Source organism: Acidobacteriota bacterium (genome assembly GCA_026393755.1).
In the GTDB taxonomy this organism is placed as follows: Bacteria; Acidobacteriota; Vicinamibacteria; order Vicinamibacterales; family JAKQTR01; genus JBAXOX01.
Map to the genome: position 1 here is coordinate 57,672 of JAPKZO010000036.1, position 46,939 is coordinate 104,610.

Annotated in this window: 32 protein-coding genes (1 of these 32 running past the window's edge); 22 read left to right on the plus strand and 10 right to left on the minus strand. The window is 65.1% G+C overall.

Features of this window, described 5'->3' with window-relative positions; all coding sequences use genetic code 11:
* The 13 genes from NTV05_15615 to NTV05_15675 form a co-directional block, all read left to right on the plus strand.
* Positions 1-1,571, plus strand: the 3' portion of a protein-coding gene (locus NTV05_15615) for a C39 family peptidase (GenBank protein MCX6545827.1). It extends 547 nt beyond the left edge of the window; the window shows 1,571 of its 2,118 coding nt (coding positions 548-2,118); the start codon falls outside the window, past its left edge; the stop codon is at positions 1,569-1,571.
* A 105-nt stretch (positions 1,572-1,676) separates the two neighbouring features.
* A complete protein-coding gene (locus NTV05_15620; GenBank protein MCX6545828.1) occupies positions 1,677-2,063 on the plus strand; it encodes a hypothetical protein in 387 nt (128 codons plus the stop codon).
* A 48-nt stretch (positions 2,064-2,111) separates the two neighbouring features.
* Complete coding sequence (locus NTV05_15625) at positions 2,112-3,938, plus strand: ABC transporter ATP-binding protein (protein ID MCX6545829.1); 1,827 nt, start codon at positions 2,112-2,114, stop codon at positions 3,936-3,938.
* Between the two features lie 32 nt (positions 3,939-3,970).
* The gene (locus NTV05_15630; GenBank protein ID MCX6545830.1) at positions 3,971-4,984 is read left to right on the plus strand and encodes a hypothetical protein; all 1,014 of its coding nucleotides are present in this window, start codon (positions 3,971-3,973) and stop codon (positions 4,982-4,984) included.
* Between the two features lie 52 nt (positions 4,985-5,036).
* Positions 5,037-6,167: a phospholipase D-like domain-containing protein gene (locus tag NTV05_15635; protein MCX6545831.1), complete on the plus strand. Its 1,131-nt coding sequence runs from the start codon at positions 5,037-5,039 to the stop codon at positions 6,165-6,167.
* Positions 6,164-6,775: a hypothetical protein gene (locus tag NTV05_15640; GenBank protein MCX6545832.1), complete on the plus strand. Its 612-nt coding sequence runs from the start codon at positions 6,164-6,166 to the stop codon at positions 6,773-6,775. The genes NTV05_15635 and NTV05_15640 overlap by 4 nt, the downstream gene beginning before the upstream one ends.
* 15 nt (positions 6,776-6,790) lie before the next feature.
* Positions 6,791-7,708 carry a metallophosphoesterase gene (locus NTV05_15645; GenBank protein MCX6545833.1) on the plus strand — a complete coding sequence of 306 codons (918 nt, stop codon included), beginning with the start codon at positions 6,791-6,793 and terminating at the stop codon, positions 7,706-7,708.
* Between the two features lie 84 nt (positions 7,709-7,792).
* On the plus strand, positions 7,793-8,458 hold the full coding sequence (locus tag NTV05_15650) for a Crp/Fnr family transcriptional regulator (GenBank protein MCX6545834.1): 666 nt from the start codon (positions 7,793-7,795) through the stop codon (positions 8,456-8,458).
* 60 nt (positions 8,459-8,518) lie between these two features.
* Complete coding sequence (locus NTV05_15655) at positions 8,519-17,200, plus strand: cyclic beta 1-2 glucan synthetase (protein MCX6545835.1); 8,682 nt, start codon at positions 8,519-8,521, stop codon at positions 17,198-17,200.
* A gap of 62 nt (positions 17,201-17,262) precedes the next feature.
* The gene (locus NTV05_15660) at positions 17,263-18,345 is read left to right on the plus strand and encodes a type IV pilus twitching motility protein PilT (protein MCX6545836.1); all 1,083 of its coding nucleotides are present in this window, start codon (positions 17,263-17,265) and stop codon (positions 18,343-18,345) included.
* A gap of 51 nt (positions 18,346-18,396) precedes the next feature.
* A complete protein-coding gene (locus NTV05_15665) occupies positions 18,397-19,563 on the plus strand; it encodes a PilT/PilU family type 4a pilus ATPase (protein ID MCX6545837.1) in 1,167 nt (388 codons plus the stop codon).
* 27 nt (positions 19,564-19,590) lie between these two features.
* Positions 19,591-20,106, plus strand: a complete 516-nt coding sequence (locus NTV05_15670; protein ID MCX6545838.1) for a hypothetical protein — start codon at positions 19,591-19,593, stop codon at positions 20,104-20,106.
* Between the two features lie 89 nt (positions 20,107-20,195).
* Complete coding sequence (locus NTV05_15675) at positions 20,196-20,711, plus strand: hypothetical protein (GenBank protein ID MCX6545839.1); 516 nt, start codon at positions 20,196-20,198, stop codon at positions 20,709-20,711.
* Positions 20,712-20,728: 17 nt separating this feature from the next.
* On the opposite strand, the gene NTV05_15680 is transcribed toward NTV05_15675, so the two are convergent.
* The 5 genes from NTV05_15680 to NTV05_15700 form a co-directional block, all read right to left on the minus strand.
* The gene (locus tag NTV05_15680; protein ID MCX6545840.1) at positions 20,729-22,963 is read right to left on the minus strand and encodes an acylase; all 2,235 of its coding nucleotides are present in this window, start codon (positions 22,961-22,963) and stop codon (positions 20,729-20,731) included.
* A gap of 62 nt (positions 22,964-23,025) precedes the next feature.
* Entirely contained in the window at positions 23,026-23,799 is a 774-nt protein-coding gene (locus NTV05_15685) for an FkbM family methyltransferase (protein ID MCX6545841.1), read from the minus strand.
* A gap of 254 nt (positions 23,800-24,053) precedes the next feature.
* Positions 24,054-24,377 carry a PilZ domain-containing protein gene (locus tag NTV05_15690; GenBank protein ID MCX6545842.1) on the minus strand — a complete coding sequence of 108 codons (324 nt, stop codon included), beginning with the start codon at positions 24,375-24,377 and terminating at the stop codon, positions 24,054-24,056.
* Between the two features lie 162 nt (positions 24,378-24,539).
* A complete protein-coding gene (locus NTV05_15695) occupies positions 24,540-25,178 on the minus strand; it encodes a response regulator transcription factor (protein MCX6545843.1) in 639 nt (212 codons plus the stop codon).
* A gap of 284 nt (positions 25,179-25,462) precedes the next feature.
* Positions 25,463-27,697: an NADP-dependent isocitrate dehydrogenase gene (locus NTV05_15700; GenBank protein ID MCX6545844.1), complete on the minus strand. Its 2,235-nt coding sequence runs from the start codon at positions 27,695-27,697 to the stop codon at positions 25,463-25,465.
* A gap of 63 nt (positions 27,698-27,760) precedes the next feature.
* Between NTV05_15700 and efp the strand changes: the two genes are divergently transcribed.
* From efp to NTV05_15725, 5 genes are all read left to right on the plus strand, one after another.
* Positions 27,761-28,336 carry an elongation factor P gene (gene efp / locus NTV05_15705; GenBank protein ID MCX6545845.1) on the plus strand — a complete coding sequence of 192 codons (576 nt, stop codon included), beginning with the start codon at positions 27,761-27,763 and terminating at the stop codon, positions 28,334-28,336.
* A 128-nt stretch (positions 28,337-28,464) separates the two neighbouring features.
* Entirely contained in the window at positions 28,465-29,643 is a 1,179-nt protein-coding gene (locus NTV05_15710; GenBank protein ID MCX6545846.1) for an efflux RND transporter periplasmic adaptor subunit, read from the plus strand.
* A 199-nt stretch (positions 29,644-29,842) separates the two neighbouring features.
* A complete protein-coding gene (locus NTV05_15715) occupies positions 29,843-30,970 on the plus strand; it encodes an efflux RND transporter periplasmic adaptor subunit (protein MCX6545847.1) in 1,128 nt (375 codons plus the stop codon).
* Positions 30,971-31,018: 48 nt separating this feature from the next.
* A complete protein-coding gene (locus NTV05_15720; GenBank protein ID MCX6545848.1) occupies positions 31,019-34,162 on the plus strand; it encodes a multidrug efflux RND transporter permease subunit in 3,144 nt (1,047 codons plus the stop codon).
* Positions 34,155-35,441: a TolC family protein gene (locus NTV05_15725; protein MCX6545849.1), complete on the plus strand. Its 1,287-nt coding sequence runs from the start codon at positions 34,155-34,157 to the stop codon at positions 35,439-35,441. Before NTV05_15720 ends, NTV05_15725 begins: the two co-directional genes overlap by 8 nt.
* Positions 35,442-35,510: 69 nt before the next feature.
* On the opposite strand, the gene NTV05_15730 is transcribed toward NTV05_15725, so the two are convergent.
* The 3 genes from NTV05_15730 to NTV05_15740 form a co-directional block, all read right to left on the minus strand.
* A complete protein-coding gene (locus tag NTV05_15730) occupies positions 35,511-37,658 on the minus strand; it encodes a VWA domain-containing protein (GenBank protein ID MCX6545850.1) in 2,148 nt (715 codons plus the stop codon).
* Positions 37,659-37,676: 18 nt separating this feature from the next.
* Complete coding sequence (locus NTV05_15735) at positions 37,677-41,153, minus strand: TonB-dependent receptor (GenBank protein MCX6545851.1); 3,477 nt, start codon at positions 41,151-41,153, stop codon at positions 37,677-37,679.
* Positions 41,154-41,391: 238 nt separating this feature from the next.
* Positions 41,392-42,273: a DUF3014 domain-containing protein gene (locus NTV05_15740; GenBank protein ID MCX6545852.1), complete on the minus strand. Its 882-nt coding sequence runs from the start codon at positions 42,271-42,273 to the stop codon at positions 41,392-41,394.
* 155 nt (positions 42,274-42,428) lie between these two features.
* On the opposite strand from NTV05_15740, the gene NTV05_15745 reads away from it, so the two are divergent.
* Together NTV05_15745 and NTV05_15750 are read left to right on the plus strand one after the other, a co-directional pair.
* Entirely contained in the window at positions 42,429-42,680 is a 252-nt protein-coding gene (locus tag NTV05_15745; protein MCX6545853.1) for a hypothetical protein, read from the plus strand.
* Positions 42,681-42,685: 5 nt separating this feature from the next.
* Positions 42,686-43,333 (plus strand): YigZ family protein, encoded by a 648-nt coding sequence (locus NTV05_15750; GenBank protein ID MCX6545854.1) that lies wholly within the window; start codon positions 42,686-42,688, stop codon positions 43,331-43,333.
* Here the strand turns inward: NTV05_15750 and NTV05_15755 are convergent.
* Together NTV05_15755 and NTV05_15760 are read right to left on the minus strand one after the other, a co-directional pair.
* Complete coding sequence (locus NTV05_15755) at positions 43,290-43,823, minus strand: MerR family transcriptional regulator (GenBank protein MCX6545855.1); 534 nt, start codon at positions 43,821-43,823, stop codon at positions 43,290-43,292. The two genes, NTV05_15750 and NTV05_15755, sit on opposite strands and share 44 nt — an antisense overlap.
* A 94-nt stretch (positions 43,824-43,917) precedes the next feature.
* Positions 43,918-45,003 (minus strand): integron integrase, encoded by a 1,086-nt coding sequence (locus NTV05_15760; GenBank protein ID MCX6545856.1) that lies wholly within the window; start codon positions 45,001-45,003, stop codon positions 43,918-43,920.
* A gap of 587 nt (positions 45,004-45,590) precedes the next feature.
* Between NTV05_15760 and NTV05_15765 the strand changes: the two genes are divergently transcribed.
* A complete protein-coding gene (locus NTV05_15765; protein MCX6545857.1) occupies positions 45,591-46,403 on the plus strand; it encodes a hypothetical protein in 813 nt (270 codons plus the stop codon).
* 32 nt (positions 46,404-46,435) lie between these two features.
* Positions 46,436-46,819, plus strand: coding sequence for a hypothetical protein (locus NTV05_15770; GenBank protein ID MCX6545858.1), 384 nt, complete (start codon positions 46,436-46,438; stop codon positions 46,817-46,819).
* The last annotated feature ends 120 nt before the right edge of the window (positions 46,820-46,939 follow it).

Sequence of the window (46,939 nt, forward strand, 5' to 3'; positions counted from 1 at the left end):
AGAAGATCCCGACTGGCGCCAGTCGGGGGAACGTTTCGCCCGCCTCATCGGCCGTTGCCGTTGAGGCCGGCCAGACGGCCTGCGGTGCGCTCGTGGACCGCGGCGTGCAGATGGCGCTCGCCGGCGACGGTGAGGGCGCCGAACTCGTGCTGGTCGCCGGCACGCGGCTCTGTCCAGCTGATCCGGCCTCGTGGCGGGAGCTGGCGGGATTGCGATTCTCGCAGTCGCGCTGGTCCGAGGCCCAGGCGCTGGCGCTCTCCGCCCTTGGCCTCGCGCCAGAAGACGACTATGCGTGGCAGCTTGTGGCGACCAGTCGATACTTGATGGGCGATTTGATAGGAGCGCTCGACGCCTGGAACCGTACGGGCGAGCCGCGTGTCGACACCACCACGATTCACGGCGCCGGGCGGACACGGCAGCCGGTTGTGGTTCGCGCCGCCGGGCTGCAGCCCCGACAGGTGCTGACCGCCGAGGCGATGGGGCGCGCGCTGCGCCGCCTTCGCGACTTGCCGGTGGCATCCAACGCGCACGTGAGGTACGAACCCATCGCTGGCGGGCTTGCCACGCTCGACCTCAGCATTGACGAGCGCAGAGTTGCACCGAGCGGGTGGGTAGGGGCCGCGACCATGGGTGTGCGGGCGTCCCTGCTCCACGAACTGCGAGTCGACGTCGCCGGGCCCTTCGGTGCCGGCGAGCTGATGAGCGGAGCGTGGCGGTGGCAAACGGGGCGTCCGCGCGTGTCGCTCGGGCTGGCGCTTCCGGCTCCTCAGGGGCTTCCCGGCATCGCCTCGCTCGACGCGTCGTGGGAGCGGCAGTCGTACGGTGCGACGTCGCCGGCAGGCGACGCAACGCTCGTTCGCGAGGAACGTAGCCGCGTAGGGCTGTCTCTTGCCGATTGGTCCACCAGTCGGATCCGGTGGCAGGCTGGCGCCGCGCTCGACCAACTGCGGGAATACGCCACATTCGATCAGCAACGCTTCGAACAACACGACTATCTCGCGCTGGAGAGTACGCTCGACGTCCGTCTGGCCCGCGACCGTCTCGCGGTGGTGGCATCGGCAGGCTCGTGGACGCCGTGGGCCGGCGGCCAGCGATTCAGCACGGGCGGGCTGCTCGCGGCGTGGCGTTCGACTGCCGACGTCAGCGCGCCATCGTTGTCGGCGGTGACCGAGATCGCGGTCACGAGCCGTGCGGCGCCGCTGGCTCTGTGGCGAGGAGCAGGCACGGGTCAGGGGCGCAGCGGCCTGCTCCGCGCGCACCCGCTGCTCGACGGGGCGGTGCTGACAGGCCCGGTCTTCGGCCGCGAAGTCGCGCGCGGCTCGCTTGAGTACGAGCGGCCGGTGATGCGCGCGCTCGGAGGCGGTGTCTCGATCGCGACGTTTGTCGACGCCGCGCGGGCGTGGCACCGGCTCAACGGTCTCGAGACGTCGCCGCTCTACGTCGACGTCGGCATTGGTCTGCACGTGCACGCCGCAGGCCTCGGTGGCGGCGTCCGCCTCAACCTCGCGCGCGGCCTGCGCGGCGGAGGCACCAGACTCTCGGTCGGTTGGGCCACGGCCTGGCCTCGGTAATTCCCGATCTGGTGTGCTGTTCGGAACAGCGGGCCGCCGTCAGGCTCGCTATGCTCGACCCCGTCTGGTTCGACCGCCAGGCGGCGCGTCTTCTTGGAGGTGTGTATGCGTATCCGAAGGATCATCGTGACCGTCGTCGTGTCGTCGCTCCTGTGGAGTTCGTCCGCGATGGCGCAGCAACGCCACGTCGTCGATCCCGCGCAAATGCGTCAAGCCATTGCCGACCAGGCGCTGACCGACCAGCAGAATCGTGAAGCCGTGCTCAGCGTCCTGCAGCATTCGCAGGTCCGCGACCTGGCCAGCAGCCTCGGGCTGAGTGTGACGAAGGCCGAAAGCGCGATCGCCACGCTCGACAGCGTGGAACTGGCGAGCCTGGCTGGACCGGCCCTCATGGCTGACGCCCAGTTGGCGGGTGGGGGAAACCAGACGATCGTGATTTCGGTGACGACGCTCCTCCTGATCATCATCATCATCATCCTGGTTGCGCGCTAGGCCGGGCGATTGTGAACAGACGTGCCTGAACAGCCGGCCGCTCCTCCGATGTCTCAACGCCCGCCGCGGGCGTTGAGGATCATCGATCTGGTCCGGCCTCACTGGAAGGGGCTGACGCTCGCTCTAGTGGCCGTGGTGGGCGAGACGCTGACCAGCGTTCTCGAGCCGTGGCCGATCAAGCTCGTTGTCGACAACATTCTGCAGTCGAAGCACCTGCCCGGGCTCCTGGACCGGACAGTGGCCGGGATCTTCGGCCAGGGCCCGTACGCGATGCTGAACTTCGCCGTGGCCGCCGTGGCGGGCATCGCGCTGCTCGGCGCCATCAGCGCGTACTTCGAGAAGTACCTGACGACCAGCGTGAGTCAATGGGTGGGACACGACTTGCGCCGGACCATCTACCACCACATCCAGCGGCTGTCGCTCGCCGAGCACGACAAGGCTCGAACCGGCGACATGATCACGCGGGTCACCACCGACATCGAAGTGATCCAGAGCTTCATCGACTCGGCGCTGCTCGGCATCATCGTCAATCTGATGACCCTGGCCGGCATGATCGGCGTCATGTTCTACCTCAACTGGCGCTTCACGCTGATCGCGCTGTCGGTGATGCCCGTGCTCTTTGCGGTGGTGTACCGCTACACCGGGCGTATCAAGAAGGCCTCGCGCCGGGTGCGCAAGAAGGAGGGCGAACTGCTGTCGGTGGTGGAGGAAGTGCTGACGTCAATTCGTGTGGTGAAGGCGTTTGCGCGGGAAGACTACGAGCAGGAACGATTCGAGACGGAGAGTCTGGCCAACGTCGAGGCTGGCCTCGAGGCCCGGAGTCTCAAGGCCAAGCTGGCCCCGGTCGTCGAGGTGATCGTCGCCGCCGGAACCTGCCTCGTGCTGTGGTACGGCGCGCGGCTCGCGCTGGCCGGCGAGCTCAGCGCGGGCGTGCTCATCGTCTTCCTCCTGTACCTGGGCAAGATGTACAAGCCCATGCGCGATCTCTCGAAGATGAGCGACGTCGTCTCAAAAGCCGCCGTTGGCTACGAGCGGCTTCAGGAAGTGCTCGGGATTGAGAACGACGTTCGCGACGCGCCTCGCGCGCGCCGGGCTCCGAAGTTCACTGGCCAGATCGAGTTCAACAAGGTCAGCTTCAACTACGGGGCCGACAAGCCGATCATCACGGATGTGAGCTTCAAGGTCGAAGCCGGACAGGTCGCGGCCATTGTCGGCCCGTCAGGAGCAGGGAAGACGACCATCGTGAGCCTGATCCCGCGATTCTACGATCCGGTGTCCGGACAGGTCCTCATCGAAGGCGCCGACATCAGGCGGTACCAGTTGAAGTCGCTGCGCGACCAGATGAGCTTTGTGCTGCAGGACACCCTGCTCTTCCGCGCGACGATCTGGGAGAACATCGCGTACGGCAAGCCTGGCGCGCCGACGGCCGAGATCAGGCGCGCGGCCGAGCTCGCCAACGCCCATGAATTCATCGACGCCATGCCCGACGGTTACGACACGATGGTCGGTGAACGCGGCGTCACGCTCTCGGGCGGTCAACGGCAGCGCATCGCGATTGCGCGCGCCGTCATTCGCGACACGCCCATCCTGATTCTCGACGAACCAACGGCCGGCCTCGACGCGGTCTCCGAGCAGGCTGTCATGGAGGCCCTGAACAGACTGATGCAGGGGCGGACGTCCGTCGTCATCGCCCATCGGCTCGGCACAATCCAGCACGCCGACGTGATCTTCGTGATCAAGGACTGCGCGCTGGCTGAACAGGGCACGCACGACACGCTGATGGCCCTGGGCGGGGTGTATGCGGAATTGCACAGTATCCAGACGCCCGATGGTGCCACCATCGGGACAGCCCCACCTGCGGTCGTGTCGCAATGACGGTTGCCGAAACGCGTCGAAGGACGATGACGATGAGACGAACCACTTCGCAGTTGTGCGCGATGCTCTTGCTGGCGCTGGCATTCTTGTCGGCTGGCGTCACCGCGCAGAAACCGGATTCAGAGGACTGGAAGACCGCCGCCGCCGCGTTCCCGGAGCGAATCTGGCGTGATCTGGGCGACACCTCGTCTCTGGACTTGACCTACGGGGCTGGTGGACGGGAGCACGCGCCGGACCCGGCCGACACGTTCACATTCGTCAGCGAGGACCTGGCCAACACAAGCCCGAAGTTCGAGGTCATCGACGGGCAGGGTGTGAAGTGGAAGGTGAAGCTGGGGGAGGAATCGCGGTCGGAGACGGCGGCGACGAGGTTCTTGTGGGCGGCCGGATATTTTGTTGATGAGGACTATTACCTGGCCGAACTCACGGTGAAGGATCTGCCGACGCTGCACCGGGGCCAGAAGTTCGCGTCCTCCGGGGGCCGGGTCAACGGCGCCCGCCTGGAGCGGAAACTGGCAGGAGTCAAGAAGCTCGGAGACTGGGACTGGTTCGACAATCCGTTTGTCGGGCAGCGCGAAATGAACGCCCTGCGCGTCATGATGTCGCTCGTGAACAACTGGGATCTGAAGCAGGTCAACAACGCCGTCTATGTCGTCAACGGCGAACGCCACTTCGCCATCAGCGACCTTGGGGCGTCGTTCGGAAAGACGGGCAGGATCGGCTCGCAGACCAAGGGCGAGCCTGGAGACTATGGCGCATCGAAGTTCATCGCGAAGGACACATCGGAGTCCATCGACTTCGTGATGCACAGCCGCCCCCTATTCTTCTTTGTGGTTTCCCCTTCCTACTACCGTGAACGGACCCGGATGGAGAAGATCACCAAGCACATCCCGCGTGCCGACGCGCACTGGCTTGGGCAGCGGCTGTCGGCATTGAGCGAGGGCCAGATCCGCGACGGCTTCCGGGCCGCCGGGTTTGAAACCGCCGACGTCGACACCCTCACCAGGACTCTTCGGCAACGGATTGCGGCGCTGGAGGCACTGTGATCGAGCGCACGCAACGACGGCCCTGGGGATCGGCAGCAGGGGAGGCCCGGTCGTGAGACTGATCGTCGAGCCGTTGGACGGTGTCGCGCCGCTCGTTGCCGCAATCAGGCGCGCCAGGAAGAGCGTGGAGATTGCCGTCTTCCGCCTCGATCGCAAAGACCTCGAAGAGGCGCTGGTGGCAGCGGCCGCGCGGGGCGTCCGGGTCACCGCGCTGATTGCGTTCGCGAACCGCGGGGGCGAGCAACGCCTGCGGCAGCTCGAATTGCGGTGCCTCGACGCCGGAATCATCGTGGCGCGCACGGCCGACGACCTGATCCGGTACCACGGCAAGTACATCCTGATTGACCGCCGCGTCCTGTACGTTCTGTCGTTCAACTTCACGCGTCTCGATATCGATCACAGCCGGGGATTCGGCGTCTTCACCAACCGGCCGGACTGCGTCCAGGAAGCGGCGAAGCTGTTTACGGCCGACTGCACGCGGACTCCCTACGCGCCGAAGATCGAGACGTTTGTCGTCAGTCCGGCGAATTCGCGGCATGTGCTGGGGACGTTCCTGAAGCGGGCGAAGAAGGAGCTCTTGATCTACGACCCGAAGATCTCGGACAGGGAGATGCTGGGGATCCTGCGCGCGCGCACGAAGGCGGGTGTCGAGGTCAGGGTGATCGGGCAAGTGTCGGGAAAGGTTCCGTTCGAGGTGAAGAAGCTGGCGGGCATGCGGCTCCACACGCGCACCATCATCCGAGACCGGCGCCAGGCCTTTGTCGGCAGCCAGAGCCTTCGGCCAGCCGAACTGGACTCACGCCGGGAGGTGGGCCTCGTCGTTCAGAACCCGAGAGCCGTAAACAAACTCATCGACACATTCGAGTCCGACTGGGCCGCAACGGTCACCAGGAGCGCGCCGGTATCGCAAGACGCCGCCGCCGCGCCGATTGAGACGCCGACCACTGCGACTCCCAAGGAGGTCGCCAAGGCGGTTGACGTCTTCACTCAGGAACTGCAGTCGCTGAGCGTCACCGTGAAGAAGGCGGTGAGGCAGGCAGTGGTCAAGGCCGGAGATGACGTGCTCCACGACAAGGACGTCAAGGACACGATGAAGCAAGTCGTCAAGGTGGCGGTAAAAGAAGCCGTCAAGGATGCGGTTCAAGAGGCCCAAGAGGCTCTGCCGCCGAGGAGAGTTGAATGAACACGAAGCGTTGGATTCGAAGTCGAGGGGCATCAGGGCTGGTGGCCCTCGCCCTGTCGGTTGCCGCCCCCGCGATGCTGGCGTGCCAGGCTGCCCCGCCGAACACCGCACGACCCGAAGATGCCGTTGGCTTCAAGGAGTTTTCCGTCGGCCTGGATGCGTACCTCAAGCTGCAGAAGACCGTCGCGTCAAGCATTCCCGCCCTTAAGTCCACGGACTTGCCGGAGATGATTACGGCGTATCAGCAGGCGCTGGCGAGGAAGATCCGGGAGGCCAGGCCGACCGCGAAGCCGGGCGACATCTTCACGCCCGCGGCCTGCGAGGCGTTTCGCCGCGCCAGCCGTGCCGCTCTCCAGGGTCCGAACTCGGCCAAATCGCGCGCGGACACGAAACCGGGCGCGGCCAACCCGGACATGGCGCTGGAGGTGAACGGGATCTACCCGGACACCGAACCGATCACACAGTTCTCGCCCGAACTGCTGGCGGCGTTTCCGCCGCTTCCCGCCGAGGTCGCCTACCGCATCGTTGGTCGGACACTGCTGATGATTGACGTGAAATCGCGCCTGATCGTCGACGTCGCCCGCCTCATTCTTCCCCCCGCTTCATAGGAACTGGATTCACATATGCGACGTCGTAGCATTCTCTCTGTGGTGCTGCTGGCTGCGGTCACGCTGGCGCTGTCGGCCGCGGTCACGCTGGCGCCATCCACCCAGGCCACGCCCGTTCAGGCTGTCATCGGCGTGGCCCCCTTCGCGTTTCCGCTGCAGGCGAATTCGGTCCGCTTCGCGGCGATTGGCGATTTTGGCACGGGCGGGCGGCCTCAAATCGAGGTTGCGCAGCAGATGGTCAAGTCGCGTGCGGTCTTCCCATTCGAGTTCGTCATCACCCTGGGTGACAACATCTACACGGGCAGTCAGCCGTCCGACTTCGAGTTGGCCTTCGCCGTGCCCTACAAGGCGCTCCTGGATGCCGGCGTGCCGTTCTACGCCGTGCTGGGGAACCACGACGCCACGAACCAGCGGTTCTACAAGCCGTTCAACATGAACGGGGCGAACTATTACGCCTACAAGAAGGGCAACGTACGCTTCTTCGCCCTGGACTCCAACTACATGGACCAGAAGCAGACGGCGTGGATCGAGACCCAACTGCGGGATGCCGGCAACGGAGACTGGAAGATCGTCTACCTCCATCATCCGCTGTACTCCTCCGGAAGGTTCCACGGTTCGGCCATGGATCTACGGAAGGTGCTCGAACCCCTGTTCGTCAAGTACGGCGTTGATGTCGTGCTGGCCGGCCACGACCACGTGTACGAGCGCGTGCGCCCGCAGCGGGGCATCTACTACTTCACCGAAGGGGCATCCGGCCAGTTGCGCGCAGGCAACCTGGCGCCGTCGCCGATCACGGCGAAAGGCTTCGACACCGATCGCTCGTTCTTGATGATCGAGATCGCCGGTGACGACCTGTACTTTCAAACGACGTCACGCACGGGCGCGGCGGTCGACTCCGGCGTGATCCACCGCACGATTCGACCGGCACCATGAGGCGCTCCGCATGAGTGACGGGCGCATGATCCGGGTGTTCAATTTGGTACATCGCGTGGCGCAACCCCGCGGGATCATGGCGCTATGAGAACGAAACGTGCCTGCCTCCCGGCTCCATTCGATGCCCAGGGGTTTCTCGATTCGGCCGGCGCGGCGAGAGCGATCGTGGCGTATGCGAGATCGGAAACGATCTTCTCGCAGGGCGATGTTGGCGACAGCGTACTGTACATTCAGCGGGGAGGCGTGCGGCTGTCGGTCGTCTCCAAGGTCGGCAGGGAGGCCATTGTCGCGATGCTCGGCCCCGGCGACTTCTGCGGCGAGGGCGGACTGGCGGGGCAGTCGATCCGCATGGCCACCGCGACGGCGATCACCCCGACCACGGTGCTGGTGATTCCCAAGGCCGAGATGATCCGGGTGCTGCACGCGGAGCACGCGCTGTCGGATCGCTTTATCGCGTACATGCTGAGCCGAAACATCCGCATCGAAGAGGATCTGATCGATCAACTCTTCAACTCGAGCGAAAAGCGGCTGGCCCGCGCCCTGCTACTGCTCGCCCGCTACGGCAAACAGGACGTGCCGACGCGCGTACTTCCCAGGATGTCGCAGGCGTCGCTGGCCAGCATGGTGGGGACGACCCGCTCACGTGTGAATGGCTTCCTGAACAAGTTCAAGCGGCTCGGGTTCATCGAAGACGGTGGTGGCGGCATCACCATCAACAGCTCCCTCTTGAGCGTCGTGCTTCACGACTAGCTGACATCCCGCACCAGCCTGTTCACGTTGGAACAGGGGCAGACGGCGCCTGCCCTCAGGATGGGGCAAGGAAAGGCAAACCTTCGCGTGGAGATCAGCCAGAAGACATTTCGCGATCCCCTCGTCTCGCTGCGCGACGCGATCACTCGCCGGCCGGGCTTCTCGCCAACTTTTGCCGGTGAGGAACCTCCATTGCGCGCGGAGTTGTTCAGCAGGGAGCAGATGGCGCAGCACGGCCGCGTGCTGGCCGGATCGCACCGCCTGGGACGGATGCGCGGCTCGGACAGGCTTCTGACGCGGCTGGCGCAGAACGAGACCCTGATCACCGCCGTCCGGGCCCTGCTGAACGAGGCCGTCAACGACGACCGCCGGATCACGCCCGCTGGCGAGTGGCTGCTCGACAACTTCTATCTGATCGAGGCACAGATCCGCACGGCGCGGCGGCACCTGCCGCCAGGCTACAGCCGCGAGCTGCCACGCCTGGCCGACGGCCCGTCAGCTGCACTGCCGCGGGTCTACGACATCGCCCTCGAGACCATCTCCCACGGCGACGGCCGCCTCGACACCGAGGGCCTCGGCCTGTTCGTGTCGGCATACCAGACGATGGCGCCGCTGACGATCGGCGAGCTGTGGGCCATTCCGATCATGCTGCGGCTGGCCCTGCTCGAGAATCTCCGCCGCGTGGCGGCCAGGATCGGGGCCGACCGGGTCAGCCGGAACGGCGCCGACTACTGGGCGGACCTGATGACGGCAATCGCGGAGAAGGATCCGAAGAGCCTGATTCTGTTGATCGCCGACATGGCGCGATCCGATCCGCCGATGGTCGGGTCGTTTGTCGCCGAGTTCGCGCGGCGGCTGCAGGGCAAGAGCCCGGCGCTCGCCCTGCCGCTCACCTGGATCGAGCAGCGTCTGTCGGATGACGGTCTGACAATCGAACACCTGGTGCAATCGGAAAACCAGCAGCAGGCGGCCGACCAGGTGTCCATCAGCAACAGCATCAGCAGCCTGAGATTCCTCGGGGCCTCCGACTGGCGGGACTTCGTCGAGGCGAGAAGCGTCGTGGAGCGGACCCTGCGGGAGGATCCGGTCAACGTGTATCCCCTGATGGACTTCGCGACGCGAGACCAGTACCGGCATGTCGTGGAGACGACGGCCAGACGCAGCGGCCAGACGGAGGGCGACGTCGCCACGCTGGCAATCAGGCTCGCCCGGGACGCCGCCGCGACGGCACTTCCCGACGCTCGAGAGGCGCACGTCGGGTACTACCTGGTTGGCCCTGGGCTTCCACAACTCGAGCGGGCAGCGCACGCGCGATTCTCGATCGCCGAAGGCTTCCGACGCGCGTGTCTCAGGCACCCGCTGATGCTCTATCTCGGAACCATCTTCGCGCTGACGGTGCTGCCCGGCGCGGCCGTGATCACACGGATGCACGCCGATGGTGCGGAAGGCCGGCTTCTGGCGCTGGTCGGTCTGTTCCTCCTGCTGTGCACTGGCCAGGTGGCCGTCGCGGTCGTCAATGCCCTGGTGCCTCGCCTGGCAACGCCCCGGGCGCTGCCGAAGATGGATCTGTCGGAAGGGATTCCTCCGGACTCGCGGACGCTGGTCGTGGTACCGACGATGATCACGAGCGCACAGAACGTCGAGCACATGATCGAGGCCCTCGAGGTGCGCTTTCTCGGCAATCGGGACGGTCAGCTGGCGTTCGGCCTTCTGACCGACCTGGCCGATGCCGCAGAAGAAACGCTTCCCGAGGATGAGGCGCTCGAGTGTCTCGCCGTGCGCCTGATCGACAGCCTGAACGAGAAGTACCCGGTAGCAGTGCAACACGGTGCGTCCCCGCAAGGCCCGTTCTTTCTCTTTCACCGCCCGCGGCGCTGGAATCCGGCGGAGCGCGTCTGGATGGGATACGAGCGCAAACGAGGGAAGCTCGCCGACCTGAACGGGCTGCTTCGCGGTCAATCCAGCGGCCAGTTCTCGCGCGTCGTCGGAGATACCGGGATCCTGCAGCAGGTGAAATACGTCATCACGCTCGACGCGGATACACAGCTGCCGCGGGACGCTGCGCGTCTGCTGGTCGGCGCCATGATGCATCCGCTCAACCGGGCGCTGTATGACAAGGGCAAGGGGCGCGTGACGGAAGGGTACGGCATTCTGCAGCCCCGCGTGGCCGTCAGCCTCACGGGTGCGAACCGGTCACGGTATGCCCGGCTGTGGGCCAGCGAGCCCGGCATCGATCCCTATACGCGCATCGTGTCCGACGTGTACCAAGACCTGTTTGGCGAAGGCTCCTTCATCGGGAAGGGCATCTACGACGTGGACGCGTTCGAGCTTGCAGTGGGCGGTCGCCTTCCGGAGAATCGAATCCTCAGCCACGACCTGCTCGAAGGCTGCTACGTCCGCGCCGGGCTCGTGACTGACGTGCAGGTGTACGAGGAGTCCCCGTCCCGCTACGACGAGGACGTGCGGCGCCGCTACCGCTGGATCCGCGGTGACTGGCAGCTCTGGCGCTGGTTGTTGCCGGCGGTTCCGGGCCGCGAAGGACGCCGCGTTCGGAACCCGCTATCTGCGCTCAGCCGGTGGAAGCTCCTCGACAACCTGCGCAGAAGCGTCGCTCCAGCGGGACTGTTGGGCCTGCTGCTCGTTTCGTGGGCAGTGCTGTCGCCCGCCTGGGGATGGACCCTCGCCGGCATCGGCTGCCTGCTGCTCCCCGTTCTGGTGGCGTCGCTTCCAGGGCTTGTGCGAAGGCCCGAAGATGTGCCGCTGGCCACGCATCTCGAGACCAGTGTCCGCTCACTTGGACGTCAGGCTGCGCAGGCGCTGCTGGTGCTCGCGTGCCTTCCATACGAGGTGTTCTTCAGTCTCGACGCCGCTCTCCGCACAGTCGCGCGATTGCTCGTGACGCACAGACGCCTGCTCCAGTGGACGCCATCTGGCGATCGGGCGGACGCCTCGAGGCAAGGCCTGGCCGGTGCGTGGACGAGGATGTGGATCGCGCCTGCCGTCGCCTGCGTCACCGGAGTGTGGCTGTGGATGGCCCGTCCGTCGAGCCTGGCCGTCGCGGTTCCGATCCTGCTCCTCTGGTCTGCCGCACCGGTCATCACGTGGCACGTCAGCCGTCCGATGAAGCGCCGTGGAGAGCGGCTGACGGCCGATCAACTGCGCTTCCTTCACAGTATGGCGCGCAAGACGTGGGGCTTCTTCGACACCTACGTCGGGCCCGCCGATCACTGGCTGCCGCCTGATAACTACCAGGAACTGCCGGCGCTTGGCGTCGCGCATCGCACGTCGCCGACCAACATGGGACTGGCGCTGCTTGCCAATCTGTCCGCTCATGATTTCGGGTACCTCTCGACGGGCCGGCTCGTGGATCGCACCACGCGAGCGTTCCAGGCGATGTCGGCGATGGAGCGCCACCGTGGCCATTTCTACAACTGGTACGACACCCTGTCGCTCGTGCCGCTCGAGCCTCGGTACATCTCGTCGGTCGACAGTGGCAACCTGGCCGGACACCTCCTGACGCTCCGGCCTGGACTGATCGCGCTTGCCGGCGAACCAATCCTGCCCGCGCGCGCCTTTCAGGGCCTGCGCGACACGATCGAGATCGTGGCCGAAACCACACGGGCCGCGCCGATGTCCGCGCTGTCGCCGCTGCAGCAGACACTCCACGCGGCCTGCGAATTCCCGCCGCAGACCATCGCGGCCGGCCGGTTGATCCTCGAACGCCTCGCGGTGGAGAGCCGCGCGCTGGCGACGGCGCTGACCAGCTCGGCCGATCACGTGGCGAGCCGATGGGCCTCCGCGGCGGCCAACCAGTGCCGCGATATCCTGGGCGATCTCGCGTGCGTGGCGCCCTGGGAGGGGCCATCCGCGCCCGCGACGCCCCAGGCACGCGTCCCAGAGTTCACCTCCATCCCGACGCTCGAGGAGTTGGCGGCGCTCGACAGTGAGTGGGCCGGCCCAGCCAGGGCCAGGATCGCGGCGATCGCCGGCCTCGCGGCGCGTGCGGTCGATCTGGCGGACATGGAGTGGGACTTCCTGTTCGACCGGACCCGCCAGGTTCTGTCGATAGGGTACAACGTCGCCGATCGTCGCCGCGATTCCAGCTACTACGACCTGCTCGCCTCGGAGGCGCGACTCAGCACGTTTGTCGCGATCGCACAGGGCCACCTGCCGCAGGAGAGCTGGTTCGCACTCGGCCGGTTGCTCACCACGGCCGCAGGCGAGCCGGTGCTGCTGTCGTGGAGCGGCTCGATGTTCGAGTACCTCATGCCGCTTGTCGTCATGCCCGGGTACGACGAGACACTGCTCGACCAGACATGCAAGGCGGCGGTCAAGCGCCAGATTGAATATGGCAGGCACTGCGGGGTGCCGTGGGGCATTTCCGAGTCGGGGTACAACCTGCTCGATGTGCGGCTCGCCTACCAGTACCGCGCGTTCGGCGTGCCTGGTCTCGGCCTCAAGCGCGGCCTCGCCGACGACCTCGTCGTGGCACCGTACGCGTCGGCTCTCGCGCTGATGGTGTCGCCCGCCGCCGCCTGCTCGAACCTGCAGCGGCTCGCCGCTGACGGCTTCGAAGGGGATCTCGGCTTCTACGAGGCAATCGACTATACGCCGACGCGCCTGCCGCGCGGTCACTCGCACGCGCTCGTCCGCGCCTACATGGCACATCACCAGGGGATGACATTCCTTTCGCTGGCGCAGGTGCTGCTCGATGGCCTGATGCAGAAGCGCTTTGCGTCCGACCCGGCCTTCCAGGCCACAGCCTTGCTGCTCCAGGAGCGGATCCCGCGCGTCAGCGCCTTCTACCTGCCGGCCACGCCCGCGTCGGACGCCCGCACGGCACCAGCCAGCACGCAGATCGCAGTGCGATCGATTAGCGGGCCAGACACCCCCGCTCCCGAGGTCCAACTGCTGTCGAACGGACGGTATCACCTCGTGGTCACCAACGCGGGCGGCGGTTACAGCCGGTGGAAGGAATTCGCTGTGACCCGCTGGCGCGAGGACGCGACGTCGGACAACTGGGGAACGTTCTGCTACCTCCGGGACGTCTCGAGTGGCGCCTTCTGGTCGGCCGCGCACCAGCCGACGCTGCAGCCGGCCGATCGGTTCGAGGTGGTGTTTTCCGAGGCCCGCGCCGAGTTCCGCAGCAGGAGCAACCAGATCGAGAGCTACCTCGAAATCGCCGTGTCGCCCGAAGACGATGTCGAATTGCGCCGGTTGCGGCTGACCAACTGCGGCCGCACGCGCCGCATGATTGAAGTGACGACGTACGCGGAGGTGGCGCTGGCCGCTCCGGCTGCCGACGCGCTCCACCCCGCGTTCAGCAACCTCTTCGTCCAGACCGAGGTTGTCCCCGATCAGCGTGCCATTCTCTGCACCAGGCGACCGCGATCGCGCGACGAGTCTTCCCCCTGGATGTTCCACCTGATGGCGGCGCACGGCGCGTCGGCCGGGAGCGCGCTCTCGTACGAGACGGATCGGCTCCGCTTCCTGGGCCGCGGGCGAACGCCAGCCGATCCGCGCGCGATGCGCGACTTCGGGCCTCTGTCCGGCGCAACCGGATCGGTACTTGATCCGATCGTCGCCATCCGCGGCCGGTACAGTATCGAGCCCGACGAGTCGATCACGATCGACATCGTCTCGGGCGTGGCCGAGACGCGCGGCGCCTGTCTGGGCCTCGTGAGCAAGTACCAGGACCGGAGGCTCGCCAATCGGGTGTTCGCCCTGGCGTCCACCCACGCGCAGGTCGTCCTGCGGCAGTTGAATGCCAGCGAATCGGACGCGCATCTCTATTGCCGCCTGGCCTCTTCGATCATCTACGCAAACCCGTCGCTGCGTGCCGATCCGGCCATCGTCATGACGAACCGGCGCGGGCAGTCCGCGTTGTGGGGCTCGTCGGTGTCAGGCGATCTGCCGATCGTACTGCTGCAGATCGGCGACGCGGCGCACATCGATCTGGTACGTCAGCTCGTGCAGGCCCACGCCTATTGGCGCTTGAAGGGGCTGGCGGTCGATCTGGTGATCTGGAACGAGGATCGCGCGGGATACCGGCAGTCGCTCCAGGAGCAGATCATCGGACTGATCGCGTCTGGCGTCGAGACCAACGCCCCGGCTCGTCCCGGCGCCGTGTTTGTCCGGCCTGCCGAACAGATCTCGAACGAGGACCGCGTGCTGTTCCAATCGGTCGCCAGGGTGATCATCACCGATGTCCACGGCTCGCTGGCCGACCAGATTGCCGGCCGGCAGCCCGACCCGCCGCCCACCCGATTCACGCCGACCCGGGTCATTCGCGCGTCGGATCCGGCGCCGCCGCCATTGCCACGCGGCGATCTCGTGTTCTTTAACGGGCGCGGCGGCTTCACGCCTGACGGTCGCGAGTACATCATCACGACCGGGCCCGAGACGGCGACCCCGGCGCCCTGGGTGAACGTGCTGGCGAACCCCGGATTCGGAACCGTGATCTCGGAGAGCGGTTCGGCGTACAGCTGGGCCGAGAACGCCCACGAATTCCGCCTGACGCCGTGGAACAACGACCCGGTGACTGACGCCGGTGGGGAAGCGATCTACGTCCGTGACGAGGAAAGCGGCCGGTTCTGGTCGCCGACGCCCCTGCCGGCAGGAACCGGCGGCCACTACACGACCCGCCATGGATTCGGCTACAGCGTGTTCGAGCACACCGAAGACGGCATCACGTCGGAGCTGTGGGTGTACGTCGATCTGGTGGCGCCGGTGAAATGGTCGGTCCTGAAGCTTCGCAACGGATCCGGCAGGGCGCGCCGCCTGTCAGCCACTGGCTACGTCGAATGGGTGCTGGGCGACCTCCGGGGCAAGTCCGCCCAGCACGTGGTCACGACGATCGATTCGGAGACCGGCGCCATTTTCGCCGAGAACACGTACAACGCCGAGTTTGCCGGCCGCACGGCCTTCTTTGATGCGGCCGACGCAAGCAGCGGCGTTTGTGGCGATCGCACCGAGTTCATCGGCCGCAACGGCACGCTCAGGCAGCCGGCGGCGATGTTGCGGTCGACGCTCTCCGGCCGCGTGGGAGGCGCGCTGGATCCGTGCGCGGCGATCCAGGTGGTCTTCGCGCTGGACGCGGGCGAAGAGCGCGAGATCGTCTTCAGGTTAGGCGCCGGGCGGGGCCAGGAAGACGCGGCAGGCCTGGTGAGGCGTGCCCGGGGTTCGGCTGCCGCACGCCGCGCGCTTGAAGAGGTGTGGGAGTACTGGAACCATACGCTCGGCGTCATCAACGTCGACACGCCCGACGCCGCGCTCAACACTCTGGCCAACGGCTGGCTCCTCTACCAGACCGTGGCGTGCCGGCTCTGGGGCCGAAGCGGCTTGTACCAGTCGGGAGGCGCCTTCGGCTTCCGCGACCAGTTGCAGGACGTAATGGCGCTGGTCCACGCCGAACCGCCGCTGGTCCGTCAGCACCTGTTGTTGTGCGCGTCGCGGCAGTTCCCGGAAGGCGACGTCCAGCACTGGTGGCATCCGCCCGGTGGTCGCGGCGTCCGCACGCATTGTTCGGACGACTACCTGTGGCTGCCGATGGCGGCGTGCCGCTATGTGGCGGCCACTGGCGACGCCGGCGTGCTCGATGAAATGGTCGCCTTCGTCGAAGGCCGTGCCGTGAACCCCGAGGAAGACTCCTACTACGACTTGCCCGCAACGTCCGAGAACCGCGCCAGCCTGTACACGCACTGTGTGCGTGCGATCGTGAGGGGCCTGCAGTTCGGCGCACACGGGTTGCCGCTGATTGGATCGGGAGACTGGAACGACGGTATGAACCTGGTTGGCGCCGGCGGACGGGGTGAGAGTGTCTGGCTGGGGTTCTTTCTCTACGCCGTCCTGATGCCGTTTGCCGACCTGGCCCGAAGGCACAACGACGCCGCCTTCGCGGATCGCTGCCTGTCGGAGGCGACGAAGGTGCGGCTCCATCTCGAAGAGAACGGCTGGGACGGGTCGTGGTACCGGCGTGCGTATTTCGACGATGGGTCGCCGCTCGGATCGTCGAGCAACCTCGAGTGTCAGATTGATTCGATTGCGCAGAGCTGGTCCGTGCTCTCCGGGGCCGCCGATCCGGCCCGCGCCCGCACCGCCCTGGACGCGGTGGACGCGCGGCTGGTTCGACGAGACGACGGCCTTGTCCGCCTGCTCGACCCGCCGTTCGACACCTCCACGCTCGACCCCGGGTATATCAAAGGATATGTGCCAGGTGTGCGCGAAAACGGGGGGCAGTATACACACGCGGCCATCTGGGCGGCGATGGCCTTCGCTGAACTCGGCGATGCGCGGCGCGCGTGGGACGTGTGGCGCCTGATCAACCCGCTCGCGCACGGGGCGTCACCGGCGGCGATCGAGACCTACAAAGTCGAGCCCTACGTGGTGGCCGCCGATGTCTACGCGGTGGACCCGCACGTCGGCCGCGGCGGATGGACCTGGTACACGGGGTCGGCCGCGTGGATGTACCGGCTGATCATCGAATCGCTGCTCGGCGTGACGCGGCTGGGCGACCAACTGCGAATTGCGCCGTGCCTCCCGGCGGACTGGCACGGTTTCACCGTGCATTACCGGTACGGCGAAACCGTCTATCATGTCGTCGTACACCAGACGCCCCCGGCGACCGGCGCCGAGCGGATCAGCGTCGACGGGCGCGATCAGGTTGGCATGGCGGTTGCGCTCGCCAACGATCGCGTGGAGCATGGCGTAGAGGTGTGGGTGCGATCGGCGAGTCGTACGTGAGGCTCTTCCCGATCGCTGAAGGAGAGGTCTGGTCTCTCGAAGCGGTCGCGTAGAGAGGTGCTATGGCAAAGATCGACGCGTTCTTCAAACTGATGCACGATCAGGGCGCCTCGGATCTCCATCTGGTGTCGGGCCAGCAACCGATCATCAGGATTCGGGGAGACGTGGAACGGGTGAAGTTTGACGTCCTGGACAATGACAGCCTGAGAGCGATCCTGTATGAGATTGCCCCCGAACATAAGGTCAAGGTCTTTGAGGAAACAGGCGACGTGGATTTCGCGTATGAGATCCCCGGGCTGGCGCGTTATCGGGCAAACTTCTTTCAGCAGAAGTTCGGCGTGGCGGCGGTGTTCCGGGAAATTCCAAGCAAGATCCAGACGTGTCAGGAACTCGGCCTCCCGTCGGTGATCTCAAAGCTCGCGTCCCTTCCGCGCGGGCTGGTGCTTCTCACCGGTCCCACGGGAAGCGGAAAATCGACGACGCTGGCTGCCATCATCGATGAAGCCAACCGCACCCGCAGGGACCACATCATTACGGTCGAAGACCCGATAGAGTTCGTCCACACCAGCCAGGGGTGCATCGTCAACCATCGGGAAGTGGGCGTTCATACGAAGAGCTTTTCGGCAGCTCTTCGCGCCGCATTGCGGGAGGACCCCGACATCATCCTGGTCGGCGAGTTGCGCGATTTGGAGACGATTTCCCTGGCCGTTGAGGCGGCCTCGACAGGACACCTGGTGTTCGGAACGCTGCACACGACCAGCGCCGCCAAGACAGTCGACCGCATCATAGAAGTATTCCCCTCGAACCAGCAGGCGCAGATTCGCTCGACACTCGCCGACGGCATCCGTGCGGTGGTCGCCCAGATTCTGTTCAAGCGAATCGACAAGAAGGGACGCTGCCCCGCGTTGGAAATCCTGATTGCCAACTCGGCAATCCGCAATCTGATCAGAGAATCCAAGACATTTCAGATTCCTTCGTTGATTCAGGTCGGCAAGAAGTTCGGGATGCAGCTCCTGGATGACGCCATTATGGAACTATTGACGAAGGGGTGGATTGATCCAGACGATGCGTATAACAAGTGTAACGACAAGACCAAGTTCAAGCCGTTCTTGAAGAGACCACCTGCGGACTTCACCGAGGTATAGCGAAGGGGCGGGCGTCGGCCACAGCATGGCCGCGCGAGCAGGAGAGCGGATATGAGGAAGCAGGAAATCGATTTCATGTTGGGGAAGATGCTCGACGCCTACGAGGATTTGTCCGACGTGAACATCACCGTGGGGAAGCCGCTCCAGGTGGAGAGCGCCGGCGTGCTGAAGAGCGTGGAGATCGATCCGCCAATCGGCATTCTCACCCCTTTCCAGACCGAGATCTTCGCGCTGAATCTGATCAACCAGGACCGCAGGCTGACCGAAGCGCTGCTGGCGGACGGATCATGCGATTCTTCCTACGAACTCCCGGGCAGAGCCCGTTTTCGGGTCAACACCTTTTCTCAGCGGGGCAATTACTCCGTCGTGCTCAGGAAGCTCGAAACCAGGATCCCCACCTGTGAAGAACTGAATCTGCCGGAAGCCTTCCACAAGATGGCGGCAGAAAAAAACGGCATCATCCTGATCACCGGTGCCACGGGAAGCGGCAAGACCACGTCCCTGGCGGCCATCCTGAATGAAATCAACGACACCCAGTCCGTCCATATCGTCACGCTGGAGGACCCCGTCGAGTTTGCCCACCCTCAGAAGATGGCGACCTTCAACCAGCGGGAAATGGGATCGGATTTCAGCACGTTTGCGGGCGGCCTGCGCGCCGCTCTCCGGCAGGCCCCCAAGGTGATCCTGGTCGGAGAAATGCGGGACCGGGAAACCGTGGAAATAGCCCTCAGCGCAGCGGAAACAGGACACCTGGTTCTCAGCACGCTTCATACCGTGGACGCCGGCAGCACCGTCAACCGTGCGCTCGGCATGTTTTCCCCGGAGGAGGAGAAGCAGATGCGGATCAGGCTGGCCGATACCGTGCGGTGGATCGTCTGCCAGCGGTTGCTTCCCAAGGAAGGAGGCGGGCGGGTGGGCGCCTTCGAGATCCTGGGGGCGAACCTGCGCACAAAGGACGCCATACTGCACGGGGAATCGGAGGGCAAGACGTTCTATGAAATCATCCAGGCCGGAAGAGCCTTCGGCATGATTACGTTTGATGAGCACATCGTTGGTCTGTACGAAAACGGATCGATTTCAGAAGAGACGGCCCGGGCGTATGCCTCCAACAAGAGCGTTGTGGGAAGAGGCGTCGACGCCGTCAAGAGCGGCAAGGGCATGGCCACGACTGATATCGGCAAGTTGGAGCTGGACAGGAGCTACCGCAGGCCGCGGTAGGTGAAGCGAGGACGAGGAGTACGCGTCATGCAGGAAGAGCAGGGGACTCCAAACGCGCCGGCGGCGGACCGCTATGACGCCGCCGACAGGTCCTTTGATGTTGTGGAACCCGACGCCGAGACGGCCCTGGTCTGTGAAACCGACGTGACCGCGCGGGACGCACTCGTCAGCGTCCTGAAGAACATGGGTTACCAGACGACGCAGGCAGAATCTGCGCGAGAAGCCCTCAAGAGCATGCGGTTCTGTCTGTTCGACATGGTGGTTCTCGACGAACACTTCGATTGTTCATCATCGGGCACGAACGAGGTGCTGGCGTATCTGCAGACGCTGAACATGGCCACCCGCAGGCAGATGTTCGTCGCCCTCATGAGCGACGCCTGCCGTACCATGGATAACATGGCGGCCTTCAACAAGAGCGTGAACGTCGTTATCAATGTGAAACATATCGACAGGGCGGGCACGATTCTCAAGGGCGCCCTGGCCGATCATGCCGGTTTCTACAGCATCATAAACGACACCCTGAGGAGACTCGGCAGGAAGTGAGAGCTCCGTCAGGAGCGAGCGTGTGTCTCGCGAGACGTCGTGAGAGGCAATCGTACGGCCCAGGAACGCATCGGTGCAGGAGGGACCCCGTGACTGACCAGCATATGTACCTTATCCCGAAAGCCCCGCGTCAGGTCACGCTCTGGGTTCATCCTGAGGGGCGCGTTGTCGGGTACATCTTCCTGAGTTTCCAGACCCACAAAGGTACCGGCGTGGAAGGGCTCTCTGACGTCCTCAACTCCGCTGACCCCTTCCTCGTACTCCAGCGTACGGACCGGGAAGGCCACGGGTTCTATAACAAGGGGGCGATCGTCCGGGTGGAATACGAGGAAGACGATCTCCCGGCGTACGAAGGCAGTAAGACGCTCGACTGCCGTGTTTCAATGATGGATGGTCTGATCGTCGAGGGGAAGGTGCGGTACGTGTTGCCCCCGAACCGTGCACGCCTCTACGACTACCTCAACCTCCGTGAGGAGAGCTTCATCGCACTCTATCTCGAGGACCGCCGCATTTGTCTGCTGAACAAGACTCACGTGGCGTGTGTCTCGTACCTCGGCGACGAGCGGGCAGAGGAATCGCCATCCGGCACCGTATTCCCCGCCTGACCACCCGCCGCTTGCCGCTACTGCCCGGGGCGGTATTGCCGCTCGATGTGGCCCTCCAGTTGCGGGCGGTAGAAGTACACCTCTCTCATATCGCCCGTGCTGTATCGTGCGGCCTGATCGTTGAAGTGGGGAGACGACGGGTCGCCACTCTGTCCGCCGGCGGTGACGGCCTTGGCTGTGACGCGGTCGCCAAACTCGACGACGGCGACGAAGCTGTTCCCGCTCGTCCCGTACATCTTTCTGGTCCCCGTGTACGTGCGCGCGCCGAATGACGCCAGCGACCCCCACCGGGCCGACGTAAAGCCAACCGGGATGCTCGGCCTCGCGTCGTTGAACGGCTGGACAATGTCCCCGGTGAGCCGCTGGAACCGATTGATGTCACCCCACGGCGTCTTCCAGCTTCCGAAATCTCTCACAAGTCTGTCCGAAGCAGCCGAGAGCGATTGAAGCAACTGATCCGGCTTGGCCCGGCTCGCGACGTAATTGTCGACGGAGACTCCCGCCTTCCTGGCATCCTGCCCCACGCGCCGCCCGATATCCTCTCCCCAGAACACGGCGAGGGACGTGGCGACCGACGTCGCCGACCACCCGAGGTCCCAGGCCCGAAGGACGGCAATCTGATCCGACAGTTTCTGCTTGAGCGGATCGGCGGCCGGGCTCAAATCCCACGCCTTGACCAGGGCCGGTATCTGATCCTGGAACGCCGGAAGGTAGCTGTCGAACGCCGCCGCAATCAGAGAGTCCAGCGTGAAGTCTGTCTTCTTGTCGAGCACGCGCAGGGCGTGCACGCCCCTCGGGCTCTCCTCAGCGCCGCGATCCACATAGGACGGGTAGTCCGTCCTCTTCGGGCTGTTGGGGCCGGCCGCCGACCACGGCCAGTTGTTGCAGTTATAGAGCCATCCATTCGCTGGATTCAGCAAGCCGGGGGTCTCGTCGATGGAATACATCCCGTTCCATTCCGTCGCCGGATCGCTGCCGTCCACCGGTTTGGTCCAGTCGAATCTGGTGTCGCGCTTCGGAATGAAGTTGGCGTGGAAGTACGCGATACGGCCGTCCGCGTCGGCATAGATCGTGTTGTTCGACGAGTTGGTGTGCAACTCCATCGTGTCGCGGAACGCCTTGTAGGTGGTCGCCTTGGTCCGGGAGAACGACTGCGTCAGCGCCTTGAGCGGCTCCTCCATCAGTCTGACGCTCACCCACTTGCCGTTGGCCTCGCGGACGATGGGTCCGTGATGAGTACGGTAGACCGTGAATACTCTGTCGGCCATCCCCGTGCTTGTCTTGTAGGGCACCGTGATCGTGCTCGCCTTCACCGGACGTTCTTCGGTGCCGTACCGGTAGTAAAAGCCGTCGCCTTTCTTCACGACCGATTCCAGGTACTCGTCGATGTTGTCCACGCCGCTCGACGTGTGCATCCATCCCGCGCGCTGGTTGAACCCCTGGTAGATGAAGAACTGGCCCCACGTCAGGGCACCATAAGCATTCAGGCCCTCGTCGCTGACCATTTGCGCCTCGGCTCTGAAGAAGAAGGAGGTATGGGGATTGATCAGCAGAAGGGCGTGGTGTGCCGTGGTGTTCGACGGGGCGATGGCGACGCCGTTGGATCCGGTGGGCTCAACCCAGTCGGGCCGGGGCGTGTCCCCCCGCGGATCCTCGGCTGACGCGTTTGGCCGGAGCGCCGGCGGCGCGAAAGCCGATGGGTTCGAAGGCGGCTGTTGCTTCTGACCGTAAAACGCCTCGAGTTGAGTCAGGTTGATCTGCTCAATATCTCCCCCGATGCTGCCCTCGCTGAAGGTGAGTGCCATCCAGGGCTCGAATCGCTTAATCACTCGGGGCTTCACCGTCGGGTGCGTGCGAAGGTAGTAGTTCAAGCCGTCGGCGTACGCGTTCATCAGGGCCTTCAACCACGCCGGCGCCTTCTGGTACTGCGCCTTCATGTCTTCCGGGTCGATGAAGAGCTTCATGCGGAGGTCGCTGTACACCCGGGACTCCCCCTCGGCTTCCGCCAGGCGCCCCATGGAGTTGAGGTAGTTGGTCTCCACCCGGTTGAAGTCGTCCTCGGCCTGGGCGTACACCACGCCGAACACGGCATCGGCGTCAGTCTTTCCGTAGACGTGCGGAATGCCCCAGTTGTCTCTGATGATCGTGACATTCCGGGCCTGTTGTTCCCAGGAGGCGACTGCCTGATCGGGAGCTGCCTGCGAGGCGAACGAGGCGCCGACCAGCGCGAGTATGAGTGCGAGTTTCTTCATCATTTCTTGCCGTCCTCTTCTATAGCCCCGACGTCGAACTCAACCGTTCTCAGACCCCCGGTTCAGGCATAGCGGGCCGGGTCGGCGAAGATGGTGTTATAGAGAGACCCCCCGCGGACCTCGTAGCCTTTGGCAGCCAGAAATTTCGCGATCGAGCTGTCCTCCTTCGCCGTGCCCATGCGGATGGTCTCCGCAATGATCGAGGCTGGCCGGTACTTCTTGAAGTTGAGCGTGCGGAGAACGGCCAGGTCCATTCCCTCGATGTCAATCGACACCAGGTCGGGCGCCTGGCCGAGATACTTCTCAATCAGGTGGTTCACCGAAATCAGTGGCATCTTGATGACGCGCTCGACCACATCCTCGTTGGCCTTGCCTCGCAGCATCTTCACCTGATCCGCCGAAAACGTGTTGAGCGCGGGTTGGCCGCGGATGACGTAGTAATCCGCCTCGGTCGCATCCGTCACGCCGATCCCGACGTTGACAATGACGTCGTGCGGCCGATGCATGTGCAGGCGCTCTTGGTACATCGGATTGGGCTCGACCAGCACACCGTGACCACCCGACGACCAGTGCAGCATGTACGTGTTGTTGGACTGGATCGGATCGGCCGCCCCGATGTCGACGTAGGTCGGCCGATCGATCTTCATCAAATCGCGCAGCAGATGGAACAGCACGATGTCCTCGCCCTGCTGGGAAAACGACAGGCGGCCCGGCGACTTGGGAGCGGGCGGTGGCGGTGCAGGCGGCGGCGTGGGGCGAGGCCAGGCGCCGGCGCCGCCGATAGCCACACCTGACGCGCCGGCAACCAGTCCAGCCACAAAACTTCGACGATCCATCTGCGCGGCCTCTCACAACAGGAGGGTGGTGGTTCGGAACAGGACGTGTCCGCATGCGCCGCGTGCTCGCCGAGCATCGTCGGCTTGGACACTCGCCGGCCACATGGACCCTTGAAGCCACCAAGCGTACCACAGGCGTTCCCGGATGCGAGGTCGGAGAAACGGCGGTGTGAAGCGCCGCGCCCGTTACGGACGTGCCGTAGATCGGATGGGGGAGCCGGCGCGGGAACCGAGTGCCGAGGGGAGGCGTCAGGCTAGTCGGCGACGAGACAATGCTCGAAGCGGAAGTCCTCGAACTGCGCCGCCATCATCGCGCCGATCGGCTCGGCAGTCCCGGGCGCGATTCGCGTAATTCGGCCCGTGCAGCGGAAATTGTCTGGAGCCACGCCAGGCGCGGCTCCGCGCAGCGTGAGCCGCAGCTCGACCGGCGCGCCCTCCCACAGACCCTGTGGGCCCAGGAACAACGCGCCAGTGCCGCTGACATTGACCGTGGTTCCCTCATGCCACTCCAGTTGGTACGCATGGCGGTACACCATGGGAACCGCAAGAGGAAATCGGGGATCTCGGACGGTTTCCACTCGACTTTCCGTGGCCAAGGCATTGCTCCTTCCGAGAGTCGATCCCACCCGGCGCCGTCAGGGCTGGGTCGGGATCATCGGGCGAAGTATACAAAAACCACAGACCCCTGACCATAGATCTGTAGCAATAGTGTCGCTCGGACCTTCAGTATAGAGATCCACTCACACGAGGCCCCGCTTCTGCGCGAACAGGATCAGCTCGACGCGGCCTTTGACGCCGAGCTTCTCATAGACGTTGTGCAGGTGGATCTTGATCGTGCCGTCAGAGATGAACAGCGTCTCGGCAATTTCCTTGTTCTTCGCCCCCTTCACCACGAGGCGCACGACCTCGAGTTCGCGCGGGGTGAGTGCGGCCGTTATCTCGCGGGTGCCTTCCTCGCGCTTGATCGCTCGGTCCAGGGCGCGGAACACGGCGTTCAACTCGAGCCATTGCCCTCCCGCGTGGACTTTCTGGATGCACTTGACGAGCAGGTGCGTCGGCATCTCCTTCAGGATGATGCCGCTGACGCCGAGCCGCACGGCCTCGAGCAGTTGATCCTCATCCATTACGGCCGTCAGCAGGACGACGCGCGTCGCCGGATGTGCGCGGGCGATCTCGCGGAGGACTGCCACTCCGTCTCTTCGGGGCAACTGGAGGTCCATCACGAGGACGTCGGGGTGATGCGTCTCGACGGCCGCGAGCGCCTGTTCGCCGTCAGCGCACGCGGCGAGCACGGCGAAGTGGTCCTCCCGGAGGAACAGCTGCCGGAGTCCCTCGATGACGATAGGGTGGCTGTCGGCCAGGACGAGGCTGATCGGCATATTTCGGGGCTCGATTCGTGCTCTCGAGGCGCGTCGGCCGACGATTATCGCCGCTGATTCTGGCGATTCCCTGAAAGACGATCGACTGGCACGAAGCCCTGAGCGAACGGCGCCACCTTATCACGAGCCCAAGGCGTATGCCACAGGGTATAGGGGAATTGTTCCCCGCGGCCACATACGACCCTTCGACCCAGCCGGAGTGTGCTGGCCACCAAGCCGCCAGTATGGACCGGGCAGGGCAGGGAACGCCGTTGTCGCGCGGCGCGTGCCCCTGGAGGCTGCTCCTACGCCATCGCGTCGATGATCGCGTTCAGCGTGGGGCTGGGGCGCATGGCCGCAGTCGTCTTCACCAGGTCCGGCTGGTAGTACCCGCCCATATCAACCGGTTTCCCCTGAGCCGCGAGCAACTCCTCGTTGATCTTCGCTTCGTGCTCGATGAGCTGCTTCGCCAGGCGGGCGAACCGCGCCTGCATGTCCTTGTCCTTCGTTTGCGCGGCCAGCGCCTCGGCCCAGTACATCGCCAGGTAGAAGTGGCTGCCGCGGTTGTCTATCTGGCCCACCTTGCGGGCCGGCGACCTGTTGTTGTCGAGGAACCTGCCCGTCGCCTGATCGAGCGTTTCGGCCAGCAGCGCCGCGCGCTCGTTGTGGTACGTGCTGCCGATATGCTCGAGCGAGGCCGAGAGCGCCGAGAACTCACCGAGCGAATCCCAGCGCAGGTACCCTTCCTTCTGGAACTGCTGCACGTGCTTGGGGGCAGAGCCGCCAGCACCGGTCTCGAACAGCCCGCCACCGGCGAGGAGCGGCACGATCGACAGCATCTTCGCGGAAGTGCCGATCTCGAGGATCGGAAACAGATCGGTCAGGTAGTCGCGCAGCGCATTGCCGGTGACCGAGATGGTGTCCAGACCTTTGCGGATCCGCTCGAGCGAGTACTTCATCGCCTCATCCGGCGCCATGATGCGAATCTCGAGCCCCCTTGTGTCGTGGTCTTTGAGATATGTCTCAACTTTCGCGATCACCTGCCTGTCGTGCGCCCGCTTCTTGTCGAGCCAGACGATCGCCGGCGCGCCGGTCGCCCGTGCGCGCGTGACAGCGAGCCTGACCCAGTCGCGGACGGGAATGTCCTTGGTCTGACACGATCGGAAGATGTCCCCGTCATCGACTTTCTGCGCGAGCAGTGTCTCACCCGACGACTCCACGACGACCCGGATGGTGCCCGCGCCGGGGGAGATGAACGTCTTGTCATGCGAGCCGTACTCTTCCGCCTTCTGCGCCATCAGGCCGACATTCGGCACGCTGCCCATCGTCGCCGGATCGAGCGCCCCGTGCTGCTGGCAATCCTCGATGACGGTCTTGTAGATCGTCGCGTAACAGCGGTCGGGGATCATCGCCTTGGTGTCGTGGAGCTTGCCGTCGGGTCCCCACATCCGGCCCGACTCGCGAACCACCACCGGCATCGAGGCGTCGACGATGATGTCGTTGGGCGCATGGAGGTTGGTGATGCCCTTGTCCGAATCGACCATCGCCAGCGCGGGGCGGGTGGCATAGACGGCCTGGATATCGGCCTCGATCTCCGCCTGCTTGTCGGCCGGCAGACTCTGAATCTTGGCGTAGACGTCGCCCAGGCCGTTGCTTGGGTTCACGCCCAGCTGCTTGAACGTGGCGGCATGCTTGTCGAACACGGTCTTGTAGAAGACTGTGACGGCGTGGCCGAACATCACCGGATCGGACACCTTCATCATCGTGGCTTTGAGATGGAGCGACAGAAGCACGCCCGTTCGGCGCGCGTCCTCGATCTGCTCCTCGAAGAAGCCGCGCAACGCCTTCACCTGCATCACCGACGTGTCGAGGATCTCGCTCGCCAGCAGGCCCATCCCCTTCTTAAGGACCGTGACCGCACCATCGGCCGCCACGAACTCGTAGCGGACGCTTGTCGCCTGCGGAACGGTCGTGGAGGTCTCGCTGCCATAGAAGTCGCCGCCGGTCATGTGTGCGACGTGCGCCTTCGAGTCCGGGGCCCAGGCGCCGAGCTTGTGCGGATGCTTCTTCGAGAACGCCTTCACCGAGAGCGGCGAACGGCGGTCGGAGTTGCCTTCGCGGAGCACGGGGTTCACGGCGCTCCCGAGCGCCTTCGCGAACCGCGCCTGCAGGGCCCGCTCGGCATCATCCTTCGGGGCTTCGGGGTAGTCCGGGATCGCGTACCCGTGCGCCTGGAGTTCCTTGATGGCCTCCTTGAGCTGCGGGATGGACGCCGAGATGTTCGGCAGCTTGATGATGTTGGCCTCGGGCCGCTGGGTGAGCGCGCCGAGCTGCGCGAGGTAGTCGGGGATCCGCTGCGCCTCGGCGAGGCATTCCGGGAAGATGGCGATGATGCGGCCGGCGAGCGAAATGTCCCGCGTCTCGACCGAGACTCCCGTCCCCTTGGTGAACGCCTGCACGATGGGCAACAGCGACAGCGTCGCCAGCGCGGGCGCCTCGTCTATCTGCGTCCAGATGATCGTCGATGTCTCGGTCTTCATGGGATCTCCTTATGAATAAACCCCTAATTTAGCACGACGTCCGCACTCCGGTACAATAGAGGGATGGCCGCACTGATTGAAGCAATCGAGATTAAGCGCAAGATGTTCTTCGAGTTCGACGACACACCCTACCTCTGTCTCGAAGTGGAGGTCTCCACACCAACGGCTCGGGGCGGTCAGACGCTGGTCCGGGTCAAGATGCGCAATCTGAAGACCAGGGCAGTGTTCGACAAGACGTTCAAGGCGTCGGACAGGTTCAAGGAGCCGGATCTCACCGAGGTGCCCGCCAGTTACCTCTACAGTGACGGTGACGCGTCGTACTTCATGGACCAGGAAAGCTACGAAACCCTGGCGCTCGGCGGCGAGATGCTGGGGGACGCCAAGGACTTCCTGGTGGACGGATTCGTTGTGCGGGTGCTGATGTTCAACGGAAACGTGATTGGCGTGCAGATGCCGCAACAGGTCGAACTGACCATCACGTACACGGAGCCAGGCATTCGCGGCGACACGGCCAGCGGCAACGTCACCAAGGCGGCGACTCTGGAAACCGGCATCGAGATTCGGGTGCCCCTCTTCATCAGGGAGGGCGAGAAGGTGAAGGTCAACACCGAAACCCGCGAGTTCATGGGCCGGGCCTGATCGCCGTTCCAGAATTGGCGCCAGCAAGGGACCGCAGGGGTGTCGGCAGCCGGATTCTGGCGAAACTGCCGCCGCCCCGCCATCGTCTATACAAGTAGGGGTCGTGTGGGGGCTATGGAGGCGGCGTCATGAAACGCACAGGCTTCGTAGCACTCGGGTTGGTCCTCAGTGTCGGGTTGGGCGCATACGCCATGCACAGCCCGATTCGTCCTGCCAGGTTCCTGACGGTTCGTGTCACGGCGGGAGACGTCTCCCGGAAAGTGCTCGCGACGGGCACCCTCGACGCTCTCGAGACCGTCACGGTCGGCAGCCAGCTTTCAGGCATCATCAGCGAGCTTGACGCCGACTACAACAGCGTCGTCCACAAAGGACAGGTGCTGGCCCGCCTTGATTCGACTCTCGCGAACGCCCAGGTGGACGAAGCTCGTTCGAAAGTCGCGGAAGCGCAGGACGCCGTTGAGGGCGCTCAGGTTGCCGTTGACGATGCCAGGGTGAAGCTTGGCGAGCAGGAGGCGCTGGCGAAGAAGGACCTGATCACAGAGTCTGACCTCGAAGACGCCCAGGTGGCTTACAAGCAGGCGCTGGCAGACCTGAACTCGCAGCAGGCCGCGGTGGTTGAATCGAAGGCCGAACTGGACCAGGCGCTCGTGGACGTCGCCAACTCAACCATCACATCGCCCATCGATGGCATCGTCGTTGCCCGCGATGTTGATGCCGGGCAGACCGTGGCGGCCAGGCTGGACGCGCCGACGCTGTTCGAAATCGCCGCAGACCTGACGCGCATGCAACTCGAGGCGACGATCGACGAATCCGATGTCGGGGTGCTCAAGGCGGGGCAGGGCGTCACATTCACCGTGGGAGCCTACCCGGAGCGCACGTTCACGGGTGTGGTTACGCAGGTTCGCCTCGGGCCAGACAGCGACAAGACGGCCCCGGGGGCGGTCACCTACACGGCCGTCGTGAACGTGGCCAACCCGGACCTCTCCCTGCGCCCGGGCATGACGGCGACGTTGATCATCGAGACGGCTCGCCACCCGAACGTGTTGCGCGTGACCCGAACCGCGCTCGAGTGGCAGCCGACACTCGCGCTGTTCAAGCAGATGAAGACGGCCCTGCCCCCGGAGTACGCGGACGCGGTCCGCGTGCGGGCGAGCACCGAGCCGGGATCGAGCGGTTACCTCTGGTACGAAGAGGGCTCCAACCTTCACGCGATCAAGGTTGCGACCGGGCTGGCCGACGAGCCCTTCGTCGAAGTGTCGGCGCCGGGGCTGTCTGCCGGGAAGGTCGTCATCACGGGCGCGCAATAGGGGTCGGGACGAATGACCGGCAAGGTCTCGGGAGGGTGACGGAACGGCCATATCTGACTGAAATCATCTATGATGGAACTCATACGCGGCAGTTACTACCGGACGGCCCGTGCCAGGCTCTGTGACCGCTATGCGACGTGCAGGCGGCACGTGGCTGAGTCGTGAGCGGGGCCGCGCCAGCGACAATCGGGGATTGATAATGCGCAGTTCCAGCACTCTTCGGGTGGATCTTTGTGCCAGGCTGTTCCCTGGCATTCGTCTCTGTGCGGCTGTCCTGCTCGCCGCATCAGTCACCGCGGTCGCCGCCTGCGGCGCGGGCCGCGGGGCGCCGGCACCGCAGCAGATGCCCGCCACGCTCGTGCAGGTTGCGCCGGTGCAATCGACCTCGATAGACGAGGCCTCGACCTACGTGGCGACGATCCAGTCGTTGTCGTCGACGAGCATCAAGCCTGAAGTGAGCGGGGAGGTCACCAGGATTCTCGTCAGGTCGGGCGATCGGGTCGGCCCCGGGACGCCGTTGTTCGAGATTGATCCGAGCCGTCAGCAGGCGAGCGTGACGAGCCAGGATGCGGCCCGCGCCGCGCAGGACGCGGCCGTCATCTTCGCGGGGCAGCAGCTCGACCGCGCGAAGACGCTGCTTGCCGCGGGCGCGTCGAGCCAGCAGGAACTGGATCAGGCGCAGGCCAACTACGACGCGGCGCTGGCTCAGCTGTCGTCGCTGAAGGCGCGGTTGCAGCAGGAGCGCGTCACGCTCAAGTACTACGAGGTGGATGCGCCCGCGGCCGGCACGGTGGGCGATGTCCCGATTCGCGTCGGGATGCACGTCACGTCCGACACGGTGTTGACGACCATCGACCTCAATCAGGCGCTCGAAGTCTACGTGCCGGTGGCGCTCGATCGGAGCCGCGACCTCAAACTGGGACTGCCGGTCCAGGTGCTCGACAGCCAGGGCGCGCTGCTCGCGTCGGCGCGGGTGACATTCATTTCGACGCGCGTCGACGATCAGACGCAGTCGATCCTCGTCAAGGCGCGGCTCGCCGGCGACGGGCGACTGCGGTCATCGCAGCTCGTCAGAGCGCGCATCGTCTGGCGGCAGGTGGAGGCGCTGGCGATTCCGGTGTTGTCGGTGGTGCGGATCAACGGCCAGCCGTTCGTGTTCGTGGCGCAGGAGAAGAACGGCCGCCTGGTGGCGAGCCAGCGACAGGTGCAGCTCGCACAGACCGTCGACAACAACGTCGTGGTGACGAGCGGCCTCGCGCCGGGCGACCGCATTGTCGTATCCGGCGTGCAGAAACTCGACAACGGCGTGCCCATCCGAACCTCGTAGCGTCGCGGCTTGACGCCAGGCGTCTGGCCATTCCCGGGACTCCAAGACATGTTTGTCGATCTGTTTATCAAGCGTCCGATCCTCGCGAGCGTCATGGCCGTCGTGATCGTGCTCGCCGGCGCGATCTGCATCCCGCTGCTGCCCATCGCGCAGTTTCCCCAACTGGCGGCCCCGCAGGTCATCGTCAGCAGCTTCTACACAGGCGCCAACGCGGCGACCGTCGAAACGGCGGTGACGCAGCCGCTCGAGCAGGCCATCAACGGCGTGCAGGGCATGACCTACATGTCGTCGAACAGCGGCAACGACGGAACCAGCGCGATTACGGTGACCTTTGACGTGACGCGCGATCCGGATCTGGCGGCGGTGGACGTGCAGAACCGCGTCAACCAGGCGGCGGGCCGGCTGCCGAACGAGGTCAAGACCGTCGGGATCACCGTAAGCAAGGCGTCGAGCGGCTTTGTCTGGGCCGCGGCGGTGTACGCCGAGCATGGTGAGTACGACCCGCTCTTCCTGAGCAACTATCTGGATGTGTACGTCCGCGACGCCCTGAAGCGGATCGACGGCGTGGCCGACGTCACCATCTTCGGCGAGCGGAAATACTCGATGCGCCTCTGGCTGGATCCGGATCGGCTGGCCAGCCGGAACCTCACCGCGGCGGATGTCATCAACGCCCTCCGCGATCAGAACGTGCAGGTGGCGGCCGGACAAGTCGGGCAACCGCCTGTGGCCGGCAAGCAGAGCTTCCAGGTCAGCGTGCGCGCCGTGGGGCGCATGTCGGAGCCGGCGGAGTTCGACAACATCATCCTCAAGCGCGGCGACGGCGGGGATCTGGTCAGGCTGAAGGACGTCGGCCGCTCCGAGTTGGGCGCCGAGTCGTACAGCTCGGACCTCCGCTTCAACGGCCGGAGCGCCGTCGGGATTGCCGTCAGCCAGTTGCCGACCGCCAACGCCCTCGCCGTCTATCAGGCGACCACTGCCGAACTGGAACGGTTGTCGAAGCGGTTTCCGCCTGGCATGCAGCACGAGCTTGCCTTCGACAACACCATCGTCGTGTCCGAGTCGATTAAGGAAGTTCTGATCACGCTGCTGGAGGCGATTGGCCTGGTCGTGCTCGTGATGTTCGTGTTCCTGCAGGACTGGCGGAGCACGATCATTCCCGCGCTGACCATCCCGGTCTCGCTCGTCGGCACGTTTGCCTTTGTGCGGCTCTTTGGATTCTCGATCAACACGCTCACCCTGTTCGGCATCACGCTCGCCACGGGCCTCGTCGTCGATGACGCGATCGTCGTCGTCGAGAACGTGCAGCGGCACCTGCACGAGTACGGGAAGACGGCGCGCGCGGCGGCCTCGGAAGCGATGGCCGAGGTCGTCGGCCCCGTCATCGCGACGGCGCTCGTGCTCGGCGCGGTGTTCGTGCCGGTGGCGCTCTTTCCCGGCACGACCGGCCGCCTCTACCAGCAGTTTGCGTTGACGATCGCGTGCTCGGTGGCGATCTCGGCGTTCAACGCACTCACGCTGACGCCGGCGCTTTCAGCGCTTCTGCTCAGGAGCGAGAGGGCGCCCGGTCGATTCTGGCGCCCGGTCAACTGGGTGATTGACGGCGGCACCCGGGCATTCGTATCGCTGCTCAACGTCCTGGTCAGAAGGAAGACTCCCGTTGTCGCGGTGTTTCTGGCCGGGCTCGTGGCGACCTGGTTCGTGTGGACGAGAATCCCCACCGGGTTCGTGCCTGATGAGGATCCCGGAAGCTTCATGGTGACGGTGCAGGGGCCGAGCGGCGCGTCGCTCGGCTACACGGACGCCATCACGGAGCAGGCCTACCGCATCCTGGCCCAGCAGAAGGACGAAGTGAGCGCGGTCTTCGTCGTCAACGGGTACAGCTTTCTTGGCAGTGGTTCCAACAAGGCCATGATGTTCGTCCGGCTGCGCCCGTTTGACGAGCGCCCTGGCGAAGAGCATTCGGCGATGGCCGTGATTCAGCGGCTCTACCGGCCGTTCAGCGCCATCACCGGCGCGGTGGTGCTGCCGTTTCTCCCGCCGCCCATTCAGGGGCTCGGGCGATTCGGCGGGTTTCAATTCGAGGTGCTCGACCAAAGCGGCGGCGATATCGAGAGACTCGCGACCGCGACGAACGCCGTGGTTGCCCAAGGCAACAGCACGCCGGGCCTGACGGGGCTCTTTTCCGGCTTCACGGCCAACGACCCGCAACTCGTCGTGACCGTCGATCGTGAAGCCCTGCAGGCGCTGGGCCTCAAGTTCGGAGACGTGGCCTCGACGCTGCAGACGCTGATGGGCGCGAACTACGTCAACGATTTCGACTACAACAGCCGTTCGTACCGCGTCTACGTCCAGGCGGACCAGGACTTCCGCCGCCGGCCCGAAGACATCGGCCGGTACTACCTGCGGACGCCGGCCGGGAAGATGGTGCGGATGGATTCGGTCGTGACGATCACCAATACAACCGCGCCGCAGGTCATCTCCCACTTCAATCTGTTCCGCTCGACCGAGATCAACGGCCGCGCGGCGCCAGGATTCAGCTCGGGCCAGGCATTGCAGGCGATGGACGCGCTGGCCAGGCGCAGTCTGCCGCTCGGCATGAGTTACGACTGGGCGGGGCTGTCGCGAGAAGAACTCCAGTCGGGCGGTCAGGCGGTTGCCATCTTCGGCCTGGGTCTATTGCTGGTGTACCTCACGCTGGCCGGCCAGTACGAGAGCCTGGTGCTGCCTTTCATCATTCTGCTGTCCGTGCCCCTGGCGGTGCTCGGTGCGCTTGGCGCCCAGTGGGCGCGCGGGCTCATCAATGATGTCTACTGCCAGATCGGTCTCGTGATGCTCATCGGGTTGTCGGCCAAGAACGGCATCCTGATCGTCGAGTTCGCCGAGCAGTTACGGCGGCGCGGGATGGGCATCATAGATGCGGCCGTCGAGGCCGCGCGGATTCGCCTGCGGCCGATCCTGATGACGTCGTTCGCGTTCATCCTCGGCGTCATGCCCCTGGTGTTCGCGCACGGCGCCGGCCGGGCGTCGAGGCATTCGGTCGGCACGTCGGTCGCCGGCGGCATGCTCCTCTCGACGCTGATGAACGTGATCATCATTCCCGTACTTTACGTGGCCGTGAGAAGCGTCGGAGCGTCAAGAGAAGAGCGTCTCGGCCTGAAGAAGCGCGGCGTCCCGGAGAACGTCCATGAGTAGACCACTGCTCGCCCTTGCGCTGGCTGGCGCCTTGCTGATCGCGCCCACCCTCCGCGCGGAAGGCGGCCAGGAAGCCGTGCCGGCGCCGATGAGCTTCAAGGACGCCGTCGCCCGCGCGGTCGGACGCAATCCTTCGGCCCAGGCCGCGGCGGCGGAAATCCTGAGAGCTGACGCGCTGCTCGGTCAGGTCCGTGCCGGGGCGCTGCCGCAGGTGTCGGCCGGCGTGACGACAACCACGCTCAACGACGCCCGATTGTTTGGAACCACGGTGGCAACGCCGCAGAATCAACTCGCGGCGGCGGTGACGGTGTCGGCACCGCTCTATGCTCCGGTGCAGTGGGCCCTGCGTGTGCAGTTGATGGACAACAAACAGGTCACCGAACTGGGGGCGGCAGACGTTCGCCGGCAGGTCGCGGTGGCGACTGCCCAGGCCTACTTGACGGTTCTCGCGTTGGAGCGCGTGCTCGACGCCAACCAACGGGCGAGGGACACCGCCCAGGCGCACTACGAGTTTGCCCGCCAGCGGCGCGAAAGTGGCGCGGGCAGCCGGCTCAACGAATTGCGCGCACAGCAGTCGGTATCAGCCGATGACGTGCTGGTCGAATCGGCACGCGCGGGTCTGTACCGAGCCCAGGAAGCCCTCGGTGTGCTCGTGGCAGACAGCGGCCCCGTGACCGCGGCCGACGAACCGCTGCTCGACGTGCCGCCGTCGCTCGGGGCTGCGATCGCCGCGATGCCGGCCGAGCGCACGGACCTGCGCCTGGCGGCGGGCCGCGAGAAGGCCGCCTCGCGTGTGGTCAGCGACAGCTGGAAGGATTGGCTGCCATCGGTGTCGGGCCTGTTCCAGCCGCAGTTTGTCACCCCGAGCACGTCGTCTCAGCCTGCCTGGAGTTGGCGCCTTCAATTCGCGGCAAGCCTGCCCGTCTTCGATGCGGGGTCGCGCCGGGAGAAGCGAGCCGAGCGCACCGTGCTCCTGAAAGAGACCCGGATTGCGTTCGAGGGACTGGTCCGTCAGGCCAGGTCGGACGAGCGCACCGCGGAAAACGCGGTCGCTCGAGCGGAGCGGGCGTGGGCCGCCGCAAAGCTCGCCGCCGAGCAGGCTCGCGAGGTGGTGGACATCGTCAACGTCTCGTTCAAGGTCGGGGCATCGACCAACATCGAAGTGATTGACGCACAGCGCGCCGCGCGAGATGCGGACACCGGCGCCGCCGTCGCGGAAGACCAACTGCGGCAGGCCCGGCTGGCCCTTCTGGTGGCGCTCGGACGCTTCCCGCAGTGAGAAGCTCGCCCCGATCCGCCAGACCATGCCTTTGGTTGAGGGGGCCTGGTCCCTTTTCTCACGTCAGTCTCACTTCCGGATGTAGAGGGCCATGCGCGGGAAGGCAAATGTCCCCGCGACGTCATCGACGATGTTCACCTGGCATGTGTAGAGGCCGGGCTGCAGTTCCGACGCAGGGATGTCGAGCTGGAACGCGGCGGCCTTCCGGTCGGGAGAGGTCAGCGCCGGCACCTCGATGAGCGGCGTCTCGTACGCCTTGCGCCCGCCGCGAAAAAAGACCACGCTCGACAGGACCTTGATGGGACGCTCACCCGGCCTCGTGGAGGCCGTGGTGCCGGCGGCCGGCGCTCCGGGCTGTCCGCTGGCCGCGGAATCCGGCACCTGCCCCGGGTCGTACATCTCGTAGTAGAAATAGAGGTGCTGGTCGTTCGGTATGACCCGCGCCACGTTGGCGACCAGTTGCTGGCCGTTGCGGAGCAGCGGGTTCCGATCGTCCTTCTTCGATACCGCCGCCAGGCTCGACCCGAGGACCACGGAACTGATCTTCACCGGGCTCTTGTCGAGGTCCGGAACCACCAGCGATGTCTCGAACGATCCCATCGTGCCGCCCTGGTTCTCGCGGATCACGACCTTCAACCGGTACGTGCCTGGCGGCAACTCGAAGCTGGTCGCGTACTGGACGGCCTTGCGCTGCGTGTTCTCAGCCGATGCCAGCGCCAGGTTGACGGTGTCGCGGATGCGGGCGACGGGGAACTGCCGCGAGTCGACCAGCACGCCCAGCACATCGAGCGTGGCCTTGGTCTTGTCGCCGGATTTGGTGAACGGCACGCGCGAGCCAGGAACGACGAGCCACACGGGCACGTAGTAGTGATTGCCCTTGAGCCGGAAGTAGCCCGACGCGGCATAGACCGGCAGGTCGGTGACCGACAAATCGGAGGCGAGCTGCTCCATCAGCAACTGCTCACGGTCGTCCTTGCTCGAATGCGTAAAGTCGCGCGCCGCATAGTATCCAACGCGGTACTCGAGCCTCAGGTCGGTCCTCTTCAACTGGATCCGCATGCGGCGGAACCGGCCGTCCCGCGCCAGGTTGGTGCTGCTGTAGCCGAGGACATAGTAGGCCGCCGTATCGGCTATCACGCGATCGAACACGCCGCCGAAGTCGTTGCGATCGAAGAAGGCGCGGCCGCCCGTATCCTGAGAGAGCGACGACAGCGCATCCTGCGACGCGCTCATCGAATCGAAGGCCCTGGCGACGCCTCGCCCGCTGAAAGCAGACACGCCCCGCGTGCTGGCCTGGCTGGCCGCTCCGCCTGGCACCACGGCCTGCAGCCCCCGCATGTCGGCCGAGTAGATCGACAGATTCGTGCGGACAGCCCGGTCAATCACGCCGCGCATCGCCACGCGGTTGTCCATGCCGGTCTGGTTCATGCCGCTGCTGAAGTAGACCAGCGACTTCTTCTGCTGAACGCCTGAGAGCGCATCGATCATCGACCGCAGCGCCTGGAGGCGCCGGTCGGTGTTGAACATGTTGAATTCGGTGTCGTCGGCGACGAACGCGCCGTTGGTATCGTCGACAGTCGCCTCCGGATCGGCGGCGATCATCTCCTCGAACCCCAGGCCCTCGATGCCATTGAGCCGGTCGATGGCGTTGAGCAGGACGTTCTTGTCCGAGGTGAAGTCCTGCGCGACATCGAGCGACGAGGCGTACGTGACGATCGCCACGGTGTCGGCCTGACCGACCTTCGTGTTCACATAGTCCCGCGCGGCGTCGAGCGCCCGCTGCGTTTCCTCGACCTGCATGGAGCTGAGGTCGAACATCAGCACGACCAGCCGCCGGTCGTGCATGTTGACCACCGGGCGCCCGACAAGCGGCGCCGGGAGCGGCTTGCCGACCCCACCGAGAATCGTCGGAATCGCCGATGGCGGCGCGGGGTTATCGGCCGCGTCCACCTCTTCGAAATCGAACGTGTCGATGGTCTGTGGCTTGCCATCCTCGAGCACCGTGAAATCCTCGCGCTTGAGGCCCTTCACCACATTCCCGCTCTTATCGCGCACGACGACGTTGACGGTCACCAGGTCGACACCGGCCCGGAACACGGCCAGCGGCTTCTGGGGCGGGGGGGGCTGTCCCGGCGCCGCGACGATCGTCGCCGCGCAGACAGCCGTGGCGGCGAGCAGCAGGAACAACCGGATCAGAGAAGGACGCCGCGATCGCATGATGTCACTCCGTCCGGATTAGAAGCTCACGCGCGCAATGATCTGCACGCTGCGCATGGATCGTATCGAGACGACCCTGCCGAAGGTTGGTGAATTGACCACCGTATCGATCGAGCCCCACTGGGGCATGTTCAGCACGTTGTTCGCCTGGATGCGCAGCGAAATGCTCCGGTTGCCCAGATAGCGCATGCTCTTCGACAGCGACATATTGAGCGTCGTGGTGGACGGGCCCGTAATCAGATTCCGGGCCGAGTTGCCAAACGTGCCCGCTGCCGGGATCGAGAACGCCGCCGTGTTGAAGAACATCGCCATCGTGGGATTCGACAGGTCGATCGCCGCGCCGTTGTAGTCGGCCCGCAGCGTCCCATTGGTGCCGCGGCTGATGTCGGAGGACGCGCCGATCACCCTGGCCGTGAACGGACTCCCCGTGGCGTAGGACATCGTCGCGTTCAGAATCCAGTCGCCGACGATCGCGTTGAGCACGCCGTCGCGCTTCAGCCACTTGCGGCTTGCGCCGAAGGGGAGTTCCCAGGCGAAGTCGGCCGACACGCGATGGCGCTGATCGAAACTCGATCGGCTCCACTCGGCGGCCAGATCCTGGTCATTCTGCGCCACCACGCCTCCACCGCCCCCGATCGACGAGGCATCATCCATCGACTTCGAAAGCGTATACGTGACGCCCCCGGAAAGACCCATCGACTGGCGCTTGCGCAGCCTCAGCGAGAGCGCGTTCATGATCGACGTGCTGCCGGACGACTCCCAGGTGAACGCCTGCACGTTCGGGATGCGCAGGCCGCTCGGCCCCCGGTTCGGCGCACGGAGCAGATCCAGCGACGCACCCTTCGTGCCGGTGTAGGTCACACCGGCCGACAACGTCCGATTGAGCTCGCGTTGCACGTCCACGTTCCAGATTTGCACGTACCCGATGCGGTAGTTGGGATCGACGCCGAATGTATTGGTGGTCGTGGTCGCCGGCGGCGGCGTGGCGAAGACCGTTGCTAACGACAGCGGCGCAGTTGCCGCCCCGATGACGGTGTTTGTCACGGCGAACGGCGGCTGGCCCGCCAGTTTCTGCACGATCGACATGTAGGGCACCGACGCGTAGTTGATGCTGTACCCGCCGCGCACCGTCGTCTTCTGGTTGGCGCGCCAGGCGACGCCAAGGCGCGGCGCGACGTTGTTCCGGTCGGGATGGATAATCGTGAGCGGGAAGGCGCCGGTAAAGGGCCCCGTCTGACCGGCCTGCACCGAGGTTGCCGCCGAGAAGTCCGGGGGGACGTCAAGTGTGACGAGGCGGTTGCTCGCCTCCGTGTACGGAGATTGATACTCGTACCGCAGGCCGAGATTCAGCGTGATATTGCCCCTCAGCCGCCAGTCGTCCTGAAAGTAGGCCGAGAACGAGCGCGCGTGGAAGCTTTCAAGCCCAGGGCCGTATTGCAGCGCGGCCTGTTGGGGCATGCCCAACAGGAAGTCGGCAAAATCGAAGGCCGTCGACTTGATCGTACCTCCGCCCGAGTACAGACCCGTAAAGATAAAGCTGCCGCGCGCGTTGCCGCTGCTGCGATTCTCCGACAGCAGGCTCCGGAAGTCGCCGCCCCACCGCATCGTGTGCCTGCCCTTCATCTTCATCATCGAGCCGGTGACGGCGATGTTCTGATTGAGGCTTTGCGAGGGATTGACGTCGCGCAATGATGAGAGGCTCGAGAACGACAGCGTCGGCACGCCCCAGTCGAACGGATCAGTCGATACGCCTGCGATCCCCGCCCCGCCCGCGACATCGGTGACGCCGCCGAATTGATTGGTGGTCGCCGACTTGCTGCGGTTGAACGTCAGCGAGAGCGTGTTCAGCAGACCCCACTTGCCGAACGACAGATTGACCGGCACATCCCAGCCCGATCGGTGACTCTTGCCCTGCAGACTCGGGAATCCCGTCAATTGCGAACTGTCGGACCGGCTGAAGTGCACGCCGACATTCAGATTGACGACGTTGTTCATCATTCCGAGCATTCCACCGCCCCGGCCGCCACGCCCGCCGCCTCCGCCCGCCGCGCCGCCACGCCCGCCGCGGCCCCGGGGAGGGGGAGTGCCGAAGGTCCGCGTGAATCGGAAGTTGATGTCGTCGCCGTTGCTGATGGTCGTGCCCGCCCCGTGATAGTTCTGCGTGCTGCCTTCCTGATTCGGATCCGGGAAGTAATGGAGCAGAGCCGCCGCGGCGGGACTGATCCTGTCGGCGGGAATCCGGTTGGCCGGAAACGCGAGCCCCGTGAGGGGATCGATCACAGATGTTGACAGCGCGCCAAAGTTGCCGGCTCGGAACTCAAGACTCGGTACCACCGAGTACGAATCGAACAGATTGGACCCGTGGTTGCCTGAGTAGTTGACGAAGACCGACGAGCGCGTTCCGAGATCAAAGAGCCCGGGGATCTTCGCCGGTCCCCCGATGGCGAGACTGTAGCGCTGATTCATGAAGCTGGGCTGCTGCGTCGCCTGACCATTGAGCGCGTAGGGTTGCGCGTTGAGCATCGATCCGCCCAGCGTGTAGGACACCTGGCCGCTCGGCCGGTTGTTCCTGAGGTTGCCGATTCCGGCCCTGCCGCCGCCGCCCCGGCCGCCTCCGCCTTCACCACCGCCCCGACCACCAGCCCCGCCCCCGCCAAGCCCGAACGCTCCGGCCGCAAATCCACCGCCCACCTGACCCATGCCTGGCAGGCTGCCCTGGCCCGGCTGGCCTTCTCCTGCCAGGCCGCCCACGCCGCCGAATCCACCTTCGCCGCCCCGGCCGCCCTCACCCCGACCACCGAAGAGGAACGCGTCGTTCATCTGTGTGGTCGATCCGAATGTTGTCACTGATTCGGCGACCGATTCCGCCGTGAATCCCGCCGGCAGACTCAAGTGCTGCGCCACCGCCTGCGCGTCCTCAGAGGCACCAATCGCAGCGACATCGGCCGCCGCGGCCTGGTCGCGCTGGCCCGCCTGGCCGCGCTGGCCCGGTTGCGCCCCGGCGACCGGTGCCACGCGCTGAAATTGCTGACCGCCGGCCTGGGGTCGCTGCTGCACCGTGACTCGCGGCGGTGCGGCGACCGCAGTGGGAGTTGCCGGTGTCGCTGACGTGGCCGCGGCAGGCGCCCGCGAACTCAATGTCGTCGTCAACTCGACCTTTGCCTGGCAATCCGGACCGACAGAGACCGTCTTCGCGGCGTTGGCAAACGCGCTCAACTCGGCGAGTACGTCGTATTCCCCGGGGCCGGCCGGGTGAACCCGGAATGATCCGTCAAGGCCAGTCGACGTCAAAAGAGGGCTGCCGCCATCTTTGGGCACGACTGTGATGGCCACGCCAGGCAGCTTCGCCTGGCCGGCGGCGACGGTCCCGCTGATCGTGCACGCGGGAGCCGGAGCCGTCTGGGGCAGGGCCCCCTGGCTTTGCGCCACCACGACGGCATACGCGCTGGCCAGTTGCACCGCCGAAATCAGGAAGATGGAATGAGTCTTTTTCACATCGTCTCTCAGGATTCGTACCCGAGGCGCCGAACCATGGGGGCCGAAACACACGACCAGCGCAGACTTCGCGTGCCGCATTAGGAACTACGCCCGGCTGGAGTCAGTTGTTTCCCGGGTTCAAGTTTGTCACGAACTTGTCACGGTTTTCCATCCGCCCGCGATCGTCTTCTGAACCGGCGTGATCAGGACACCGATCAAGTGCAGGGGACCTCGAGACCACGCGCTGACGCGGCGGTCACTGTGGGACGGTAGGTTGTGGCCTGGCGGGCAGCCGCTTATCCGGGATGCCCAGTTCACGGGCGATCGCTCTCAGCTGGTCCTGGATGACCCGCTCGTTGCGAGGTCCCATTCTGAGCAGGTGCTTCTGGGCGGGCTCGAGCTGCTGAAGTTCAGCTCTCTGGAAGTCGTAAGAGAGGACCTTCTCGACCAGCGCGATCTCGCCCTCGATGACGGGCGCCTGCAGCAGGACGGTGATGGCACGCTCCGTCGCGCCGTCGATGTCGCCTTCGGGGTGCCCCAGCTCTCGGAAGGCGTCAACCATCCTCGGCTTGATCTTCGAGTAGACGCTGGCGAGTCCAGCCGGGTCGAGAGATGCCACCGCGTCGGCAATCCTCGTGTAGCGCAGATAGGAGCCCGGATCGATGACGAACGCTCCCCCGTTCCGCATCGCACGAAACGGCGTTCGCAGAGACAGGCGCGCCAGGTGCCTGGCCGGTGACTGTCCCGATGCGACATTGTCGATGCAGGCCACCAGACCACGAATGAGGCCGTCGGTGGCCAGCCACGCCATCACTTCCGGACGGGAAGACAAGCGACCGATCAGATCGCGAACCAGCGGATCGGTGAGAAACACGGGCGGCAGATCGATGGCATCGACCGGCGGGCCGAGCGGCGCTCGAACCTCCGCAGCGGGCTGCGCCGCCGGCTGAGTCGTTGCCACCGGCCGGTCTGACGCTGGCTTGCGGAACCAGAGGTACACCGTGACCAGTACGACAACGAGCAACGCGCACGCGATCAGGCCGACCGTGGATCGCGAACGACCCTGCGGAGGTGGAAGGACCGGGCCGTCCGGCGACTCGAGTCCGGAATCGATGCGGACGTCCTCCAGCGGATCCATGCGGCACCTCTCCCGTATTAGACGCCAAACGAGACTCCGGCGCCCCACAAAACGGTGGCGGCGGCGAAAAACCGGGGAATGTATGATGTCGGCATGACCTCCCTCATCCGCCACGTGATCGTCGTCTGCCCGGCCGCCGTTCACCAGGGCGCTTTGTGAACTCGGACAGCTCGCCGGCTCCAGCTCCGGCACCCGCCGCCACGCTCAAACTGCGTCTAACGCGTCCTCTGGCGCCGGGCGCGATCCGCGCACCAGGCGGCCCGGTTGTTCCGCTGCTGGGCATCGGCGCGGTGCTCTGGCTCCTGCTCCAGTCCAGATTCGTGGAAGCCGCAGCGGTTCTCGCGATCGCGGCCATCGCGTGCATGTACCATCGTGTCCCACGGCAGCTCCTGCCAGACCTGTTGTAAGCCCCATGCCAGAGCCCGCACGCTACCCGGTTCCGGCGGATCGACACCGCGTCGAGGACGAGATCAAGCACAGCCGCTTCATCACGACGATGGCGCGTGTCGAATCGGTCGAAGCCGCTGCCGCGTTTGTCGAGGAGATGAGGCGCGAGTTCACGGATGCCACGCACAACTGCTGGGCGTTTGTGGTCGGGCCGCCCGGCCAGTCGGGCCGGGTGGGGATGAGCGATGATGGCGAACCGCACGGCACCGCCGGCCGGCCGATGCTCTCGATCCTGCTGCACAGCGGTGTGGGCGATGTCGCGGCGGTGGTGACGCGGTACTACGGGGGCACCAAGCTCGGCACCGGAGGCCTGGTCCGTGCGTACGCCGGCGGCGTACAGAAGGCGCTCGCGACGATGCCTCTCGGCGAACACATCGAACTGGCGATGCTTGAGATCGTGGTGTCGTACGCGGCTGTTTCGGCGATGCAGCAGATCTTCCCGGCCTTCGAGGCGGAGGTGGTGACCGAAGCGTACGAAGCCGACGTGCGATACGAAGTGCGCCTGCCCGGCGCGAGCGTCGCAGGAATGCGCGCGGCGGTCCTGGACGCCACGCGCGGGCAGGCCCGGATTACGCTGTCTTCATCTTCCGGCTCCACTCCCGGATCCGCGTGATGTCGACTGGCGGGATGTGCAGGAATTCGAGGAATTCCTGGTGTTCCGCGGGGGCCGCCCGTTCGAACTCGGCGTGCCAGCGGTGCATGTCCGCCTCGCTGAATCCGGCCGCCTTCATGATTTCCACCCACTTGTCCTTGGTGACCATCTGATTCCTCCTGAAGCTGCGCGAGCCTTCAAGCAGGCGCAGGATATCGCGCTGATGACCCCTGAGCGCCTCGACCTCGGCATCGATCTCGCCCAGCCGGCGCTGCAGGACAGCAGATGCCCCGCTGCCGGGCCGGTCGAGCATCTTCCGGATGGCGGCCAGGCTGAGGCCCACCTTCCGGTACACACAGATCTGCTCCAGGCGCGCGGCGTCCTGGTCCGTGTACGCGCGGTAGTTGCCCTCCGTTCGCGGAGGGCGGCGCAGGAGCCCGATCGATTCGTAGTACAGCAGCGTGCTGCGACTCAGACCGAACCGCCGGGCCATCATCGTGACAGTCATCATCGCGTCTGACTCCAGAATGAACCTGTCAGTACTAGACAGGTCAAGTGTAGACTGGCGGGCAGGCGGAGGGAAGGCATCGAGAGCCTCCCTGTCGTCAGAGGCCGTCCGCCGGGCTTCGCACACCGAGCGCACCCCGCATCAAGACGTGCGTGTAGATCATCGTGGTGGCGACATCGCGATGTCCCAGCAGTTCCTGCACCGTGCGGATGTCGTAGCCGCTTTCCAGGAGATGTGTGGCGAACGAGTGCCGGAGCGAGTGACAGGTTGCGCGCTTTGTGAGACCTGCGGCGCGCACCGCCTCGATGACTGCGCGTTGAATGACGGATTCGTGCAGGTGAAAGCGCGTCGGTTCGCCCCATCGAGTATCCCTGCACACGCGCGAAGCGGGGAAGACGAACTGCCACGGCCATGACCTGTCCGCGTTCGGGAACTTCGCGGCCAGGGCGTCGGGCAACACGGCCCTGCCGAAGCCCAGGCGCAGGTCATCATTGTGTATGCGGCGCACCTCTTCCAAATGAATCGACAGGGGCTGTTGGGCGGAGGTGGGCAGGACCGTCTGGCGATCCTTGCGACCCTTGCCCTGCCTGACACTGATCTGGTTGCGGGCGACATCCACGTCTTTGATGCGCAGATCGAGACATTCCGAGAGTCGGAGACCGGCTCCGTAGAGCAGGAGGGCGACCAATCTCGGCGTGCCATGGAGATGGGCCAGGACGAGCCGCACTTCGTCGACCGAGAGGACCACCGGAAGACGGAGCGGGGTATGTGCACGGACCACGGTGGGCAGTGGATCGAGATCGCGGTTGATGATGACGCGATAGAGAAAGAGCAACGCGGAGAGGGCCTGGTTCTGGGTCGAGGCGCTGACGTGGTGGTCGGTTGCGAGCGACGACAGGAACAAGGCCACGTCGGGTGCCGCCATGGTACCTGGGTGGCGCTTGTTGTGGAAGAGGATGAACCGTCGGATCCAGCCGACGTACGCTTCTTCCGTCCGGTCGCTCAGGTGCCGGATGCGGCATGCCAAACGCACCTGGTCGAGGAGTTTGGGCGGACGAGGTTCGGCAGGTGGGCCGTCGTGCGGGGCAGTCGGTGGTCCTGACGCCGTCAGCGCGCCCGGGATCGAACCCGGCCTGGCTTCGCGGGATGGGTGGGCGTTCCGGGAGAGATTGGGTGGCTGCATGTCTTGGCCTGCTGGTGGCCTATTGCGAAGCGCGTGCCACCGCAGGACTGGGCCTGCGGGCCGCGTAATGTTCGACGTTCGGCATACCCGTGAACCTCTGGTGTTGCGGGAGGAGCGTGAGAGACAGACCGAAAGTCTGGGAGTTCACAGGTTCCCCAGCCTTCGGTGGTGCCGGCTGCCACGTACCCGTACGTGCTGTCCGGGGGAGTATGGGCATCGAAGGCCGCGTCGCCAGATCCTGCTGCTGGCAGATTCTGCGTACTCTTACGTTGGCGTCGGTATACAATTCGGCCACGTTTGGCCGTGCTCCCACCGCGCCACCTCGAACAGTCCGTAATCTGATTACGCTTGGGACGGCTGCAGCCTACACCAGCGAGCCGCCGCGTACCTGATTGGGGCAAGTGGCCTTCGCTGAGGGAGTTACCGCGCGCAGCCAACAACGGTGCGTAAGACAATACGCTGCGAACCGCTGCGGCATATAAGGAGAGAGCGCCGCCCGAACGCGGCGGGCTAATTACAAGTTCGGCGAACTTTCGAGGCGGGCTGTGGCTGAGAAGGCCACCGCCGATTGAAGGCGGGGAACGGAAATGATTCTGCCCATCCTTCTGCTCTTCTCCTTGATTGTCCTGGTCGTCCATTTTCTCGGGCTTCAGAGGTATGGTCGTGAAGCGTGGGCGCCCATTGCCGTCCCCGCGGCCATTGCCATGGTGACTGCCGGGACTGTGTCGTCCGCATGGCTCACCTACAGGGGCTTCGCGGAGTCGGCGCGAAACCCGCCCGTCGGTACTCTCGCGGCGGTGCAGGCTGTAAAGGACTTCTTGGCGCAGGCACAAGAGGCCGACCTCATTCTCGCCACCGTCGCAGCGATGATGGCGACAAGCACACTGCTCACGCGCCTGCGCACCGATGACGTCACGCCTCGGCTGGCAGGAGGTGTGTGGCGGTCAGTTGTCCTCTGGGTGGCGGCGATCTCGTTGATCATTGCCTCGCTGCTGATCGTGGTTGACGCGGTTCAGGTCCGTTACTTCGTGAACGCTCTAGAGTCCCGGTCCAGGGGAGATGCCATGGATGCCATGGCGGTCTCTCAAATGGCGGCCGCCATGCTGGTCGTCATGCTGCTCTGTGGTGTTGTCGTGACCGTGGGATCGGGCCTCGCCACCATCGTGGGGTTCTTCGCCACGAGGCGTGACAGGGCGTCCCGAGTGCAGAGTACGGCGGCCCGCGTGCTCCTCTGGATCCTGACCATTTACCTATGTGCTGCAAGCGTTGGTCATATCCTGAGTCTCTGGGATCTGCGGCGCGTCCCTGAAAGGCGCCTTGGGGGCGTGAGTGTCCAAGAGCCGCCGAACAACGCGCTGCACCCGACCAGCGCTGGTGGTATCGTGAGCGCCGGCGGGTGACCGCGGATCGTTGGCCGGACGGGACCCGAGACATGACGCGAAACACGCGAGACACCGTGGCGCGAGGATTAGCGACAGTGGTCGCGCCGATCGGGATGTACCACGGCTTCCAGGCCTTCGCCATTTTCGCGGACTTGTCGGCGGTCACCCATCGGTGGGTCTTGGCGTCAGGGGATCCAGACTTCCCCGCCGACTTCGAGCAATTTCGATTACTGGCGGCCATCCTGACCGTCCTGGTGGCGGGGCTAGGAGTGTCGACCGTGGTCGTTGCGATCAGCAGGCTCCTCGGACGCGGCTCCGCCACGCGATACTGGTCGGCGTTGACGATTCTCTCGCTCGTGGTGCATGCGCTCAGGCTGCTCGCTCAGCACATCGACCGGACGCTAACCGGGCAGTTAGCCTTGATGCGTCAATAACTACGCCGCGCGCGCGAGGGCCTGTTCGATTCGAGTGAAGGCGGTCCGCGTCGCGGGATTGTCGGTTAATCGTAGCACTGCGGTGCCAGCCGGGCGGAGCAGTTGCGCCGCTCGGTGAAA

Coding starts and splice junctions, on each gene's coding strand:
- NTV05_15630 (MCX6545830.1), top strand. CDS start 3,971: ATGAGACGAACCACTTCGCAGTTGTGCGCGATGCTCTTGCTGGCGCTG.
- NTV05_15770 (MCX6545858.1), top strand. CDS start 46,436: ATGACGCGAAACACGCGAGACACCGTGGCGCGAGGATTAGCGACAGTG.
- NTV05_15660 (MCX6545836.1), top strand. CDS start 17,263: ATGGCAAAGATCGACGCGTTCTTCAAACTGATGCACGATCAGGGCGCC.
- NTV05_15670 (MCX6545838.1), top strand. CDS start 19,591: ATGCAGGAAGAGCAGGGGACTCCAAACGCGCCGGCGGCGGACCGCTAT.
- NTV05_15695 (MCX6545843.1), bottom strand. CDS start 25,178: ATGCCGATCAGCCTCGTCCTGGCCGACAGCCACCCTATCGTCATCGAG.
- NTV05_15700 (MCX6545844.1), bottom strand. CDS start 27,697: ATGAAGACCGAGACATCGACGATCATCTGGACGCAGATAGACGAGGCG.
- NTV05_15740 (MCX6545852.1), bottom strand. CDS start 42,273: ATGGATCCGCTGGAGGACGTCCGCATCGATTCCGGACTCGAGTCGCCG.
- NTV05_15710 (MCX6545846.1), top strand. CDS start 28,465: ATGAAACGCACAGGCTTCGTAGCACTCGGGTTGGTCCTCAGTGTCGGG.
- NTV05_15625 (MCX6545829.1), top strand. CDS start 2,112: ATGTCTCAACGCCCGCCGCGGGCGTTGAGGATCATCGATCTGGTCCGG.
- NTV05_15725 (MCX6545849.1), top strand. CDS start 34,155: ATGAGTAGACCACTGCTCGCCCTTGCGCTGGCTGGCGCCTTGCTGATC.
- NTV05_15715 (MCX6545847.1), top strand. CDS start 29,843: ATGCGCAGTTCCAGCACTCTTCGGGTGGATCTTTGTGCCAGGCTGTTC.
- NTV05_15765 (MCX6545857.1), top strand. CDS start 45,591: ATGATTCTGCCCATCCTTCTGCTCTTCTCCTTGATTGTCCTGGTCGTC.
- NTV05_15645 (MCX6545833.1), top strand. CDS start 6,791: ATGCGACGTCGTAGCATTCTCTCTGTGGTGCTGCTGGCTGCGGTCACG.
- NTV05_15685 (MCX6545841.1), bottom strand. CDS start 23,799: ATGGATCGTCGAAGTTTTGTGGCTGGACTGGTTGCCGGCGCGTCAGGT.
- NTV05_15665 (MCX6545837.1), top strand. CDS start 18,397: ATGAGGAAGCAGGAAATCGATTTCATGTTGGGGAAGATGCTCGACGCC.
- NTV05_15750 (MCX6545854.1), top strand. CDS start 42,686: ATGCCAGAGCCCGCACGCTACCCGGTTCCGGCGGATCGACACCGCGTC.
- NTV05_15720 (MCX6545848.1), top strand. CDS start 31,019: ATGTTTGTCGATCTGTTTATCAAGCGTCCGATCCTCGCGAGCGTCATG.
- NTV05_15680 (MCX6545840.1), bottom strand. CDS start 22,963: ATGAAGAAACTCGCACTCATACTCGCGCTGGTCGGCGCCTCGTTCGCC.
- NTV05_15760 (MCX6545856.1), bottom strand. CDS start 45,003: ATGCAGCCACCCAATCTCTCCCGGAACGCCCACCCATCCCGCGAAGCC.
- efp (MCX6545845.1), top strand. CDS start 27,761: ATGGCCGCACTGATTGAAGCAATCGAGATTAAGCGCAAGATGTTCTTC.
- NTV05_15640 (MCX6545832.1), top strand. CDS start 6,164: ATGAACACGAAGCGTTGGATTCGAAGTCGAGGGGCATCAGGGCTGGTG.
- NTV05_15730 (MCX6545850.1), bottom strand. CDS start 37,658: ATGCGATCGCGGCGTCCTTCTCTGATCCGGTTGTTCCTGCTGCTCGCC.
- NTV05_15620 (MCX6545828.1), top strand. CDS start 1,677: ATGCGTATCCGAAGGATCATCGTGACCGTCGTCGTGTCGTCGCTCCTG.
- NTV05_15650 (MCX6545834.1), top strand. CDS start 7,793: ATGAGAACGAAACGTGCCTGCCTCCCGGCTCCATTCGATGCCCAGGGG.
- NTV05_15755 (MCX6545855.1), bottom strand. CDS start 43,823: ATGATGACTGTCACGATGATGGCCCGGCGGTTCGGTCTGAGTCGCAGC.
- NTV05_15655 (MCX6545835.1), top strand. CDS start 8,519: ATGGGGCAAGGAAAGGCAAACCTTCGCGTGGAGATCAGCCAGAAGACA.